The sequence below is a fragment of the Nocardioides sp. NBC_00368 genome, from assembly GCF_036090055.1.
In the GTDB taxonomy this organism is placed as follows: domain Bacteria; phylum Actinomycetota; class Actinomycetes; order Propionibacteriales; family Nocardioidaceae; genus Nocardioides.
Genome location: NZ_CP107970.1, coordinates 3,625,060 through 3,682,730, shown reverse-complemented (window position 1 = coordinate 3,682,730; position 57,671 = coordinate 3,625,060). Strand labels below are relative to the sequence as shown.

Genomic DNA, 57,671 nt, shown 5'->3' with positions numbered 1-57,671 from the left:
GATTCGCCCAAGGAGTTCCCTTTCATGCGTGAGACCACCGTCGAGCACCTTGCCTCGGCCCTCGAGCAGGGCGCGACCCTGATCGACGTGCGAGAGCCCGCCGAGTACCGCCGTGGCCACGTCCCCGGCGCGGTCAACATCCCAATGAGTCAGCTGACGACCCGGCTCGGTGAGATCGACCGCAAACGTCCAGTGCACTTGGTGTGCGCCTCGGGCAACCGCAGCCGCGCGATGACCGAGGTTCTGACCGCAGCCGGCTACGACGCGACGAACGTCGCCGGCGGAACCAGCGCCTGGATCCGCTCCGGGCGATCGACCCAGAAGTGAGGCGAACCATGAACGAGCCCTCGAACATCACGAACACTGCATCCGGGAACAACGAGTCCGTCGCCCCTGCTTCGGCGACGGGGGAAGCGCAGCAGCGCCCGGTCACAGGCGTGACCGTACGCACTCTGGAGACCCCCTCCCTGGGCGACCGCACCTACGTCGTGCACGACGGCGAGATCGCCCTCGTCATCGACCCGCAGCGCGACATCGACCGGGTGCTGGAAGTGCTGGAGGCCGACGAGGTCCGGCTGACCCACGTCTTCGAGACCCACATCCACAACGACTACGTCACCGGCGGCCTGGCGCTCGCACGGGCCACCGGCGCGGCGTATCTGGTCAATGGCGAGGACGAGGTCTCCTTCGACCGCACCTCGATCACCGATGGTCAAGCCGTCGAGGTGGGCTCGCGGATGCGGGTCCGGGCGATCGCCACTCCCGGCCACACCTTCACCCACCTCTCCTACGCCCTCTCTCTCGATGGGCCTGACGGGGAGGAGCCGTACGCCGTGTTCACCGGTGGCTCCCTGCTTTACGGCGCCACCGGCAGACCGGACCTGCTCGGTGAGGAGCACACAGGCGAGCTCGTGCGCCACCAGCACGCCTCCGCCCACAAGCTCGCCGCTGAGCTGCCCGACGACGCCGAGGTCTACCCGACCCATGGGTTCGGCTCGTTCTGCTCCGCGACCCAGTCCGACGCCACCGCCTCCACCATCGGACAGGAGAAGCGGTCCAACCCCGTGCTGACTCAGGATGAGGAGACCTACGTCCGCGAGCTGCTGGACGGGCTGGGTGCATGGCCGGCCTACTACGTGCACATGGGCCCCGCCAACGCCGCCGGCCCAGACGCACCGGACCTTTCCCCTATTCGAGAAGCCGATGCGACAGAGCTGCGCCGCCGTATCGAGGCGGGCGAGTGGGTCCTCGACCTTCGCAACCGCAAGGCCTTCGCTGCCGGGCACGCCCCAGGCACGTTCAACTTCGGTCTCGACGGCGCCTTCTCGACCTATCTGGGCTGGCTCATCGAGTGGGGCACCCCGGTGACCCTGCTCGGGGAGACCGCCGAGGACGTCGCCACCGCTCAGCGCGAGCTGGTTCGTATCGGCATCGACCGACCGGCCGCCCACGCCACCGGCGGTCCGCAGAACTGGGCCGATGCAGAGCTCGGCAGCTTCCCCACTGCCACCTTCGCCGACCTGGCGCAGGTGCGCCATCACCGCGAGGTGGTCGTGCTCGACGTGCGCCGCACCGATGAGCACGAGGGAACCGCGATCGCCGGGGCCCTCAACATCCCGATCCACGAGGTGCCCTACCGCCTCGAGGAGATACCGGCCGGTGAGGTGTGGGTGCACTGTGCCAGCGGCTACCGCTCCTCGATCGCTGCCTCCTTCATCGCTGCCGCAGACCGCACCCCGGTCGCGATTCACGACTCATTCGAGAACGCAGAAAAGGTCGGCCTGCACATGGTCACCCCCGGGGAAGACCCCGACGGGTCCCACGCCTGAGATGACCCTGCTCCTCGCCGCAGCCGCCGGTGCGCTCATCGGGCTCTCCTTGGGGGCGCTCGGAGGTGGCGGATCGATCCTGGCCGTACCGGTGCTGATCTACCTGCTCGACCAGTCACCCGCCCAGGCGACCACTGGATCGCTGGTCGTGGTCGGCCTCACCTCCCTGATCGGGGCCGCCGCTGCCCACCGGGAAGGCAACGTGCTGCTCGGCCGCGGGTTCGTCTTCGGGCTGGTCGCCACCGGCGGAGCGGTGCTGGGAGCGGCGGCATCTTCCCGCGTCCCTGAGGATCTCTTGCTGGCCGCCTTCGCTGCCCTGATGCTGCTGGTCGGTGTGATCCTGGCGTGGCGTCAGATACGTCACGGTCAGGACAGTCAGAGCAGCCAGGACAGTCAGGACAGTGCCGCGGGGCATGCCGCCCGCCCCGCCCTAGATGACCCGATCATCACGTTCAGCCCGACCTTCGCCTGCCAGTGCCCCCGGGCGCTGAAGGTACTGGGCACCGCCACGATCGTCGGCGCCCTGACCGGGTTCCTCGGCGTCGGCGGCGGCTTCTTGGTCGTCCCAGCACTCCTGTTGGCGCTCGCGCTTCCCATCGAGTACGCCGCAGGCACCTCGCTGGTCGTCATCACCATCACCAGCGCCGCCGCCCTCGCCGTCCGATCCGGTTCCGGTGTCCAGCCGGACTGGACGGCCGTCATCGTCTTGACCGCGGTCTCCGCGGCGGCAGCCGTGGCCGGAGCACGACTGGCCGACCGGGTCGACACCGGCCGGCTCCAGGCGGCATTCACCGTCCTGGTCCTCGGCGTCGCCATCTACACCGCGACCCAGGCGCTGCCCGCGCTCGCCTGAACCCGGCCCCACGCATTCAAGTCCGCGTATCCCAAGTCTCACGTATCCAAGCTTGTCCATCACACACGGAACGGAACCTGCATGAGCACCACCACGGCCTCCAGCCCCACGGCCGGGCCCTCAACCCCGCCACCTACCACCGCCGGCCCCTTGGGACGTCTGGGGATCTGGGTCACCGAACACGCCAAACTCGTCACCGTGGTCTGGCTGTTGACCATCGTCGGCCTCGGCGCCTTCGCCCCTCAGGTCGAGCACAACCTCTCCGGTGCCGGCTGGCAGGCCAACGGCTCAGAGTCTGTGCAGGCTCGCGAACTCGCACGAGAACACTTCGGCGGCAACGCCTCATCCGCCATCCAGGTCGTAGTCCGCTCCACCGACGGACCGGTCACCGAAGGTGAGGGCCAGCAGGTCCTCGCCGAGGTCACCGACATCCTCGAGGCCGAACCGCGCATCGCCGACGTCCTCGCACCCACGCCGGGAGCCACCCTCTCCCAGGACGGCTCCACCGCGATCGTTCTGGCCGGCGCAGGCGCCGACACCAACGAGATGGTCCGCGTCGCCACCGACCTCAAGGCCGAACTTCAAAACCTCTCCACCGACACCGTCGAGGTCAACCCAACTGGGTCCTCGCTGCTATGGAGCGACTTCAACGAGGCCAACCTCGACGCCATGCTGAAGTCGGAGTTCATGTCCTGGCCGGTCACCCTGGCCATCTTGGTACTCGCCTTCGGCGCCCTCGTGGCCGCCGGACTCCCACTGATCCTCACCCTGGCCGGCCTTGTCGCCTCGGCCGGTTCCCTGGTGCTGATCAACGAGCTCGTGCCCGTCTCCATCTGGGCCATGAACTTCGCAATGATGTTCGCGCTCGCCCTGGGCATCGACTACGCCCTCTTCTTGGTCGTGCGCTACCGCGCCGCCCGCGCCGTACGCCGCGAGGCTAACCGCGCCGCCGGCCGCCCCGACACCCGCGAAGACCGACAGTGGGCTATCGCCCAGACCATGGACACCGCAGGCAAGGCCGTGCTGCTCTCCGGCCTCACCGTCCTCGTCTCGCTGTCCGCGGTCATGCTGGTGCCCTCGCCCTCCTTCCGCTCCATGGCCGGCGGCATCATGCTCTCGGTGGTCTTCGTCCTAGCCGCCACCCTCACCCTGCTGCCGCTGGTGCTGTTCGGCCTCGACGACCGAATCAACAAGCTCGCACTGCCCTGGTCCCGCGCTGGTGAGCACCGTTCCTCGGCATTCGCCGCCTGGGGCGAGCGACTCTGGAAGCGCCCCGTTGCCTGGGGCCTCCTCGCCACGGTCATCCTGCTCGCCCTCGCCGCCCCGATCCTCGGCCTGAAGACCGCCATGCCCTCCATCAAGGTGCTGCCCGAGGACGCTTCTGCCCGAGTCGGCTACAGCCAGGTCCAAGACGCCTTCGGCACCGGCGCCCCCGGTACTTTGCAGATCATCACCGACGACACCGACGCCTCGGCCGCCAGCGCAGCACTCAAGGACGACCCCGGCATCGCCGCTGCCATGCCTCCGATGCCGGCTGCCGACGACAGTGGACTGGTGCTGATCCAGGCCGTTCCCTCCGTGGACCCCTCCGACCCCGCACTCAGCGACACCGTCGACCGGCTCCGCGCAGACCTCCCCGACTCCGCCGTCCTCGGGGGCGCCCCCGTGGAGAACCTCGATCTCAAGGCGCAGCTCGACGAGTCCACCCCGCTGGTCATCGGCGTCGTGCTCGTCCTCGGCTTCATGCTGCTCCTCATCGCACTGCAGGCCCCGCTCATCTCCCTACTCGGCACCCTCGCCAGCCTGCTCTCCACCGCGGCGGCGTTCGGTGTCGCCCGGCTGATCTTCCAGGAGGGACACGGCGCCGACCTGCTCGGCTTCGAACCACAGGGCTTCCTCGACGCCTGGGCGCCGGTGTTCTTCTTCGCCATGATCTTCGCCATCGCGATGGACTACACCGTGTTCCTGCTCGCCTCGGCCAAGGAGCACTACGAGCGCTCCGGGGACCCCAAGCACGCCATGATCGGCTCACTTGCCCACTCCGGCCGGGTCATCTTCGCCGCCGGCGCGGTCATGGTCGCGGTCTTCTTCACCTTCGCCCTCTCCGGCCCCATCCCGCCCAAAGAAATGGGCGTCGTCCTCGGCCTCGCCGTCCTCCTCGACGCCTTCCTCGTCCGGCTCGTCCTCCTACCGGTCATGCTTCGCCTTACCGGCAAGGCCGCCTGGTACACCCCCGCCTCGCTGCGGAAGATCCTGCCTAACATCACCTTCGCCCATGACTGACCGCGGATCCGTGGGCAGGAACCCGATCGAAGGATCCGATTGTCATATACCGACAGTCAGGCGGGCGTCTCCCGGTACCTTCCGCCCGCTGGTCACCGCCGCGGTGCCCTCGTGCGCTCCCCGCTCATAGCCCGCGTGGTGCAACGCGCCGAGTGCGGGCGAGGGTCTTCTCATCCAGCCTGGCCATGCCACAGGGGCATTGGCTAGCGTTGTGGATCGCCTCAGATAGCGGAGCTCGGGCGTGCCTGAGCGAAGTGCTCGGCGTCGACTGTAACGAACACAGCCGTCGATGTGGCGGCGGTTCGCCCGTCGAGTGCGGTCACCTTGGCGTTCACGAACAGCTTACGGCCCTCGCGCCGATCTACCCGGGCCTCGAGTCGGTATGTCGTCCCGATCAGGACCGGCGCGAGGTATTCGACCACCAGTTGGCGAGTGACAGCTGGTTCTCCGACCAGGTAGAGCAGGAAGCCGTAGAGGTCGTCAAGGACGGTGGCGACCGCGCCGCCGTGCGCGATGCCGGGTGCGCCCACGTGGCGATCGTCGAAGATGTGGGTGGCCACCACGAGATCGCCTTCGCGATGCACGCTTAAGTGATGGCCATGAGGGTTGTCAACGCCGCAGCCCAGGCATTGCTCGTGGTGGGCCGGCAGGTGCGCGCCATCTGGATGGGGGCCGATTCTTTGCTGCAACGCAGTCATGAGTGCTTGAAGGTCAGCCACGGGTGCTGCCGTTCAGAAGGCGTGCCCAGGCGGTGAGCAGTTCTGCTTGCCGATCGGGATGTGGCGTCAACAGCCGTGCGACACCCCGTCCGAGGACAAGGTCCAAGGTCAAGCGCACTTCGATCGGGTCGTCGCTGATATAGGTGCGACAGATCTCAGCGAGCTCCGCGTTGACACGCTCCTCGGCTGGGACCAGCTCCTTACGCAAGCCGGGGTCTGAGCGCGCGGCCACCCAGAGCTCGAGACTGGCCGCGTACAACGGTCCGGACAGGGCCTCAGCTAGCAAACCCAACGCCGCTTCGCGTTCCTGGGTGACCGTCGTCAACTTCTGGAGTTGGGCCCCTTGTGGTGCGATCCGAGACATCTCCGTCCGCACCCTGCGCATGCGTTCTTGCGCTAAGTGCTCGACGGCGGCTACCACGAGTTGGTCACGGGTTCCGAAGTGGTGCAGTTGGGCCCCGCGGGACAGCCCGGCTCGCTCCGCCACGGCGACACTGGTGGTGCCGGCATATCCCAGGTCGGCAAGGCAGGCGATGGTCGCGTCCAACAGCGCGCGTCGGGTGGTGGCCGAGCGTTCGGCTTGTTTTCGCGGTCGTCGCGTAGCTACCTTCATGCCCGAAGCGTACATGCATGCATGAACGTATGTACTAGGCCGAGCTGGCTTTTCTGATCTGTGTTCCCTTAAGCCCAGGGTTCCGGATCTGGCGGGCAGGCCACCAGTTGTGGTCCTCAAGCAGGGCGGCACAGGCGGGAACGATGAGGCTGCGGACTACGAAGGTATCGAGCAGCAGTCCGGCTGCGACGGCGAAACCAGTCTCGACAAGCGTGACCACGGGAGAGGTGAGCAGCGCGATGAAGGTGCTCGCAAAGATGATTCCTGCGGATGTGATCACCGGGCCGGTCAGGGTCACTGCTTCGGCAACGGCGCCTCGAGTCAGGGTGGTGCCGTTCTCGCGCATTCGGCTCATGAGCAGGATGTTGTAGTCGGCGCCAACGGCGACGAGCAGCACGAACGTGATCACTGGGACGGCAAACTGGATGTCGTGGCCAAGGATGCCTTGGAAGACCAGTGTTGTCAGGCCAAGGGCCGCGGCGCAGGATAGCGCTACAGAGGCGAGCAGGTATAGCGGCGCGGCCAGGGAGCGCAGGGCGATGATGAGGAGGAGCAGGACGATCAGAAGCACCGCCGCGAGCACGAGTTTCGCGTCTTCGTACAGATAGCGGTTCAGGTCGGCGCCGAGTCCAGCGGCCCCGGTGCCGCTGACGGTTGCGCCTTCGAGACGTGTCCGATTCAACGCGTTTTCAGCGGCTGCCTGGGATTCTTCGAAGCGGCGCAGCCCATCCGGGCTAAGAGGATCTGAGTCACCGGTTACCTGGATGCGGGCAACGCGGCCATCGGGGCTCAGGAATACGCTGCGGGCGTAGGCGAAGCGCTGGTCGTCTAGGGCGCTCGCGGGCAGGTAGAAGCCACCAGCCTCTGGTGTGTCGGCCTGACGGTTGACCGTGCGCAGGTAGGACTCAGAGGTCTCCAGGTTCTGGGCGAGTTCCTTGGTCTGGCGGATGAGGTCCTTGATCCCCGGCGCAAAGGCCTCGGCGTTCTCAGCGATCTGGGAGGTGCCGTCCGCCATCTGCCCTAGACGCGCGCGCAGAAGGCGCTGTCCTTCGGTGATCCGGTCGGCACCCCGCTCGGCCTGGCTCAACCCGGAGGCGAGATCGTTGAGGCCATCGGCGAGGCTTCCTTGTTTGCGGGCGATCAAGTTCGCTCCGTTGGCTGCCTCCTGCAGTCCTGGGAGGAGTTCATCCTTCATGCCGCGGTGGATGTCGGCAAGTCCTTCCCTGGACCTGCGGCAGATCGGGTCTGTGGTGCACAGCAGGTCGCGGTCGAGTGCCTGGACGATCAGGCCGATGCTACTCACGACCACGGTGACTTGGTCGTGAGCGGTTTGGATGCCTGTGGCCAAGGCGGCAGCGCCGGTCTGCAACTGGCGGGCGCCGTGCGCTGCGTCACGCGTGCCCTCGGTAGCGCGGCCGAGACCGTTGGCGAGATCGCTGGTTCCGTTCGCAAGTCGGTCGGCGCCGCCTTGGGCGCGGCCGGCGCCGTCGGCCACCCGGCTGATCGCGTCGGCTAGCTGGGCGCTGCCCGAGGAGAGGCGTTCGAGATCGGGCTGACCCTCCTCCAAGCCATCGCTGGCCCGACCCAGCCCGGTGGCGAGGCGCTTGAGCTGTCGCGCGATCGACGCTGGTTCTAGTGGCTCACCTGCCGGCTGGGTGATGCTCCGGACGCTGGAAACACCATCGACCTTGGCCACGGCTCGGCTGACCTCGTTGAGGACTGCCAGATCCTTCGAATTGCGCATGTCATGTGTGGACTCCAGCAGCAGGTAGTCCGGGAGGGTCTCGTTGCGAGGGAAGTGGTCCTCCAGCACCGCCAACCCCTTGTTGCTCGGCGTGTCGGGCGGCTGGGAGTTCCGCTGGTCGTAGGAGATCACCATCGTCGGAAGGAACGCGGCAAGCACAACCAACACGGCGGTACCGGCAACAAGCACCCGGACCGGTCGGCGCGCCACGAGGCGGCCGACGCGTGACCACGCCGACGTCGGTGCTGGCGTGCGCGCCGGCCCGATCCTGGGGCCGAACCAGACCATCAGCGCGGGCGTGAAGGTCAGACTCACCGCAACGGTGACCGCGACGCAGATCGCCATCGGCGGTCCGGTGGTGGAGAAGATGGCCAGCTTGGTGAATCCCAGACATATCGCGGCGAGGATGACCGTTCCGGCGGACGCCACCAACGCCGGTCCTACTCTGGTGGCTGCCTCCTCGACGGCCGGCAGCGCGTCGACTCCGCGCCCGTATGCCTCGCGGAATCTGCTGATCAAGAACACGCAGTAGTCAGTGCCAGCGCCGAGCACGATGGCGGTTACGAACGCGTCGGTGTAGGTCGACAGCGACATTCCTTGCATCCCGGCCCATGCCAGCACTCCCCGCGCGCACGCCAGTGCCACCCCGATCGATACCAGGGAAACCAGTACAGTGGTGACGCGGCGGTAGATGATCAACAAGATGATGACCAGCAGCAGCCCGGAGACCACCGTGATCCGTACCGAGGCCTCGTTCACCTCGGTGGTCAGGTCGGTGATCATCGCTGGGTCCCCGGTCACATACGCGCTGCTGCCACGGGGCAAAGACAGGTCGGCGACCCGTTCTCGCAGCCAGTGGATGTCCTGTTCGGAGTCCGGCGATCCGATGCCACTGGTCAGCCCGGCCACCAGGTAGGCCGCCTGGCCGTCCTTGCTGACCAAGTGTCGCCGCGCGTCCTTGTTGCCGACGAAGTGCTGCACTTCGGAGACCCGCTCCTGGTTCGCACCCAGGGTGCGAACCAGGTCGCGATACGCAAGCGTGTCAGCCGCGCTCAGGCCGTTCTCGTTGCGGAACACGATGTAGGCAAATGACTCGGTGCGCCCCGAGCCGAACGCCTCGTCCATGTCGTGCAACGCGGTCAACGTCGGCGCGTCCTCGGGCAGAAAGGCCGCACTGCTGCGCTCGACCACCGACGGCAGCGACGGCAGGCCGAGAGTGACCGCTGCAGCCGCGACCAACCAGCCGACGACGACCAGACGCGGGAAACGGATTCCCGCCGTGCACAAACGGGCCAGACGACCCGGCGCCCCAGCATCCACGGATGCCTCCATGACTTGTATCTTGAGTTTGTACTCGCAGTACAACATAGGCTGAGGCTGCTGTCGATACCCTCCGAATACGCAGTGTCACTCGTCCGGAAAGGTGTGTGGAGATGCGGCAACTGCCTGCCTCCATCGCAAGCAAGCTCTACGGAGCCGCGGAACTGATCGCCGAGCGCGGAGTCGCCGAGGCCAAGATGGACGAAATCGCGGCTGCCTCCGGCATCCCTCGCGCAACCCTCTATTACTACTTCACCGGTAAGGATGAGATCCTCGCCTTCCTCCTCACCGACATGCTCGAGGCAATTGCTGGCGAGGTAGCGGCAGCTGTTGGGGCCACCGGAAGCGCCCGCGTCCGCCTCGAAGCTGCGGTCCAAGCCCAGATCGCCGTGATGCTCGACCAGCCCGCCGCATGTCGGGCGCTCGTTGGTGACCTCGGCCGAGCCACCAGACTTCCTGCGCTCGCTCACGCCCTCCAAGAAGCATTCCGCCGTCCCATCGAACAACTCCTTGCCGAAGGCGCCGCCGACGGATCGCTACACGTGCAGCCCCACCCAGAAGAGGCATCCCTGGCGATCTTTGGGGCCATCACAGTCGCCGGTCTGTATCACGCAGTTGAAGACAGCCGCCCCTCTGCAGAACAGGTTGCGAAACGAGTTCTCGGCGTTCTGATGCAAGGGCTTGGCGGCCAAAAGGAACCACGCACCACTGATTGCCCTGCTAGCGCGACTGACGCTCAGGCCTGATGGTGAGATGGCCTCTGAGTGCATGCCCGGGGGTAGCGCGATCACGACCTCGTTCCTCGGCTCCCTGCCGCCCCCACCGCTCAGTCTGACCCGACCTGGGACTAGTTGATGTGCCCGCTGAGAGGACACCCCAAGATTGGGTCGCTCGCCGAGGTCTCAATGCCTGTGCTGCCATGCAGGAGCCCACCTAGACCACCTGGCTCTGCGGAACCGGCGGACTGCGGCTGCATCAGGTCTGGTGATTCAGTGCGGAACCGTCACCACCTCAGGCATTCTTGTCGGAAGTGGCTTGGAGACTGGCCAGTCCATCGCTTGAAGGCATGTGAGAAGTTGGTCAGGTCGCTGAAACCGAGTTCAACAGCTATCTCGCTGACCGACAAGGATCGGTCGAGCAGCTTTAGCGAGGCCCGCTCCAGCAACGACGATTCGAGTATCTCTCGGAACGTGGTGCCCTCGTTGAGGAGACGTCGCTTGAGAGTGCTGGTCGAGATTGACAGTTCGTTTGCGACCGACTGACAGGTTTTTAGTCCGGGGCCCTCTTCTATCGACAGTCTTACCTTGGTCGCGTATGACGCCGGTCCGATCCGGTGCTCAAGGGATTTCGACAGATCGGCGATCGCGTGTCGGTATGCAACGGGGTCGGAGAACCGGCAGACCTCGTTCAGGACCTCCGTGGGCACATACAGGAACGTCATGGGCGCGTTGAAAACCAGGTGTCTTCCCAGCGCGTCCTCATGCTGGGTCGTGGAGGCGGGCGCCGGCCAACTGGTGTGCAGCCTGACGGTTGACACGTCGCCAGCGAGCATTCGGATCAACCGCAGGAGCGCGGAACCACAGTAGGTGACGACCAGGCAGTCCAGGTCCGGATCGCCCGTCTGACCTGTGAGCCCGACCGCAAGGCCGTCGTCATTCGGATGGAACCGCGTACTGACGGCCGTCGTAATCAAGGGAAGATACGTGAGCAGTTCCATGACCTCAGCGACCGAGCCCGCACTGATCAAGGGAAGACTCAATGGGCCGAATGAGGTCAGCTGGGCCTGATCTGCGAACGCATGGCCGAGGTGGGTCGCTTGATCGGCGTCCAGGTTGGGGTACACCTCCCGGAACCATCGAGCCGGTGCCTGGCCGCCGAGTTGCAGCAGGGTCGTCTCGTCGGCTCCCTCGCGAACCATGATGGCGCGGAACCGTGCGGCTGCCTCTGCGTCGAGAGTTTGGCTCTCGAGCAGCTGTGCGAAAGCCGTGTAGGGCACGCCCGCGTCGCTGCCGTTCAAAGACACTCCTTGAGCCGAAATCACAACTTTCTGACTCGTGTGACCATAGCCACAGGGCGCATCCGCGACAAGAGTTTGTCCAAGGCTTTGCGGCCCACAACAGCACCAGGAGAGTTGATCATGACAGTGGTTAGGTTTGTGTCACACGACGGGAAGACGCACGCGGTGCCCGTTGAGGAAGGGCAGTCGTTGATGCAGGTCGCGACGAACAACGCGGTGCCTGGCATCGACGGTGACTGCGGTGGAGAAGCTGCGTGCGGGACCTGTCACGTCATCGTTGATCCGCAGTGGTCCGAATGTGTCGGGCCGCCCGGCGCCGATGAGGAGGAGATGCTCGCGATGAACCCTGAGCGTGAACCGACCTCCCGGCTGTCTTGCCAGATGGTGGTCTCCGACGTGTGGGACGGGCTGAGCGTCCGGCTTCCCGAATTTCAGATGTGACGACGAGAACGGGTTGAAATGATGAAGATTCCTGAGGCAATCACGGCCAAAGTTCAATCCTCCATCCCGATGGAGCGCCAGATTCAGGGCGCGCATCTCTACGACAAGACCATGAGATGGGTGAGAGGTGCGAACGGCGACAGGATGTTCGTAGAACGTCCTATCCCGCCGGTCGACGAGGTGGAGCTCGCGGACATCGACGTCAGCAATCCCTTCCTGTATCGGCAGGGTCGATGGCAATCCTACTTCGAGCGCCTGCGCAACGAGGCCCCGATCCATTATCAGCCCAACAGCCCGTTCGGCCCGTTCTGGTCGGTCACTCGTCACGCCGACATCATCGCCGTTGACAAGAACCATGAAGTCTTCTCGGCCGAACCTTTGATCGTCATCGGTGTTCCACCTCGATTCCTCGACATCGAGATGTTCATCGCGATGGATCCTCCGCGTCACGACCTGCAGCGACAGGCGGTCCAAGGCGTTGTCGCGCCGAAGAACCTGCGCGAGATGGAGGGCCTCATCAGGACACGTGTCCGCGAGGTGCTGGACGATCTTCCTGTGGGTGAGCCCTTCAACTGGGTGCAGCGAGTATCAATCGAGCTGACGGGCCGCATGCTCGCCACCTTGCTGGACTTCCCGTACGAGCAGCGTCAAAAGCTCACCTACTGGTCAGACCTTGCGTCGTCGATGGAGCAGGCCAACGGTGGCCCCTCGGACAACGACGAAGTCTTCCATGGAATGCGCGACATGGCGCGAGGTCTCAGCGCGCTCTGGCATGACAAGGCGGCCAGGACTGCTGCCGGGGAGGAACCCGGCTTCGATCTGATCACCATGCTGCAGAGTGACGACAACACCAAGGATCTGATCGACCGCCCCATGGAGTTCCTCGGGAACCTGGTGCTGTTGATCGTCGGCGGCAACGACACCACCCGGAACTCGATGAGTGGCGGGGTTCTAGCGCTCAACCAGTTCCCGGACCAGTTCGAGAAGCTAAAGGCCAACCCCGACCTGATCCCCAACATGGTGTCGGAGATCATCCGCTGGCAGACGCCGCTCGCCTACATGCGCAGGGTCGCGAAGACCGATACCATCCTGAACGGCCAGTTCATCCGCAAGGGCGACAAAGTCGTCATGTGGTACGCGTCTGGTAATCGCGACGAGACGGTGTTCGATCGGCCAGATGAGCTGATCATCGACCGGCCAAACGCACGCAACCATATCGCCTTCGGATTCGGTGTCCACCGTTGCATGGGCAACCGGCTGGCCGAGTTGCAACTGCGCATTCTCTGGGAGGAGCTGCTCCCGCGCTTCGAGAACATCGAAGTCGTGGGTGAGCCGGAATACGTGCAGTCCAACTTCGTGCGGGGTATCAGCAAATTGATGGTCCGACTGACCCCAAAAAGCAGCGCATGACCGCACTGAGAACGGTGATTGTCGGAGCAAGCCATGCCGGCGCGCAACTCGCGGCCAGCCTGCGCCAGGAAGGCTGGGACGGCGAGATTGTCCTGGTGGGCGATGAGTCGCCAGTGCCCTATCAACGCCCACCACTGTCGAAGGCCTATCTGGCTGGGAAGAGCGCCTTCGAAGAGCTGGAAATTCGCAGTGCGGAGTTCTACGACAAGCGGAAGATTAGCCTTCTCGATGCGAGGGTCGAGGCGATCGACCGCTCTGCTGGCCACCTGACGCTGAGCAGCGGCCAGTCGCTGGCCTACGACCATCTCGCGTTGTGCACCGGCGCGCGTCCGCGACGGTTGCTCGTCCCAGGTGCCCATCTTTCCGGTGTTTGCTACCTGCGCACCGCCATGGACGTGGACCTGATCCGAGCAGCCGCCCAACCAGGAAGCGTGGCCGTGATCGTTGGCGGGGGGTACATAGGGCTCGAGGTGGCAGCCTCGCTGCGCGCCTTGGGGCTGGACGTCACCGTGCTCGAGGCGACCGAGCGTGTTCTCGAAAGAGTCACCGCTCCCGAGGTCTCAGCGTTCTTCCAACGGGTCCACCAAGAGGAGGGTGTGAGCATTCGAACCGGAGCCCTCGTCGAGGCCTTCACCGGTGAAACCAAGGTCCGCGAAGTGCTCCTGTCCAATGGCGAGGCCGTCCCTGCAGACCTCGTGATCGTTGGCATCGGTGTCGAGCCGAACACCGAGCTCGCCGCATCAGCCGGCTTGGAGGTCGACAACGGTATTGTGATTGACGACCGTGCTCGGACAAGTGACCGGAACATCGTTGCGGCCGGTGACTGCACGAGTCGATACATGGCCTCCTACGGCGGTCGGGTCCGCCTGGAATGCGTTCCAAGCGCGGGGGAGCAGGCCAAAGTGGCCGCAGCGACGATCTCTGGAAAGTCCAAGGAGATCGCTGCTCTTCCATGGTTCTGGTCGGATCAGTACGACGTCAAGCTCCAGATCGCTGGGCTCAACACCGGGTTCGACGAAGTCGTCCTCAGCGGTGACCCGAAACTGGACCGTGACTTCACCTGCTTCTACCTTCGTCAAGGCGAGCTAATCGCTGCGGATTGTGTCAACCGTCCCCGTGACTTCGTCGTCAGCAAGCGGCTTCTGACGCAGGCGTCTCGGGGCGTTGGGCGAGCCGAGCTGACTTCGGCTGTGAGTGACGCGGGTGCGTAATGCCGTGCGATCCGGGCTCGTCGCGAGCCGGGCGTGCTGGAGCGGAGGGCTCCGGGCCAACCGCGAATCCCATGGCAACGAAGAGTGGACCTATCGTCGAGAGGACATTCAATGACGACCTGCCTATCGCGTTCGGGCAGACAGAGCCCTGCGCGCGGTCCGAGACCAGTTGCCAGTCCGCGACCTCGCACCAGTTCGGGCAGGCTCCGGTCTCAAGTCGGTTCAGGAAACTGTCAGGCTCCCGTCTCTTGGCCACGTCATGGACTGCTCCCGATTCGGACCAGTCTCACCCGGGCCAAGAACAAGCGATGGGACAACGCCTCGCTACCGGTTCTCGCGGACGAGTATCCGATGACCTTGGAGCGAGGATGAGCTGCAGTCCGGCGTCGTTCCTTGAGGCGACTGAGTTCCTCGACATCGAGCACGAAGACATCCGCGCCTTCACCGAGGCCACCGTTGGTGACGCGTCCGGCGACAGGGAAAAGGCGAGGCGCCTCTTCGCTGCCGTCCGGGACCAAGTCTGGTACGACCCCTACACCGTTTCGGCCGACCCCGCCAACTACCGCGCGAGTTTCGTCCTCCAAGCGGGCCGTGCCTATTGCGTCCCGAAAGCGGTCCTCTTGACCGCAGTGTGCCGTGCAGCGGGAATTCCAGCGCGGTTGGGGTTCGCTGATGTGCGCAACCATCTGCAGACCGAATCACTGCGAAAGCTCATGGGCGGCACCGACCTGTTCGTCTATCACGGATACAGCAGTCTCCACATCGACGGGAGATGGCTCAAGGCCACCCCGGCATTCAACGTCGAACTATGCGCTCGTTTCGGCGTTCCACCTGTGGAATTCGACGGCGAGCACGACGCGCTCATGCACGCTTTCACTGGGGACGGAACCCAGCACATGGAGTACGTCCGCGAGCGCGGCGTCTATGACGACCTTCCCCTGGCCGCGATCCTGACCGAGCTTCGGAACACCTATGGATCGATGGTCGAGGCCTCGCCGCAGGCGATCGACGACGCCTTCACCGCAAAGCCCGCCAGCCAGGTCAAACCCGGTGGATCCTCACGCCGGTCCACTTCGCCTCAGGAGGATCAATGACCACCACAACGACCTCAAATAGCGCACTCGAGGTGCGCAACCCGTCCGACGGTCAGCTGGTGGGAACCGTGTCCGTTGACGACCGTGACGCTGTGAACCGCCGCGCCACGCAGCTCCGGCTGGCCCAACGTGCATGGGCCGAGGCTGGTCCGCGGCAGCGCTCCAAGTGGCTGCGCCTCTGGCGCGACTGGATCCTCACGCACTCCGATGAGCTCACCGACCTGCTGCAGGCCGAGACAGGCAAGGTTCGTCCGGACGCGCTCGTAGAGACGACCGCCTCGTGCGAGTTCATCACCTACTACGCCGACCATGCCGAGGAGTTCCTCGCCGACGAACGGGTCAAGACCGCGGGTCTACTCAGCCTGCCGAAACGACTGTCCAAGACCTACCAGCCCTACCCACTCGTCGGTCTGATCACCCCGTGGAACTTCCCGATCACCCTGTTCCTCATGGACGCAGCCCCCGCACTGGCTGCCGGTTGCGCGGTACTGGCGAAGCCCTCAGAAGAGACACCGCTGACCTGCGCGCGGGTCATCGACGGCTGGCGCGAGATCGGCGCGCCACCCGTTCTCGCACATGTCACAGGAGCCGGCGACACTGGTGCCGCAGTGGTGGATGCCGCCGACTTCGTCCAGTTCACGGGCTCGACAGCGACAGGGCGCCAGGTCGCCCTCCGCTGTGCTGAGCAGTTGAAACCGGTGAGTCTGGAGCTGGGCGGCAAGGATCCGGCGATCGTGCTGGAGGACGCCGATCTCGCTCGAGCGGTCGAGGGCGTCGCCTGGGGTGGCCTTTTCAACGCAGGGCAAGTCTGCATCTCCGTCGAACGCGTGTATGTCGTTGCTGCGGTCTACGAGGAATTCGTGGCCCGCCTGACACAGCGCGTGCAGTCCCTGACCCAGGGGGCGGATGCCGGCAACGATGTTGGTGCGATGGTCACCGCGAGACAAGTTGACATCGCGGATCGCCACGTCAGCGAGGCGGTGGCCGCGGGAGCGAAGGTAGTGGCCGGCGGCAAGCGGGGTGCGGCCGGGAACTACTACACGCCAACGGTCCTTGTCGACGTGGATCACACGATGTCCTGCATGACCGAGGAGACCTTCGGACCCACGATCCCGGTGATGTGCGTCGCCGACGAAGAAGAGGCCATCCGACTGGCCAACGACTCGACGTACGGATTGTCGGCGACCGTGTGGACTCGTGATCGTGCTCGCGCCCGCCGTGTTGCACGGCGCCTGGAGGTCGGCGCGGTCAACATCAACGATGTCTTCAGCAACCTCTTCGCGATGACGTTGCCTCACAGTGGCTGGAAGGCCTCCGGGATGGGCGCCCGGCTCGGAGGAGCCGACGGGCTGCACAAGTACTGCCGCGTCCGCGCGGTCACCGAGCCACGACTTCCAGTCCGGGCAAGAGAGCTCACGTGGTACCCGTACTCCGCCTGGCGTACGGCCATCGCCGCGAAGATGCTGCGCGCAGCAGCCGGACGCGGCCTGAGTCAACGCCTCGGCCAGAACAAGGAGCACCGCAGATGACGCACGCCACTTCCTTCCCCGCCAAGACGATCGCGATCACTGGAGGAGCCCGTGGCATCGGCTACCAGACGGCGAAGGAACTGACCGAACGCGGCCACCGCGTTGCCATCGGCGACATCGACGAGGCCCGTATCAAGAAAGCGGCGGACGAGCTCGGTATCTCTGTTGTGGGCCATCTCGACGTCACCCACCCCGACTCGTTCCGGGCGTTCCTCGACATGGTCGAGGAACAGCTTGGCCCCCTCGATGTGCTGGTCAACAACGCGGGCATCATGCCCACCGGACACGCTCACGAGGAGGACGACGCCGTCACCCGGCGACAGGTGGAGATCAACCTCCTCGGAGTGATCTTCGGGACCAAGCTCGCCCTCCAGCGGATGCTGCCGCGGCGGGCCGGACACATCATCAACACCGCATCGCTGGCCGGGGAACTGCCCGTGCCTGGCCTGGCTACCTACTGCGCCACCAAGTTCGCAGTCATCGGATTCACCGAGGCAGCACGGCAGGAGTACCGCAAGTCCGGGATCCAACTGTCCACCGTGCGACCGACATTCACCAACACCGAGCTCGTCGCCGGCACGGCCGGAGCCAAGGGGCTGCGCAACGCCGAACCCGAAGAGATTGCTCGCGCGACAGCCGAGCTGATCGAGCATCCCCGTCCCTTCGTACGGGTCACTCGCCTCGCCGGCGGCATGGTCGCAGCGATGAAGTTCGTGCCCGGACGGGTGGCGTCCGCGCTCGGCTCTGTCCTGGGCACGGACTCGGTCTTCCTCGACGACGTCGACATGGTCGCCCGCCAGACGTACCTCGACCGCATTCGGAACAACTGACCCCCAACTCCAGAACCATTCGGCACGAAGAGCACAAAGAGAAGGACGCCACATGCCCGTCAATGCCTTCATCCAGGACTACCCCCATCGACTGGGGGGACACTGCGGCTCCGGTGCGATGCGCGATCTGCTGCACTGGCACGGTCTGGGATGGGATGGACCGCCCAATGAGGGCCTGGTCTTCACGCTCGGCGGCGCTCTAGGGCTCTCGTTCCTCCGGTCGAGCGAACTCTTCCCCCCGCTGTACCTGGTGGGGCGAGGTGCTGACTTCGAAATCGATCTACCGACGCGACTGGGCGGTGTCGTGCAGGTCCTTACCACCGACGATCCCGCCGAGGGATGGTCGTGGGTCCGTAACGAACTCGACGCCGGTCGACCCAGCCTGATTTGGGGAGACATCGCCGAACTTCCGTACCTCCGTGTCCAGCTGCAGATGAGCCGTCACGACATCGTCGTCATCGGCTACGACGAAGACGAACAACTCGCCTACGTCGTGGACAACGACCGCGCCGAGGTGCAGAAGGTGCCTTTGGACGCCTTGGCCCGGGCACGGTCCTCAACGGCATTCCCACAACCCACGCGTCACTGCACGTACCGCATCACCTGGCCGCCGTCCCTGCCCGCCATCGAGGAAGCCGCCGCGGGCGCGTTCATCCAGTGTGCCGGCAACATGCGCGATCCGTCACAACACAGCATTGCCGGCCCCGCCACAGCCGCGGTCGGTGCCGAAGGCCTGAAGGCGGTTGCTCTGTTCGCTGACGACATCGCGACCTGGGCGGAACTTCCCGACGACGAACTCGGACTCTTGTTGTTCAGCCTGGGTGCCTTCATCGAGAAGGCAGGCACCGGCGGCGGGCTCTTTCGGCGACTGCTCGCAGATGGCTGCGCAGAAGTCGCACGTCTGACCGGCGACCAGGCGACCGCTGAGGCTGCGACCGAAGCTGCCCGTTGCGCACAGGGCTGGACAGAAGCCGCCCGCGCTGCGGTCAAGCGCGACACCCACCCACGTTCGCGGATTGACGACGTGGTCCTGATAGCCAGCCGGCTACCGGAGTTGGAGTTGCGTCTCGTCGAGTCCCTGGAGTCTGCCGCAACCTCCTTGGCGGCGGCAGATGGCTGATCATCGCCATTGACGTTCGAAGGTCGGCTATCTCGGAACAACTGTCCGTGCGGATCCACACACGAGTGAAGGAACCTTATGCAGAGCACGATGATGAACGTCCCGTTGACGACCACAGCAATCATGCGTCACGGCGCAGGCGTGCACGGGTCTGCAACGGTGCGGACGCTGCAACCCGATGGAACCGTAAAGGTCGGCACCTTCGCCGAGGTCGGCCGTAGGGCTGCGCAGTTGGCTCACGCGTTGCGAGGCTGCGGAATCACTGGCGATGATCGGGTCGCCACCTTCATGTGGAACAACCAAGAACACGTGGAGGCGTACTTGGCGGTGCCCTCGATGGGCGCGGTGCTCCACACCCTGAACTTGCGCCTCGCCGCGGAGCAGATCACCTACATCGGCAACCACGCCGAAGATCGAGTGATCATCGCCGATGGCAGTCTCGTACCCCTCCTGGCTCCGGTGTTACCGCAGATCACCAGCGTGCACACCGTCGTGGTGACGGGCGACGTCGATCTCACTCCGCTACGCAGCAAGGACGTCACGGTCGTGAGATACGAGGATTTCATCTCGGGTCAGCCCGAGGCCTTCGACTGGCCCGAGCTCGATGAAGGCACGGCGGCGGCCATGTGCTACACGTCCGGGACCACCGGCAATCCCAAAGGAGTCGCCTACAGTCACCGGTCGACCTACCTGCACTCCATGGCCGCCTGTCTCGCAGACGGCCTCGGTATCGGCGCCGGTGACCGCATCCTCGCGATCGTGCCCATGTTCCACGCCAACGCTTGGGGCCTGGTCTATTCCGCCTTCATGGCCGGTGCCGACCTACTCATGCCCGAGCGTTTCCTACAGGCCGAACCGCTCGTGCGCCTGATCGGTGCTGAGCGACCCACGATCGCCGGAGCAGTCCCGACGATCTGGAACGACGTCTTGAACTTTCTGGAGTCCAACCCAAGCCACGATGTGTCCTCGCTCGGTCTTGTCGCCTGCGGTGGCTCTGCGGTGCCCCTGCACCTCATGAAGACATTCCAAGAGAAGTACGGCGTGCAGATCGTCCAAGCATGGGGGATGACTGAGACCTCTCCGCTGGCCGCCGTCGCCCGTCCGCCCGCATCGCTCGACCCGTCCGAGCAGTGGCAACTGCGTGCCACCCAGGGGCGTCCGGTCGCTGGAGTGGAATTGAGGATCGTCGACGATGCGGGCCGAGTGCTGCCCAACGATGGCGCGGCGGTGGGGGAGTTGCAGGTGCGCGGGCCCTGGATCAGCGGCGCCTACTACCGGGAGGAGGACGACGGAGAGAGGTTCCACGACGGGTGGTTGCGCACCGGCGACGTCGGGCGCATCAACTCACGCAGCTTCGTCACGTTGACCGACCGCACCAAGGACGTGATCAAGTCCGGAGGGGAGTGGATCTCTTCGGTTGAGCTTGAGTTGCACCTCGCCGGTCACCCCGACGTTCTGGAAGCCTCCGTGGTGGGGGTTCCGGACGCGAAGTGGCAGGAGCGGCCACTGGCCGTCATCGCCGTACGCGAGGGCAGGGAACTCACACCGGCCCAGCTTCGTGACTTCCTCGAGGACAAGGTTGCCAGGTGGTGGCTGCCGGAGCGCTGGAGCTTCGTCGCCGAGGTACCGAAGACGTCGGTCGGGAAATTCGACAAGAAGCGCCTACGCGCACTGCATGCCGACGGCGAACTGGCCGTCATCGAAGTCTGAGAAGTATCGCTTCACTCGGACAACTCGAAGCCCGACGAATAGAGAAGTGACACGGATGACGGCGATTGGGAAGCACAGCAACCAGATGACGCCCGTTGGCGGTAGCGAAGGCGACGTATCCCGCGAGGGGGGAGTGATCTCTCGCTGGGCGGCGCACCTCGCCGGTCAGCGCCCGGTGGGGATCGGCCAGACGCTGCCCCCGCACTCGCCGGATTGCGCCGGATGCGGGCCGGATAATCCGGCCGGCCTGCATCTGCGTGCGGTCCGCACCGCGTCGGGAGTCGAAGCAGTCCACTGCTTCGACGAGGCGCATGTAGGAGCCCCAGGTATCGCGCATGGAGGAGCGGTCGCACTCGCGTTCGACGACTTGTTTGGGTTCGTGCTCTACACGGTCGGATCGCTCGCCGTCACTCGCAGCCTTACCGTCGAGTACCGAGCACCGTTCCGGTTGCGCCAGCCGTACACCTTCTGCGCCAACGTGGCCCAACGGGAAGGACGACGGCTGCTGCTCCACGCCGAGGCGCGGGACGACAATGGACGGGGGGTCGGATCCGCCGAGGCCACCTTCGTGGTCGTCGGTGCTGAACATTTCGCCGCGAACGCTGGACAAGGAATGAGCCCCGGCGAATGCGACCTGCAGATGAGAGATCCGAGAGGTCCGAGCAACGTGCCCAGTTCAGTAGCGGTGTCCTACGTGCACAGCCAGCCATCGGTGGAGGTCCAGTGAGGTTACCTGCGTTTCTACCTGGGTGGGGCGTGGCGTGGTGGATCGCGTTCTTGGTCTGCAAGCCGGCGTTGGTCTTGGTGCGCCGTCGGGACTGGCATGGCGTTGAACAGATCCCATCCAGCGGCGGCGTGGTGCTCGCCGTGAACCACGTTTCCCATGTTGACCCGCTGCTCATTGCCGAGATGGTGCTCGCGAACGGAAGGACTCCGGCATTCCTTGCCAAGAGCAGTCTGTTCGGCGAGCGCATCGTGGGGTGGTGGTTCCGTGCCGCCGGGCATGTGGAGGTTGACCGTTCTCGTGGCGCGGACGGATTCGGCGCCGCCTTGACATCTCTCCGCGGCGGTGCGCTTCTTGTCATCTATCCCGAAGGATCGATTACGAGAGACCCCGACGGCCGCATGATGGATCTCAAGACAGGAGCGGTGCGGCTGGCACTCGAGTCAGGAGCACCGTTGATTCCGGTGGTGCAACGAGGCGCTCAAGAGATCCTGCCCGCCTATAGCCGGCGCCCGAGGCTGTTCAAGCGGACGACCGTCAGTATCAACGTCGGTCGTCCGCTGGACCTTACCGATCTCAGAGAGCAAGGACTTGAGCCTGAAGCGGTCAGCGCAGGAACACGTCGGCTGGCCGACACGCTTGCCCGAATGTTGGAGCAATTGTCGGACGGGCGCGGCACCGGTCTGTCTCCGTCGCTCGACTTGCACGTGGGTGGTGACGATCACAAGCGGTCACGCGACGACTTCGCCCGCCAGCAACTGCGATGCCTAGATGCGTCACAGAGCGGTCCGTAGTAGGCCCGACTGGTTGGGTCCTCCAGGGCGGCGAACGCGGGGAGGAAGAACACGCGTTTGAGCTGCAGCCGGACCTCGGGCCGGTACATCAGGCCCTTCGGGACTGCTGCACGTAATGGTGACAGTTGGGTTAGGACGCCCGGGTGAAGGTTGGGGTCATGATGGTCTCGCAGTCGATCAGGGTCAATTGGGCGAGTCGTGCTTGGCGTCGGCGGCGGTGGTCTTCGGATCGCGGCGGCTCAGGCCAGGTTGTCAGGTGAATGAAACAGCTCCCGGTGCTGGATCGCCAGCCGGAGCTCGTCCCCGGTCTTGGCTACCGGCCGGTCCAGTAGATCCTCCGCCCGGCCAAGCCGATACCGGATGGTGTTGCGGTGCACGCAGAGTTCCTCGGCTGTGTCCTCCACGCTTCCACCGTGTGACAGGAAGGCTAGAACCGTTTCGCGTATCCGTGCCGTCGGCTCATCGGATGAACCCAGCGGCCCCAGCACACGATCGACGAACCGGTCGACCTCGGGACTGCAGCCGAGCAGCGCAAGGAGCTCGATCTGCTCGTAGCGCATGACAGCTGCTGATCCACCGCCACTCGTGGCGGCCTCAAGGGTGCGTCGGGCATCATCGTGGCTGCTGACGAACCCCGCCTGGCCGGGGGCGGGTGTGCCGGCGTACAGTGCTGCGCTGATGCTCACCAGGTCGGGGGCGAGGTTCTCGAGACCGCCTAGATCCGGCTGGTCACGCGTGCCGATCCAGGCCCACAGTTGACGGCCGCCGGGGTGGACTACAAGAGGACTACTCCCGCCGAGTAGGCTCGCTACCTCGTGGACGATACGTTCGAGCCCGTCGATGGCATAAGCGTCGGCGGTCTCCAGGATCAAGGCGGTGTGCCTCACCGACATCGGATAGCCGCCCAGAGCGGCCGAGGCGCGCCGGGGGTCGGTGGGCTCGTTAGCCAAGAGGGCCTTCACGACTTCGTACTGCCTCGCCGCCACGCCCTTGGTGCGGCGGGAACTCTCGGCATGGAAGATCTCGGTGGAGTCTGTGATCGCTCCGTCGATCCATGAGCTCGCGCGGCCCCAGAAGAAAATGAGCAGCGCAGCATGGTCGATCTGGTCGGTCGGCAGTGCGTTGACGACGCCGGTGACGTAGTGCCATGACTCCTGCTGAGCCACTCTGTACATCTTGATCAGAAGCTCCAGCGGCAGTTGACGGCCGGCGACCTCACGAGCCAATTGACTGCCCGCTTTAGGCAGGTGGGCGTGGAAATCGGGTTGGCCGAAGGCCGCTAGGAAAGCAAGCCAGTGCTCCCTGACGGCGTCCTCCAGGAGCGCGAAAAAATCCGGCGCCGAGGCGAGTTCGGGCAACTCGCGCCGGATCGCGCTGCTGGTCCGGGTGACCCACCGTTCGACCATCTCCGGGCGCAATTCGTCGGCGACGAACCGGGGGAGCCAGGTGGCGAAATCGGCGGGAAGAGCATCGATGGACAACTGAAATCCCTCCCGGATTGGGTAGCGCTGGCTTGCCAGGCTAGCCCAATTTGTGACCCCGGCCACGTCGTGATCGCGTCAGTGCTGCGGCACGGCCTAGTTTGCGGAAAGGCATGGAGCGGTTGTCGTGTTGCACAGTCCGGGCGCCCATATTTGGTGCTGCCTACAAGAGGTCTCCGCGAGCCCGGTGTTGAACTTCGCAAGCCCAGTCATGTGACGGGTGACACGTTTCCAAAGGACTGAAAGTGATGTTCCGGTGAACGCATCGAGCCCTGAACAGGTCTACGACGTCGTCGTGGTCGGCTCCGGCTTCGGCGGCTCGGTCGCCGCTCTGCGACTGGTCGAGAAGGGCTACCGGGTGCTGGTGCTCGAGGCCGGTCGCCGGTTCCGCGACGAGGACTTCGCGGCGACCTCCTGGGATGCCCGGAGGTTCCTGTTCGCGCCTCGGATCGGCTGCTTCGGGATCCAGCGCATCCGGCTCCTCCGCGACGTGGTCGTGCTGGCCGGCGCCGGCGTGGGCGGTGGGTCGCTGGTGTACGCGAACACGCTCTACGAGCCGCGCTCGGACGCGTTCTACCGCGACGCTCAGTGGTCCCACATCACCGACTGGCGCGACGAGCTGGCTCCCTACTACGACCAGGCAAAACGCATGCTCGGGGTCCGGCCCAACCCGACGACCACCCGGCCCGACGAGATCATGGGCGAGGTCGCCGCCGAGCTCGGCGTGGCCGACACCTACGGTCCCGCGCCGGTCGGGGTCTTCTTCGGTCGCGGTGACACGTTGGAGCCGGGCGTAACGGTCGCCGACCCGTACTTCGGCGGGGTCGGCCCCGACCGCACCGGTTGTCTGGAGTGCGGCGAGTGCATGACCGGATGTCGGCACAACGCGAAGAACACGCTGCTGAAGAACTACCTCCATCTCGCCGAGCGGGGTGGTGCCGAGGTGCGGGAGCTCACCACCGTCGACAGCATCACCCCGTACGACTGCGGCTACCGCATCGCGGTTCACGAGTCGGGCGGCTCGCGCCGCCGCACCGCGCACACGATCACGGCCGACCAGGTCATCATCGCTGCCGGCACCTGGGGTACGCAGGAGCTGCTGCACACCATGAAGCAGCGCGGGCTCCTACCCGGCCTCTCGGACCGGCTCGGTGAGCTGACCCGCACGAACTCCGAAGCGCTGTGCACCGCGAGCATGCGGCCCGGAGCCCGGATCGACGGCGACCTCAACCGCGGCGTCGCCATCACCAGCTCGATCCACCCCAACGACCACACCCACATCGAGCCGGTGCGCTACGGCGCCGGCTCCGGGTTCATGGGGTTGCTCACCACCGTCATGACCGACGGCGGCGGCCGGGTGCCCAGGGCGCTGAAGTGGATCGGCCAGATCCTGCGCCACCCCGTCCAGTTCCTCGGTCACTACCTGGGGATCCGCACCTGGGCGGAGCGTACGGTCATCGCCTTGGTCATGCAGACCAGCGACAACTCGATCACCGTCTTCGGCAAGAAGCGGCGCTTCGGTCGCGGGGCGCTGCGGCTGTCCTCGAAGCAGGGCCACGGCGAGCCGAACCCGACCTGGATCCCGGTCGCCAACCAGGCGATCCGCAGCATCAGCGAGAAGATCGACGGCCGGCCGTTCTCGAGCATCGGCGAGATCTTCAACATCCCGATGACGGCCCACTTCCTTGGTGGCTGCGTCATCGGGGACAGCGCCGAGAGCGGCGTCGTCGACCCCTACCACCGCGTCCACGGCCACCCTGGGCTGCACATCACCGACGGCTCGACGATCTCCGCCAACCTCGGCGTGAACCCGAGCCTGACCATCACCGCGCAGGCCGAGCGCGCCATGTCCTTGTGGCCGAACAAGGGCGAGACCGACCTGCGCCCGCCGCTCGGTGCCGCATACGAGCGGATCGCGCCGGTCGGCCCGAAGCAGCCGATGGTGCCGGCCGAGGCGCCGGCCGCGTTGCGGCTTCCGGTGGTCGAGATCAACGGTCGGGCCGCTTCATGACGGCCACCCAGACAGACCGGATGGAGCCGTCCGGTCCCCGCGGCATGACGCCCGAGCGTCAGCGGATCGCCGCCGAGGCGCTCCAGTCGAACGCCCTCTTCAAGGCTCTGGCGTCCTTCGGCGACTTCTACGCTTTCGTCGTCTCGGTCTTCCGCAAGGGGTTCACGCACAGCTTCCAGTTCCGCGAGTTCGTCTCCCAGGCCTGGTTCATCACGACCGTCTCGTTCTGGCCCGCGCTCCTGGTCGCGATCCCGTTCTGCGTCGTCATCATCTTCCAGGTCAACCAGCTCCTGATCGAGATCGGCGCGGTCGACCTCGCCGGGGCCGGGGCCGCCGTCGCCGTCGTCCGTGAGATCGGTCCGATCGTCAGCGTCCTGGTCGTCGCCGGTGCCGGGGCGACCGCGATCTGCGCGGACCTGGGCTCCCGCAAGATCCGCGAGGAGATCGACGCGATGACCACGCTCGGGATCGACCCGATCCACCGGCTCGTCGTGCCGCGCGTGGCCGCCTCGACCCTGGTGGGCATCGCCCTCAACGGACTGGTGACCGTCGTCGGCCTGGTCGGCGGCTACTTCTTCTCGGTGGTGCTGCAGGGCGCGACCCCAGGGCTCTACCTCAACGACCTCACCCTTCTCGTGGGCTTGTCAGACTTCATCGCAGCTGAGGCGAAAGCCGCGATCTTCGGACTGCTGGCCGGGTTGACTGCCTGCTACCTGGGCCTCAACGCCAAGGGCGGCCCCAAGGGCGTCGGGGAAGCGGTGAACCAGACAGTCGTGTTCGCGTTCATGCTTCTGTTCGCCGCCAACAGCGTGATCAGCACCCTGTTCCTCCAGTTCAAGTTGGGAGCCTGAGATGGCGGTCAACGCATCAGCACTCCGCGAGCTCGGCGAGCAGCTCGCCTTCCATGCACGCGCCTACTCCCACGTCCCTCATGCCTTCCACCGCTACCGCAAGGAAGTCGTCCGGCTCCTGGCCGAGGTCGCGATGGGAACCGGGGCCTTGGCACTGATCGGCGGGACCGTTCTCGTGATCGGGTTTCTCACCGCGGCGTCGGGCATCGAGGTCGGCCTGCAGGCGTACACCTCCTTCGACAACATCGGCGTCTCCGCGCTGTCGGGATTCTTCTCGGCGTACTTCAACACCCGCGAGGTGGCTCCGATCATCGCCGGGATCGCGCTCACCGCGACCGTCGGCGCGGGCTTCACCGCCCAGATCGGCGCGATGCGGGTCTCAGAAGAGATCGATGCGCTCGAGGTGATGGCGGTGCCGCCGGTGCCCTACCTGGTCACCACCCGGATCATGGCCGGGCTCATCGCGGTCATCCCGCTGTACGCCATCGCGGTGATGATGTGCTGGCTGGCGACCCGGCTCGTGGTGACCGTCGGCTACGACGAGGCACCGGGTACCTACCAGCACTACTTCGACACCTTCCTGATCCCCGGCGACCTGTTCCTGTCCATGTTGAAGGTCACGATCATGGCGCTGGTCGTGGTCTCGGTGTGCTGCTACCACGGATTCAAGGCCGCGGGCGGACCCGCCGGCGTCGGCCGTGCCGTCGGCCGCGCCGTGCGGTCGGCCCTCATCGCCATCATGTTCGTCGACCTGATCTTCGGCATCGCCATCTGGGGCGGTCCGTCGGTCCACATCGCGGGGTGATCGGGCATGGTTGATCGTCACGTCACGTACGGCCTCACCTTCATCGCGCTGATCCTCGCGCTGATCGTCGGCACCGTCGCCAGCTATGAGGGCGTCTTCCGCTCCACCGTCCCGCTCACCGTCTCCTCCGACCGGGCCGGTCTGACTTTGGCCCCGGGGGCAGCGGTCAAACTCCGAGGTGTGGTGATCGGCCGGGTCGGTTCGGTCGACCATGACGCCGGCGACGGGGTCTCGATCCAGCTCGAAATCGACCAGGACGAGCTCAATCAGATCTCCAGCGACACCACCGCCGAGATCGTCCCGCCGACAGCGTTCGGAGCAAAGTACATCCAGCTCAACCCCGGTGAGCCGGGCGCCGAGCGGATCCAGGCCGGGTCCACGATCGACGCCGACCGGGTCACGGTCGAGGTCGACGAGGCGTTCGAGAACCTCACTCAGGTACTGGACACGGCCAAGCCTGCCGAGGTCGCGGCCGCGCTCACCGCCGTCTCGCAGGCGGTCGACCAGCGCGGCGAGGACATCGGGCTCCTGATCACCCAGACCAACGGCTACCTCACCTCGTTCAACCCCTATCTGAGCACCCTCACCAGCGACATCAGGTCGGGCGCGAGCGTCGCTCAGACCTACGACACCGCGCGGCCCGACCTGGTGGCCCTGGCCGACAAGGCTGCGGTGACCAGCAGGACCCTGACCACCCAGCAGAAGTCGCTGCACGCCTTCGAGGTCAGCCTGTACTCCTTCGACAACAGCGCGAGCCAGCTGCTGGACAGCTCGGGTAGGCGGCTGACCACCACGTTGAAGCTGACCGCCCCGGTCGCTGACGTAGTCGAGCGCTACTCGCCGGAGCTCCCGTGCACGATCCTCGGCCTCGCCTCGGCCAACAAGCTCGCCGAGGCCGCCGTCGGCGGCACACATCCGGGAATCACCACGATCACCCGCATCGTCCCGGGTCGCGATCCATACACGTACGAGCGCAACCTGCCGAAGATCGGCGACACCAGGTCTCCCGAGTGCTACGGGCTTCCGTACGTCACCGAGGAGGAGGCACAGGCTGCGGTGCCGACCTTCGCAACCGGCGCCAACCCCTACGCGGGCAAGCAGCCCACGGTCCAGGAGAACACGCTCACCACGCTGCTCGGCCTGCTGGCCGGTGGCGCCAACGCCGCAGGAGGTAAACAGTGACCAGCAACAGTAAACTTCGGCGCCGGGAGCGTTCCGACCTGATCAAGTTCGGAATCTTCTTGGTGGTCGCGGCGCTGTTCACCTACTGGGTCGGTGTGGTGACGGCCGCGCATCGCCCCGGCGACCGGGTTACGTACGATGCCGTCTTCGCCAACGTGTCGGGTCTCCAAAAGGGCGACTCGGTCCGGATCGCCGGCGTGGACGTCGGCAAGGTCACGGCCCTGGCAGTCCAGCGCGACGCGACCGTGCGCGTCTCCTTTGACGTCCCGCGGGACCAGAAGCTCAACGCCTCGACCGAGGCCACGGTGCAGTACCGGAACCTCATCGGCGACCGGATCGTCCAACTCAGCCGGCCCGACCCGGACGCCAGACCGATCAAGGCCGGCGACACCATCCCAATATCCCAGACCAGGCCGGCCCTCGACCTCGACCTGCTGCTCAACGGGTTCAAGCCGCTCTTCGCGGGCCTTGCCCCGGCGCAGATCAACGCCTTCTCCGGTGACCTGATCAAGATCCTCCAAGGGCAGAGCTCCGCCATCTCCACGCTGGTGCAGCGGGCGGCCTCGCTCACCACGACGCTCGGGAACCGCCAGGAGCTGATCGGGGAGGTGATCCGCAACCTCAACACTGTCGTCGGCACCCTCGATGACAAGCGCGAGACCATCCAGGCGCTCATCGACCAGTTCAGCAAGCTTCTCGACGGTCTCGAGCAGCAGGACACCCAGATCCTCGATGCAGCGGCGCAGACCGACCGGTTCGCCCGTGACGCGGCGTCACTGGTCGAGGCGGGCAGGGAAGACCTGGCGGCCGACCTTACTCAGCTCACCAAGACGGCGAACGGCATCAACCAGGAGCAGGCCACTCTTCAGCAGGTCCTGCAGAAGCTGCCGAACCACTACGCGGCGATCCAGAACACCGCCTCGTACGGCAACTACTTCAACTTCTTCCTGTGTGGGGTCCGGATCCAGACCGAGGCCACCATCACGACTCCCTGGATCATGTCCGACACGCAGAGGTGCAAACGATGAGCGTCCGTACGCCCTCCCAGAACGCCGCCCGAGGCCTGATCGGCACCATGGCGATCGCCCTGGTGGTCACCGCCAGCCTCAACTACAACAAGCTCCCGCTCGTGGGCAACGGTGACATCATCCACGCCGCCTTCACCGAGGCCGGTGGCCTCAAAGGTGGAGATGCCGTGATGGTCTCCGGCGCCCAGGTGGGCAAGGTTCGTGACGTCCGTCTCGATGGCGACGAGGTCGTCGCCGACTTGGTCGTCACCGAAGGTGATGTCGACCTCGGCGGCAAGACCGAGGCACGCATCATCACGGTCACGCTCCTCGGCCGGGCCGCCGTCGAGCTCGTCCCCTCCGGCAGCGGGCGGCTGAGTGCCGGTGACACGATCCCGACCTCCCGGACGTCCTCGCCCTACAACCTCACCGCCACGCTGAACGAACTGACGACGACCACGGCGGACATCGACAAGGCACAGCTGGCCGGCGCGCTCGACCAGGCCAGCGCGGCTCTGAGCGGAACCCACGACGACGTCGGGCCCGCTCTGCGAGGTGTCACTGAGCTCACCGCCGCCGTCGAACAGAACGACGACCAACTTCGCGCCCTGCTCGCCCGCGCCTCACGGGTCTCGGGCGTCCTCGCCAGTCGCAACGAGCAGATCGAGACCCTACTTGTCTCCGGACAGTCGCTGCTCCAGCAGCTCAACGCTCGCCAGGCCGTCGTAGTGAGCCTGCTTAGCAGCGTGCAGGACCTCTCCACGCAGCTGCGTGGACTCGTCGACGACAACCGGGCCACCCTCGGCCCGGCACTGGACCAGCTCGATGCGGTGGTCACTCTGCTCAACCGGAACAAGGCGGCTCTCCAGGACGCCATCACCGGCCTACGCGGGTACGTCACCGGGTTCGGGGAGGCCATCTCGACCGGACCGTGGTTCGACGCGTACATCCAGAACCTCACCTCGCCAGGCACGCTGGTGCCGATCGTCTCGGGGGTCGTGAAATGACCAACTCCTCCAGTCTCCTGCTGCGCCGTGTCCTGATCGGGCTCGCGCTACTGCTCCTCGCCACGGGCGGCTACTACACGGTCAAGGACACCCGCTCGACGGTGCTGACCGCGGTCTTCAGCAACGCCGACGGGCTCTACGAGGGCGACGACGTCAAGGTCCTCGGCGTCGCCGTCGGCCGGGTCACCGAGGTCGATCCGCAAGACGACGGCGTACATGTGAGGATCGAGGTCGAGGGCGGGCAGCGGATTCCGGCCGAGGCCAACGCCGCGATCGTCTCCCCGAGCCTGGTCAGCGGACGGTTCGTCCAGCTCTCACCGGCCTACACCGACGGCCCGGCGATGCCCGACGGTGGCCAGATCCAGCTGGACCGCACCGCGGTGCCGGTCTCGTTCGACGAGGTCAAGAAGCAGCTCACCGACCTCGCCACCGCGCTCGCTCCCGATGGCTCCGGCAAGCAGCCGCTCCGGACCGCCATCGAGACCCTGGACGCCAACCTCCGCAACGGCAACGCCGAGCAACTGAGCGAGGCAGTTGAGGGGCTCCGCAGCGCCACCGCGACCCTCTCGGACGGGCGCGCCGACATGTTCACGACCGTCTCCAACCTGAACAGCTTCACCAAGAACCTCGCTGTCAACGATGCCGCCGTGGCCGGGTTCACCGAGCAGCTCAGCGAGGTCTCCGCGGTGTTGGCCGCCAACCGGCGCGAGCTCACCAAGGCGATCGAGGAGCTCTCCGCGGCACTGGTGGCGACGGGTGAGCTCACCCACGACAACCGCGGCAGGATCAAGAACTCCGTACGCGACCTGAACCTGCTCAGCGCTGCCCTCGCGGACCGATCCAACCAGCTGGCGGCGATCCTGCACATGGCTCCGACGGCCTTGATCGATCTCTTCAACGTCATCGACAAGCAGGCAATCACCGGCCGGGCCTCACTGACCGGGCTCAACGACGCCGCCCAGCTCGTCTGCGGCGCCGTGCTCGGTGCCGGCGGCACGGCACAGCAGTGCCGTGATGCGCTCGCGCCGCTTGTCGACCTGATCAAGACCGCCCAGCAAGGCACGACCGGGCCAGGCGCGACGGGGCCAGGCACGGGGCAGCCAGAGATGGACCCACCGGCCGACCCGGGGCGACCGCCGACACCGCTCCCTGACCTGGGCTCGGGCCTCGACGGGGTACAACCCCTCTTGCCCGGCCTGCTCGGCACCGACCTCGGAGGCGACCGATGAAGACACAGATCCTGGCCACCATGGCCGCAATCGTGGTCGGCCTGACCGGCTGCACGAGCCTCCAGCCGAACGATCACACACTTCCCGGCCAGCCCGGCGTCGGCGGGGACGGCTACACCGTCACCGTCACCTTCGACGAGGTCGCGAACCTGGTGCCGAACTCCGCCGTGCAGATGGACAACGTCGTCATCGGCACCGTCGCCGGCATCAGCGTCTCGGACTGGCAGGCAAAGGTCCGGCTCCGGCTGATGAAATCTGCCCGCGTCCCGGCCGATGCCACCTTCGCGATCGGACAGAAGACCCTGCTCGGCGCCCAGTACATCGACGTCAGCGCGCCCGGGCCAGCCCCGACACCGAGCAGCGCCGACAGCATCGCGGCAGCGGCGGAGCGGACCGAGATACTGCAGCACGGCGCCCGGGTTCCGGTCACCCAGACCGGTACCTACCCGGCCACCGAGCAGGTCCTCGGCGCGGTGGCGCTACTGCTCAACAACGGCGGGTTGTCGCAGATCGAGACCATCACCTCCGAGCTGGCGACCGCGCTGGACGACCGGGTCCCCGACACCCGCAACCTGGTGCGACGGACCAACGAGTTGCTCGCGGTGCTCGACGATAACAAGAGTGAGATCGTGCAGGCGCTCGAGGCGCTCGACCGGCTCTCCGCCGGCCTCGCTAAGGACCGGACGGTCCTGGCGAACGCGATCGACGATATCGCTCCGGGGCTGCGTGCGCTCGAGGAGGAGCGGGAGAGCCTCGTCCGCGCTGTCACCCGGACCGGCGAGACCGGAGATCGGGCGACCAAGGTCATCCGGGCCAGCCGTACGGCTCTCCTCACGAACCTGGACGCCCTGCGGCCCATCCTGACCAGCCTCGGCAAGGTCGGCGACTCCATCCCCGAGGCGCTCAAGCTCGCTCTGACCATCCCGTTCCCCGCGATGACCACGACCAACGCGCTGCGTGGCGACTACGCCAACCTCTTCGCGACGCTCGACCTCCGCGGCTCGAGCCTCACCGAAACCTGGCTCACCGGATTCGGGCCGACCGGCCTGCCTCCCGTTGGCGCCGCCCCCACGTCGACACCCATCCCGAGCACGTCCGACGACAGCGGCTGCCTGATGGCGAACCTGGGGGGCTGCTGATGCTGCTGACGAGACTGGTGAAGCGGCAGTTGGGCGTCTTCGCCTGCCTGACGGCTCTCGCGCTCGGGCTGATGGTCTTCACCTATGCGAGAGTCCCGGCGATGCTCGGCATCGGGGTCTACCAGGTCACCGCCGAGTTCAAAGATGCCAGCGGGCTCTACGAGAGCGCCCTGGTCACCTATCGGGGCGTCAAGGTCGGGCAGGTGACCGACCTTGAGGTGACCCCGCGAGCAGCCGTCGCCACTCTTCGTCTCGATGATGGCACCAGGATCCCCGGCAACGTTGACGCTGAGCTCCACAGCACCTCCGCGGTGGGGGAGCAGTACGTCTCCCTGGTCTCGCCGTCGACCACCAAGGCGGCCTTGAGCGCCGGGGACGTGCTACCAACTTCACGCACCGTCGACATGCCCCAGATCGCGCCCGTCCTGGATGCCGTCAACCACCTGCTTGAGTCCGTGCCGCAGCGACAGACACGCAACGTACTGGATCAGGTCGACACCGGCCTCGGGTCGAGCAGCGAGGACGTCGGCCGGCTGATCGAGGAATCCAGCACGCTCTTGGACACAGCCCAGCAGGAGGTCACCTCGACGACCGAGCTGATCCGCGCCCTGGAGCCGGTGCTCGCCACCCAGCAGGAGATGGCGCCGCAGACCGTGTCGTCGATGTCGTCGCTCCGCGCGCTCACCAAGGAGCTCGCGGCGAACGACGCCGACCTGCGCTCGCTGCTCCGCGACGGGCGTACGGGTCTGGACAGCACCGCCGCGACAGTTGATGACCTCCAGACCACGCTGCCGATGCTCTTGGACAACTTGATGGTCAACGGCGAGGTGCTCAACACCTATCTTCCGCAGCTTCAGCAGACCCTGGTCGTGTACCCCGCCACGATCGGACGACTTCAACAGACGGTCAATCCGCGGGCGAAGGAGGGCGACGTGAAGCTGGACCTACGCGCAGGCGTCAACAATCCACCGTCATGCACGACGGGATACCTGTCCACCGACGATCGACGCAGCCCGTCCGAAGAGAACGTACGCAAGGTCGACCCGCTCGCGCACTGCGAGACCGCGCCCAGCGACCCGTCTTCGGTGCGGGGCGCTCGCAACCAGCCGTGTCCGAATTCCAGCGCGCGGGGCCATCTACCCTCCTCGTGCGGGCTGGAGTTCGGCAAGGGGCGCTGGCCCGAGGGCGACGATCCGAACGCGCCAAAGGCTCCGGCAGGTGAGCCGTCGTCGACGGGGACGACGGACGCATCTGAGGACAACTCCTGGAAGCAGTTGTTCCTCGAGCCGGTCGGGCTGTGGTGACGATGTCCAGACTCTCCACAAGGACCTTCGTGCTCCTGCTGGTGCTAGGCATCGGGCTGCTCGTGTTCGCCGGGCAGCGCGCTTGGTCCTGGCGCGAGGACGTAAGCGCGGAGCATCAGCGAGCGGCGGCCGTCTCGGCGGCTTCCACCGAGGTCACCCGACTGATCTCGGTCAGCGCAGAGGACTCGGAGGCGGCCTTCGAGTCCCTTCTCGACGGCGCGACCGCCTCCTTCCGCAGCGACCTGAAGCAGCAGGCAAGTGCGCTGCAGAAGGCGCTGAAGGCCAACAAGGTCGACGCCGAGGGCGAGGTCGTCTCGGCCGGTGTGGCGCGCTCGACCGACGAGCAGGCGACGGTGTACATCGCGGCGACCGGCACGGTGTCGAACTCGGGCACGAAGGCACCACAGCAACGTGACTACCGGGTCAAGGTCGAGATGCGGAACGTCGAGGGCCGCTGGCTCGTATCCGGACTGGAGTTCATCCCGTGACCATCGATGAGACCGAGATGCCAACAGCCCTCTCAGAAGAGACCGAGGTGGACGAGCACGTGGACAAGTCGCGACCGCCCGAATCCGGTCGGCTCCGGCTCGACCTGGGGGGAAGACTGCTGCGCTGGGCGGTCGTGCTGCTCGTGATCGTCGGACTGGCCGCGGCGATAACCTTCGCCGCGCTCGCCGGTCACGCCTCGGACCGCGCTCGGGACCGAACCGATGCGCTCGCCACGGCCAAGAGCCGGGTGCCCGTCCTGCTGAGCTACGACCACCGCACGCTCGAAGCAGACCTCGACCGGTCCAAGAACCAGACCACCGGCCGGTTTCGCACCGACTACACCAAGCTGCTCGAAGGCCCTGTCGCCAAGGCAGCGACCCAGAAACAGATCTCCACGAAGGCGACCCTCTCCGGGGCAGGCGTCGTCGAGGTCGCCGGGCCGCGGGTCACGGTCCTGGTCTTCATCACGCAGACCACGATCGCGCCTGGAGCCGAGCCCAGCGTCAGTGCATCGCGCGTCGAGGTGAAGATGCAAAGGGTCGGCAACGGCTGGAAGGTGGCTGGGCTCACGCCCCGCTGACCGGACGACAACCCGCGAGTGGAGGCATTGGTATGGGTGTAGACGTAAAGATCGAAGGGCTGACCAAGAGCTTTGGTAAGCAGCTCATCTGGAAGGATGTCACGCTGACGCTGCCTGCGGGCGAGATCAGCGTGATGCTCGGCCCGTCCGGCACGGGTAAGTCCGTGCTCCTGAAGACGCTGATCGGTCTGATCAAGCCCGACACGGGCTCGGTGGTCATCGAGGGCGTCGACATCGCCAGCTGTTCGGAGCGAGACCTCTACGAGGTCCGCAAGCTGTTCGGCGTGCTGTTCCAGGACGGCGCCATGTTCGGTTCGATGGACCTGTTCGACAACGTCGCGTTCCCCCTTCGTGAGCACACGAAGAAGAGCGAGTCCGAGATTCGCAACATCGTCATGGAGAAGATGGACCTGGTCGGTCTCATCGGCGCCGAGAACAAGCTTCCCGGCGAGATCTCCGGTGGTATGCGCAAGCGTGCCGGTCTGGCGCGCGCTCTGGTCCTCGACCCCGAGATCCTGCTGATCGACGAGCCCGACTCCGGTCTGGACCCGGTGCGTACGGCGTTCATCAACCAGCTCTTCATCGACCTGAACGCGCAGATCGACGCGACCTTCCTGATCGTCACCCACGACATCAACTCGACGCGTACGGTGCCGGACAACATCGGCCTGCTCTACCACAAGCACCTGGCCATGTACGGACCCCGCGAGATGCTGCTGAGCTCCGAGGAGCCCGTCGTGCGGCAGTTCCTCAACGCCCAGACGATCGGCCCGATCGGCATGTCGGAGGAGAAGGACGCCGACGAGCTGGCCGCCGAGAAGGACATGGGCCTGCCGCCGCTCCCGCCGATCCCGATGCAGCTCGAGCCGTCCAACGGCATCCCACGCAAGTACCAGCGTCCGCCGGGCGCCTGGTGCCGCGAGAACGGTGTCACCCCGCCGCCGGGGTCGTTCCAGCCCGACGAGACACAGGCCTTATCTGGCGCTCGTGTACTTCAGATGGAGTCGTCGCGACCGTCCGTAGCAGGGACGTCTGGCGAGTTGTTCACGTAGAAACGCTCGCCGCCGACGTTTCTAGCGGTTCTTGTCGCAGCGAGACCGGGTTGGACTGATCGCTCAACTGTTGGCACAGTCGGCCATGGTTTCCGCTGCAGGCGGCATCTCATACTGCTGCTTCGCCCGAATCACATCGAGGCACGGCCACCATTGCCGCGATGGGCCACGACCATCCCGGTAGCCACATCGCTGCCTGAGACTGTCGGTCAGACCTCGGAACTCGCGTTCGCGGTTGGCGGAGCGAAACAGCAGGCGAAAGCATCGAGACCCTCGGCGGCTGCATCGAGCAGCGCGGGAATCGCATCGTCCTCGAAGTCATCGGTGCCCACGTGTTCGGCCAGCCGCTCACGCGCCCGATCCAGGATGGTCCGACACAGCTCTGCCTTGGAGTCGAAATACCTGTAGAGCACGACGCGCGTGCCCCGTGCCTCATCGGCGACATCGCCCGGGCTTGTCTCGGCGAAACCTCGTGGCGCGCAGGGCCGCGTTGGACGCGGGACCGCTGTTGCCGGCGGGCACCTGAATTCGCAGAACCATCCCCGCCCGGTGTCGGCGCACCGCCGCTTTCGCCCCGCAAGTACTCGCACTTTTCGCGCCAGCACCCGCTCGATGGGCCAGTGCGCTCGAGTTGAGGCCGGGTGCGTCGGGTCGCGTGGGTAGAACCGCGCGATGAACTCAACGTCTCCAGTGCTCATCGACTCCTATCCTCACCGCGGTACGCCGCTCACCGCGGAGGACGTCGAGCGGATCGCCGCCGCGATCACCGCCACCCACGCTGCGACCACCCGCACCGTCTACGCCTCCGCCTGGCGCCGATGGGAACGCTGGTGCACGCACCGCGGCATCGCTCCGCTCGGCGAGGAGGGTCCCGGCGCCGGCCGTCGGGGCGCCGACCCGGTCGCGGTGTGCGCCTACCTCGCCGAGACAGCCGCTGACGGGCTCTCGGCCGCGACTGTCGACCTGGCTTGCTCCGCGATCGGCTACCACCACCGATGTCGCGACCTGACCGATCCCACCGCGACCGTAGCCGTTCGCCAGGTACGCCGCGGCCTGCACCGCATCCTTGGGACCGCGCCACGCCGACCCGCCCATCCAGTCGGCCCCGAAGAGATCGGCCAGCTCCTCGCCGCCATCGACCGTGACAGCCCGGTTGGTGCGCGAGACGCCGCGGTCATCCTGCTCGGCTTCGCCGGCGCGCTGCGCCGCTCCGAGCTCGCGAACCTCACACTCGCCGACCTCGAACCCAAGCCCGGCGGACTGTTGCTCCGCCTGCGCCGCTCGAAGACCGACCCCGATGCTCGCGGGCAGGTCGTCGGGATCGCACCGGGCCGCCACCGCGACACCGACCCGATCACGGCCCTCGACGCCTGGCTCGCCCATCGAGGACCCGGGCAGGGCCCGGTCTTCACCAGCTTCCGCAACGGCGCTCCGCCGCTCCAACCGATCTCCGGCAACGTCGTCACGAGTGTCGTCAAGCGCTACGCCGAGGCCGCCGGGCTGACCGGCCGCATCACGGCTCACTCGCTGCGCGCAGGACACGCCACCACCGCCGCCATGGCCGGCGTCGGCATCGACCGGATCGCCGCCCAGGCCAGGCACCGACGCATCGACATCCTCATCGACCGCTACATCCGACCAGCCCAAGCGCTGCACGCCACTTCCAGCCGCCACCTGGGCTGTGACCGGTTCGCGTTCGTAACGCGCACGATGTGGTCGCTTTGCGAAACGTCAATGCTGGCGGGTGTCTTGCATTGAGCCATGCAACCATGGATAAAAACCACTCACTCTCCCTGCGAGAGTGTATGGTTTTTATCCATGGTGGGATTGGAGTCACTTCCAGTGACGTTCACGACACGAGCGGCCCTGCGAGCAGGGGCGCATCCGCGGGACCTGTATCGATGGCGGGACGATGGCGATGTCATCGAGCTCTCGCGAGGTGTGTTTCGTAACGCGGCAGCGCCGGAGCCCTCGTTCCCTGACCTGTTGGCCGTCGGCATGAGGGCTCCGCACGCGATCGTGTGCTGCGTGAGCGCTGCGGTGGCCCACGGTCTCAGTGACGAGATGGAACCTGCGGTCCAGATCGCGATCGCGTCCGGGCGAAACCTGGCCCGCATCACCTTCCCGCCGACGACGGTGTTTCGGTTCGATGCTGAGACCTTCGAGCTCGGACTCTCGCAATTGGAGGTCGCGCCGGACGAGTTCACGCGAATCTACGATCCCGCTCGGACAGTGGTGGACCTGATGCGCCTGCGGCACCGACTCGGCGAGCCGGTGGCGCACACGGTGCTCAACAGGTACTTGGAATCGCCAGGAGCGAAGCCGGGGCGGGTGCTGGAGTACGCCAACGCCCTCGGGGTCGTCGGGCCGGTGCGGTTGGCACTCGACATCGCGGGGGCACGATGAGTCGGCCGACGCGAGAGTCGGCGGCCGGGCGCGCCTACTTGGATCTGCAGAACCGAGCTCGGCGGGAGCGCAGGCGTACCCAGGACCTGTTGACGATGTACGTCGTGGAGCGATGGCTGGCCCGGATGAGCGCATCGCCATACGCCGGTGACTTCGTCCTCAAGGGCGGGATGCTCCTGGCGAGCTTCGGGAGTCGGCGCCCGACCACCGATGCGGACGCTTTGGCTCGGAACATGCCGGCCGACGAGAGCGCCGTCGCGGCCCGGGTGGTCGAGATCGCAGGTCTGGCCGACCCGGACGACGGAGTGGTTTACCTGACCGAGACCGTCAAGACGGCGATGATCCGAGACGACGCGCTCTACTCCGGTGTCCGCGTGACCATGGACGCGACGCTGGGCACGGCGCAGCTGAAGCTCAAGCTGGACATCAACTTCGGAGATCCAGTGACACCGGAGCCATCAGTCGTCGAGCTGCCTGCGCTGCGACCCGGCGCACCGCCGGTGCGGATATTGGGGTATCCGATCGCGACCGTGCTGGCGGAGAAGATCTCGACCGCGATCGACCTCGGGCCGGCGAGCACAAGAGTGCGGGACTGGGCCGACATCTACACCCTGGTCACGACCCATGACCTCGACGGTGCCGAGGTGAGCGCGGCAGTGGCGGCCACCATGAACTTTCGAGGGGTCGTCGTCAGATCGCTGTCTGAGGCGATCGGTGACCTCGTGAAGGTCCGGGCCTCAGCGTACGTCGCGTATCGACGCGGGCTCGGCGCCGATGGCGAGCATCTCCCCGCGACATTCGAGGAAGTCGTGGAGACGGCGGTCCGGTTCGCCGACCCGGTGCTGAGTGCCGGCACCCCCGGCGCTGCGCAGTGGCGGGCGGAGGCCCGGACGTGGTCCTGAACTCCGCGAATACTCCGCGAAAACCCTGTCGAGAGACCCCGAGATCGGGCGAGGAGATGAGGTAATGTCGACCTCGTCATCGAAAACGATGACGGATGTTCGCCCAGGTCAAACGGTGGTTTCTCAGAAACTGGTCGAGAAACCACGAGAGATGCGGCACCCGGCGAAGGGCGCCAGGCACCAAGAGAAGGCCAGGGGTTCGAATCCCCTCAGCTCCACCAAGGAAATACCAGGTCAGAACGGGCATCTGTCATCCAGAACCAGAGGATGATCAGATGCCCGTTCCGCGTTCACTCCGCGGTGGCGGGCCGTCGGCGAAGCACCGCGCGGGTCTCGCGCGCCACCTCGACGTCCTCGGCGGCGGTCACGACCACGGTCCGTGCCGGCGCAGCCGCGGTCGAGACGTCGGCGTCGGTCGTCGCCTGGTTGCGCTGGTCGTCGATCGCCACTCCGAGGAAGCCCAGCCGGGTCGCGACATCAGCACGTACGACGGGTGCGTGCTCCCCGATCCCGCCGGTGAACACGAGCACGTCCAGGCCGCCCGCGCCGGCCGCCATGGCGCCGATGCCGCGTACGAGCGACTGTACGAACACGTCGTAGGCCAGGGCGGCGTCCCGCTCACCCGCCGCACGAGCGGCGAGCACGTCGCGCAGGTCACCGGACGTGCCCGAGAGCCCCTTCAGGCCGGACCGGTGCTCGAGCACGTCGGAGAGACTCTCGCTGTCGACATCACCGTGGCTGAGCAGCCACAGCAGGGCGCCCGGATCAACGCTGCCGGTCCGGGTCTGCATCACGATCCCTTCGAGCGGGGTGAAGCCCATGGTGGTATCGACCGAGCGGCCGCCGCGAACCGCGGCGAGGGAGGCCCCGGCGCCGAGATGGCAGGACACCATGCGGAGGTCGGGCGCGGGTCGGCCCACCAGCTCGGCGGCGCGGCGTACGGCGTAGGCGTGCGAGAGCCCGTGGAACCCGTAGCGGCGCAGGCCGAACCGGGCGTTCCACTCCCGAGGCAGAGCGTAGGTGCGGGCCGCGGCGGGGAGACCGGCGTGGAAGCTGGTGTCGAAGGCGGCGACCGACGGCAGGTGGCCGAGCAGGTTGGCCACGGCACGGATCCCCGCCACCGCCCGTGGATTGTGCACGGGTGCGAGATCGTGGATCGAGTCGAGGTAGTCCGTCACCTCCTCGTCGATGAGAACCGCCGAGGAGTACCGCGGTCCGCCGTGCACCACGCGATGGCCGACGGCGTCGATCCCGTCGACCGAGCCGAGGAACTCCTCCAATGGAGCCAGGTGGTCCTCTCCCTCCCACCGCTCGACGGTGCGGGTCGCCACCCGGGTGCCGTCCGGGTCGAGGACGCTGAGCTTCAGGCTGCTCGACCCGGTGTTGAGGACCAGCACCCTCATCGTGGCTGCCACTGCCAGTCGCGTACCTCGGGGAGGTCCTCACCGTGCTCCCGGATGTACGCCGCGTGCTCGATCAGCTTGTCGCGCAGCCACTCGCGGGTCTCCCCACGTCGGTTACGCAGCCGCGGTACCCGGTCGATGACGTCGATCGCGAGGTCGTAGCGATCCACCTGGTTGAGCACGGTCATGTCGAACGGCGTGGTGGTGGTGCCCTCCTCCTTGTAGCCGCGCACGTGGATGTTGTCGTGGTTGGTGCGGCGGTAGGTGAGCCGGTGGATCAGCCAGGGGTAGCCGTGATAGGCGAAGACCACTGGCCGGTCGGTGGTGAACAGCGCGTCGAAGTCGGCGTCGGGCAGCCCGTGCGGGTGCTCGCGGTGATCCTGCAACCGCATCAGGTCGACCACGTTGACCACCCGCACCCGCAGGTCCGGGAAGAACCCGATCAGCAGGTCGACCGCCGCGAGCGTCTCCATCGTGGGGACGTCGCCGGCACATCCCATCACCACGTCGGGCTCCTCGTCGCCGTCGGTGCTGGCCCACTCCCAGATGCCGATGCCCTTGGTGCAGTGCACGACGGCCTGGTCCATGTCGAGGTACTGCCGAGCCGGCTGCTTGCCGGCGACGATCACGTTGACGTACTGCCGGCTGCGCAGGCAGTGATCGGCCACCGAGAGCAGGCAGTTGGCGTCCGGCGGCAGGTAGACCCGGACCACGCTCGCCTTCTTGTTCACGACATGGTCGATGAAGCCGGGGTCCTGGTGGGAGAAGCCGTTGTGGTCCTGGCGCCACACGTGGGACGTGAGCAGGTAGTTCAACGACGCGATCGGCCGCCGCCAGGGGATCTCGTTGGTGGTCTTGAGCCACTTGGCGTGCTGGTTGAACATCGAGTCGATGATGTGGATGAACGCCTCGTAGCAGGAGAACAGCCCGTGTCGGCCGGTCAGCAGGTAGCCCTCGAGCCAGCCCTCGCAGGTGTGCTCGGACAGGATCTCCATCACCCGCCCGTCCGGGGCGAGGTGATCGTCGTACGAGGTGGTCTCGGCGTTCCAGGCGCGGTCGGTCACCTCGAGGACGTCCTGGAGCCGGTTGCTGTTGTTCTCGTCGGGGGAGAACAGCCGGAACCGGTCGCTGTTGCGGGCCATCACATCGCGCAGGAACGTACCGAGCACCCGGGTGGCCTCCACGGCTCCGGTGCCCGGTGCGGACACCGGGACGCCGTACTCCCGGAAGTCGGGAAGCCGCAGGTTGCGCAGCAGCAGGCCGCCGTTGGTGTGCGGACTGGCACTCATCCGGCGGGTACCGGCCGGATGCTGCTCGCGTACGACGGGAACCGGCGCCCCCGTCGCGTCGAAGAGCTCCTCGGGACGGTAGCTGCGCAACCACTCCTCCAGCACGCGACGGTGCGCCTCGTTGCCGCGGGCGTCGGTGAACGGCACCTGGTGGGAGCGCCAGTAGCCCTCGATGCGCCGGCCGTCGACCTTCTCGGGTCCGGTCCAGCCCTTGGGGCTGCGCAGCACGATCATCGGCCACGGCCGTCGCTCGACGGCCCCACGGGTACGTGCCTGCTGTTGGATGTCCCGGATCTCGTCCAGGCAGTGCTCGAGGGTGGCCGCGAACGCCTGATGCATCTGCTCCGGATCGTCTCCGGACACGACGTACGGCGTGTGGCCGTAGCCGCGCAGCAGCGCAAGCAGCTCGTCGTCCGGGATGCGGGCCAGCACCGTCGGGTTGGCGATCTTGTACCCGTTGAGGTGCAGGATCGGCAGCACCGCGCCGTCGCGCCGCGGGTCGAGGAACTTGGTGCCGTGCCAGCTGGTCGCGAGCGGCCCGGTCTCTGCCTCGCCGTCCCCGACCACGCAGGCGACGATGAGATCAGGATTGTCGAACGCCGCGCCGTACGCATGCGACAGCGAGTAGCCCAGCTCGCCACCCTCGTGGATCGAACCGGGAGTCTCCGGTGCGACGTGGCTGGGAATCCCGCCCGGGAAGGAGAACTGCCGGAACAGCCGGCGTATGCCGTCCTCGTCCTGGCTGATATCGGGGTAGGTCTCGGTGTAGGTGCCCTCCAGGTACGCCGCAGCGACGATCCCCGGGCCGCCGTGTCCGGGGCCGGTCACGTAGATCATGTCCAGGTCGCGGGCGCGAATGACCCGGTTCAGGTGCGCGTAGATGAACGTCAGCCCGGGCGTGGTGCCCCAGTGCCCCAGGAGTCGCGGCTTGATGTGCTCCGGCTGCAGCGGTTGGCGCAGCAGCGGGTTGTCCATCAGATAGATCTGGCCCACGGACAGATAGTTCGCGGCTCTCCACCACGCATCGATGCGCTCGAGTTCGTCGTGGGCGAGCGGCGCGCCCTGAACCATCGCGGCAACGGTGTCTGTGTCGGTCATGGCGTCCTTCGTCTAGGCGTCGCCCCGCGACGCGGCGCGTGGGCATCTCCACTGTCGTCGGGCGCGACGGCTCGAGGCAGGGCCGAGAGTCGCTCGCAAAGAGGTCGGAGGTCCCCTGCGGTCGGTGCCAGTCGCGGCCACCGGGCGGGCAGATGGTCAGCAGAGCCCGGAACGCCCTGCGAAAAACGCCCGGGGAGGCTACATTTTGTCGTGCTCGCCGGCTCGGGATCGGAGAAGCGTTCCAGCTGTCCGATTCATTGCCAGGAGTCTCGTTGAATCTCCCATGCCATCGCATGGTTGCTGCCACTTTCCGGAGACTGTCGCCTGGTGCGGCGGCTGAGGCGCGCGCGGGTGGTGCTCGGCGCGGGCGGGTTGCGATCGCCACCGTGGCGGTGGCGAGCACCGTCGGGATGTTGTGCGGCCCGGCCTCGACGGCGGAGGCGGCCGCGCTGCCGGGGCGGTTGGAGTCGGGGCGTCCGAGCGTGCTGATGATCAACGTCGACGATCTGGCGGCGACCGACATCAGGTTCATGCCGAACGTGCAGAGGCTGCTGGTGCAGCAGGGGACGACGTTCACCGACGGGGTGGCGCCGACGCCGTTGTGCGTGCCGGCACGGGCGAGCCTGCTGACCGGGAAGTACGCGCACAACCACAAGAACTGGTCGATCTCGGGGACCAACGGCGGCTACGCGGGCTTCACAGGGCGGCGGAACACGCTCCCGGTGTGGATGGACAACGCCGGCTATCGCACGATGTTCCTCGGGAAGTACCTCAACAACTACGGCAAGGGCTCGGAGCGCTACTCCAGCGGCGAGCCGGGGTGGGACGACTGGCAGGCGACGATCGATCCGTCGACCTACAACCTGTTGAGCCCGAAGTTCAACAGCAACGGGACGATCCAGTCGCCGGGTCTCTACAGCTCGGCCGCACTGCAGAACCGCAGCATCAAGATGATCAAGCACGCCGGGACCAATGTCGGTGGCAAGAAGCCGTGGTTCCTGTGGGTCAACTACGTGGCGCCACACGCCGGCGGGCCGGTCGAGGCCAGCGACCCGAAGAAGCGCTACCCCGACCAGCCCTCGCTGTGGCTGGAGAACACCCGGCCGATGGGCGTGGACAAGGGCCGCTTCAGCAGCCTCGAGCTGCCGAAGACGCCCGACATGTTCTACGCAGGGCCGGGCCAGGTCACGGCCGGGAAGCCCTACACGACGTCGCAGAAGCGGGTCATGCGCTACGTCTACCAGCAGCGCATCGAGGCGGCGCAGTCCGTCGACCGGGCGGTCGCCCGCACGATCGCCCACCTGAAGAACAGCGGGCAGTACGGGCGTACCGTCGTCATCTTCTCCGGCGACAACGGCTACACCACCGGTCACCACAACCGCCAGGGCAAGCTGTGGGAGTCCTCGCAGTCGATGCGGATCCCGCTGATCATGGTCGGCCCGGGGATCCCGAAGAACACCAAGGTCGGTTCCGCGGTCGGCAACCCCGACATCGCGACCACCATTGCCGCGATCGGGCGGGCGACGCCGGGGCGCACCCAGGACGGCGTCGACATCACCCGGGTGCTCGCGTCGAGCGTGAAGGCCGGCAAGACGCTCTACCGGCCGATCCCGGTCGCCGCCTGGCCGACCCTGGGCGGGACGACGAGCAAGTACCGCGGCATCCGCTACGGGCGCTACACCTACATCACCCTCACCGCGAGCGGCGTGCCCGTCCTCTACGACCGTGCCGTCGATCCGTACGAGACGCGCAACCTGGCCGGGGACCCGAGGTACACCAACGTCGTGGCCCATCTGAGAGCGCTCGACGCGAAGTACCGCGCCTGCTCGGGCAGCACGTGCCCCAAGACGTACGCATCCACGTTGCTCACCCCGAGTCCGAGCTAGCGTTTCCCGCGCACGTCGGCGCCGAGACATCGGTCGGCCCAGGGGTGTCCGCAACACCCGGACGGTCTCGCCCTGTAATGTGGTCGAGCACTGGCTTGACCCTGAGGAGCATCCGTCCATGACGAGCGAGCGAGGCGATGAGATCGCCTCGGTGGTGAAGGCCTTTCGGCTGTTGCAGATCTTCGGCCCTGAAGTGCCTCGGGTGACGATCACCAAGGCCGCAGAGCTCTCGGAGATGAGCAAGCCCAGTGCACGCCGTCTGCTGTTGACGTGTGTGAGCCAGGAGTTCATGGCCACGGATGGTCGGGAGTTCTGGCTGACGCCGAAGGTCATGAGGCTCGGGTTCAGCTACATGTCCACGCTTCCGTTCTGGGAGACGGCCCAGCCGCACCTGCGTGGAGTGGCCGAGCAGCTCGAGGAGTCCTGCTCGATGGCGACGCTGGACGGCGACGAGATCGTCTACGTGATGCGGATCCCGGTCCGCCGCGGTTTGATCACGCTCAACGTCGGCTCGCGCCTCCCGGCGCACGCCACGTCGTTGGGGAAGGCGCTGCTCGCCTTCTCCCCGGAGTCAGCGGTGGAAGAGTTCCTCGGCCGAGCCCCGTTCGAGGCATTGACCGAGCACACGATCACGAGTGCCGCAGGCCTCCGTGACGAGCTCGCGAAGGTCCGATCCAAGGGATACGCCATCTCCGACAGCGAGCGGGAGATCGGCGTTCGCTCTGCGTCCGCGCCGATCCTGGACCGCACCGGGGTCGCGTCTGCGGCGATCAACGTGTCGGCGAATGCCGTGCGAGTCTCTCGGGAAGAGCTCGAGGAGCGCTACGTCCCGGTGCTCCGGCAGGCCGCGGAGAGCATCTCGGCCGAACTGCGCTACAGCGGCGCCGTGTGAGCTGCTGCTCACCTCGGCGTTTCGCCGTCGGCGTTCAGGATTGAGTCGTATGGGTTGACGGGCGACCCGAGTTCTTGACACGCTTGCCGACATACGTACGTCGGTACGGCATGCGTACGCGATCGGAAGGAAGAGTCGTGGCCATGGCCCAAGCTGATGAGCGGCCGTTCTCGACGAGGTCGCTCGTCGAACGTCTGCAGGTGCGAGAGCTCGCCGACGACGAATTCGTCGGCGATGCCCCGGTCGGGTATCACTCCCGTGTCTACGGCGGGCACATTCTCGCTCAGGCGCTGGCCTCGGCCGCACGTACTGTTCCCGGCGACCGGCCCGTGTTGTCCCTGCATGCCTACTTCCTGCGTCCGGGGGATCCGTCCGCGGACCTGCGGTATGGGGTCGGCCGGATGCGGGACGGACGCTCGATCTCTGCCCGCGCGGTGGACGTGGTCCAGGGTACGAGGGTCCTCGCCTCTGTTCGCGCCGCGTTCATGCGCGTAGGGGCCGAGGAGCCGACGCACGAGCCGATGCCGGCCGTTCCGGGCCCCGAGGAGCTCCCGCCGCTCCATGTGCGGCGAGGTGTGCCGGGTGCGGCCCCTGACGGCTTCAACTGGGTGCCCGATGCCGAGTGGGCGCGTAGTTCGCGACCTCTCGACATCCGCTACGTCGAACCTGGCTCCGCCGCCGACCGACGCTGCTTCTGGTTTCGGTCCGAAGCGGGCGCTCGGACGGCTACCGAGGACAACGTCGTGCTCGCGTTCGCCTCGGATCGCTCGCTGCTTCCGACGATCCTGCACGCGCGAGGTGAGCTCAGGCGCCACGATCACATCCCCGTGGCCAGCGTCGACCACGCCATGTGGTTCCACGCCAGTGTGCCTGCAGGGGAGTGGTGTCTCTATGTCCAGGAGAGCGAGTTCGGCTCGTCGGGGCTCGGGCTGGCCCGTGGGAAGATCTACGCCTCGACCGGTGCGTTGGTCGCGTCAGTGGTTCAGCAGGGCATCTTGTCGAGGCCGAGCGTCTGACCCCTGGATTTCCTTCACCCTGATAGGCCCCTGCCGTCGAAGTCCTCGCGTACGTCGGTGCCCTTCGCGCGTCGCTCGGGGTCCTTCTGGCGGCGGTCCGCAGCGCCCAGGATGTGCGCCGCGGTCAGCTCGCCTGCCGCCACGCTGTCTCCGTCGACCACGGCATCAAGGATCTTGCGGTGCTCCTGGTGCAGTTCGTGGGCGATCGCGTCGTCCATGAAGAGCGTCGCCTGGGGCGTGAATCGTCGCCAGAGAAGCTCCAGGAACTGGACGACCAGCGGTGAGGCCTGCTCGTAGATCGCGAAGTGGAACTCGCGGTTCAGGACCGAAAGCTCGGCCGGATTCGCCTCTGCTGCGTCCAGCGCGTCGGTGAGTGTGTCGTATGCGGCCTGCACCTTCTTGACGCCCTCGGGCGTCATCCGCTCGACCGCCATCTGAGCGGCCGCGCTCTCCGCAGCAGCACGCAGGCGGTAGAGGTCGTTCGCCGTGTCTGGAGTCATCTCCTGCACCGAAGCGCCTCGGTGCGGAGCGTAGGTGAGGACGCCGTCGGCCTCGAGGCTCCGCATCGCTTCCCGTACGGGTGTGGGGCTCACGCCGTACCTCTTGGCGAGCACCGTCTGCTTGATCAGCTCGCCGGGGGAGATGACGCCATTGGCGACGTCCTCCCGGATTCGAGCGGCGACATATGCGGTGCGGCTCTGCGGAGGTGAGCTGTCGTTCTGAGCGGGCATCTGGCCTGACTCCTTTCCCGAGTGGTCCGTGGTCGGCTTCATGTTACCCGTGAGTCGATACAAAAGTGTCCATGGACAACACTCTATAGAATATGTAATCTGGTGGGGCTGATTCGATTCGAAGGAGATGCGGTGAGTGGACGAATGGACCTGACACGGACGATCGCGGCCTGGGCGGTTTCTCAAGGGGGAGCAGCGCTGCCGTCCCAGGTGGAGAGCCACCTCCGGCGGATGGTTCTGGACCACCTCGGTGGGGTTGTCGCAAGTTCAGTCGGTGAGGTGTCGGCGGCCGTGGCGAAGCATGTGCAGCGCATGTACGGGCCTGGCTCCGCGACTGCCGTGGGACACGGGAAGACGACCGTTCTGGGTGCAGCCGTGATCAACGGGACCAACGGACACGGCATCGAGACCGATGACGGCTACACCCCGGGAAGCTTCCACCCCACCTCTGTGATCCTTCCGGCGGTCTTCGCCGTCGGCCAGGAGCGGGGTAGCACGGCTGACGACATCATCCGGGCCGCCGCGATCGGCATGGAGATCGGCTGCCGCGTCGCTGCGGCGGGACACCCCGCCACGCGACGCAACCACTTCCACAACACGCCTGTTGCCGGTGTGTTCGGAGCCGCTGCCGCCGTCGGGGTGCTGCTGGAGTTGGACGCCGAGGCCATGGCGAACGCGCTCGGCATCGCTGGTTCTCACAGCAGCGGGATCTTCGAGTTCCTGGGGACGTCGGCCGAGGTCAAGAGGTTCCATCCGGGTAAGGCCGCTCGGGACGGCATCGCCAGCGCGGACCTCGCCGAGGCAGGTCTGACCGGCCCGACGACCGTCCTCGAGGGCCGCGACGGCTACTTCGCCACGTATGCGGGCCAGGAGGGTGTCGACTGGTCGGCAGACAGGCTCTTGTCCGGGCTCGGCGACAAGTGGCTCGTCCTCGACACCTACATCAAGCCGTATCCGTGTTGTCGTCATCTGCACGGCGCCATCGATGCCGTCTTGGAGCTACGTGACCGCCACGACATCGACTGGCACGACGTGCAGCAGGTCGACGTCGGCACCTTCGCGATCGCGGCGGGCCACGACGGGACCGACGTCAGCACCGTGATTGGCGCGCAGCTCAGCATGCCGTACGCCCTGGCCGTGGCGTTGCGTCGTGGTGCGGTCACGCTTGCCGACTTCGTGCCCGAAGCCCGAGCGTCGGAGGAGGTCGGCGCCCTGATGTCGCGGATCTCGGTGGTAGACGATGCGGCGGCCACCGCGGCGTACCCGAACAACGGTCGCCCCGCCGAGGTGGCGATCACCCTGTCCAACGGCGACGTCGTCAGCCACCGCGTCGAGTTCCCGTACGGCGAGAGCGTCAACCCGATGAGCAACGACGATCTCGAGACGAAGGTCCGGCGACTGGTCGAACCCGTCATCGGTGAGTCCGGCGCGAACCTGCTGATCGACTCCGCTTGGAACTTCGAGAACCTCGACTTCCTCGACGAGGTCGACGCCCGGGTCCGCAACGGCTCCGCCGCTCAGTGACCGCCCGCCCTCCGGGGCGGTTCATCCAGCCCGCCGTCGACCGGCGCCAGCACGTAAAGGAAGAACTGTGACAACGTCCATGACCGATCTCGAGGACTTCCGGTCCATCGTTCGAGCGTTCAGCGAGAAGCACCTGGCCGAGGGAGCCCTCGAGCGTGCCCACGACGCCTCCTACTCGTGGGACGTGGCCAAGCTCCTCGCGTCCCAGGGCCTGCTCGGCCTGACCATTCCCGAGGAGTACGGCGGTCAGGGTGCTGGGCTCCGGGAGGCGGTGGCCGCGATCCAGGAAGTGGCCCTGGTCTGCCCGAAGAGTGCCGACATCGTTCAGGCAGGAAACTTCGGGGCCATTCGTACCTTCGCCGAGTTCTCCACACCGGAGCAGCGGGAGAGGTTTCTCGGCGGGCTCCTCGCCGGCGAGGCTCTGATCGCCCTGGGCATGAGCGAGCCGGAGGCAGGATCGGCTGTCACAGAACTCACCACCACTGCCGTCGAGGACGGCGACCACTACGTGATCAACGGGACGAAGATCTGGTCTACCCACAGTGTCGACGCGACTCTGTACCTCATCTACGTGCGGTTCGGAGAGGGCCTGGGCAACATCGGATCGATCCTGGTCGAGCGGGACACCGAGGGTTTCGAGGTGGGAAGCCCGAAGGAGTACATGAGCGGAGAGCAGTGGGCGCAGCTGTACTTCGACAGCTGCAGAGTCCCGAAGGAGAACGTGCTCCTAGGCCCCGGGGGCTTCAAGAAGCAGATGAGCGGCTTCAACGTCGAGCGCATCGGCAACACCTCCCGCAGCCTGGCGGTGGGAAGGCTCGCCTTCAACCTCGCCCGGGACCACGTGTCGCAGCGACGCCAGTTCGGCCGCACTCTCAACGAGTTCCAGGGGATCCAGTGGAAGATGGCCGAGGTCGCGGTCGCCCTCGATGCGGCCGAGCTCCTGCTCAACCGTGCGATCGAGGGGGCGGTGAACGGTCTGCCGTCCGCCTATGACACCGCTGTGGCGAAGCTGGCTGCGAACGAGGCCGGGTTCCGGGCAGCGAACGAAGCGGTGCAGGTCATGGGCGCCATGGGATTCAGCACCGAGTCCCTGGTGGAGTACTGCTTCAAGCGCACCCGCGGGTGGATGATCGCCGGCGGTTCCACCGAGATCCTCAAGAACCGGATCGCCGAAGAGGTCTTCGGCCGCCGGTTCAGCCAGCGCGCATGAGTGCCGCGCCGGCCCCGAGGGGCCCTCGGGAGGAGAGGCGCGATCCGGTGGCATACGAGGTGCGTGACGGGGTGGCTCTCCTCGCCATTGACAACCCACCTGTCAACGCGAGCACACAGGCGGTTCGGGCCGGCCTTCTCGACGGCGTTCGCAGGGCCGCTGCCGATGACGCCGTCGTGGGCATCGTGATCGCGGGCGAGGGGCCCAACCTGATCGCCGGATCCGACCTCGGCGAGTTCTCCGCGCCGTCCCTGCCGGAACCTCAGCTCCCTGAGGTCATCACCGCCATCGAGGCGTGCCCCAAGCCGGTCGTGGCCGCGGTCTCCGGGGCGACCCTGGGCGGCGGCCTGGAGCTGGCGCTGGGGTGCGACGGCCGCGTCGCGGCGGCGTCCAGCATCGTCGGCTTCCCCGAGGTCACCCTCGGCATGATCCCCGGTGCCGGTGGTACGCAGCGGACACTGCGCCTGGTGGGACCGACGAAGACGATCGACCTGGTGACATCCGGGCGGAGGGTCGCCGTCACCGAGCCTCTCGGGCGAGCACTGATGGACGAGGTCGTCGACGGAGACCCGACGGAAGCAGCGCTCGCGCGGGCGCGCACGTGCCGCGAGAAGCGGAATCTGATGGACGAACCGCCGATCCTCGACGAGCCTGGCGAGATCGAAGCCGCCGCGCAGGCCGCCATCACGCACGCTCAGGGCACCCCCGAGGTCGTCGCCGCCGTGGGTGCCGTGCTCGCCGGCCTGGCACTGCCGCCTGGACGAGCACTCGATCACGAGCGGCGCGAGTTCACCCGGCTCAGAACGAGCACGGACTCGGCTGCGCTGCGTCATGGGTTCTTCGCCACCATGGCGGCGAAGCGGGCCAACCGACCGAGCGCCCCGATCGATCTGCGCTCGGTCGCGGTCGTCGGCGCCGGCACGATGGGACGTGGGATCGCCAGGGCATTCCAGGAGGCTGGCCTCCGCGTCACTCTCTACGACGAGAACGGTGAGGCGGCTCGGGCAGCACAACGACAGCTCGCGGCGGCGCAGGAGTCGCTGGTGCAGCGGGGAACCTTGGACGCCTCGGAAGCCGCCGAACGCGCGATGCGGGTCGATGTCGCTGATACGTTCGACGGGCTTGCAGGGCATGATCTCTACATCGAAGCCGTCTTCGAGGAGATCGAGGTCAAGTCGAAGGTCCTGGCCGCGCTCGAAGGGCTCGCGACGGATGCGCCGCTCGCGACGAACACCTCGTATCTCGACATCGAGCAGCTCGCCGACTCCTTGCGGTCGCCGGAGCGCCTGGTCGGGATGCACTTCTTCAGCCCGGCCCACCGAACCCGTGTGCTCGAGGTGATCGGCACCGAGCGCACGTCGCCGACGTCGACCGACGCTGCTCTTGTCGCTGCGCGTCTGCTCGGAAAGCAGGCCATCAGGTCGAGGCCCGGTCCGGGATTCATCGGCAACCGCATCTACAACGCCTACAGGTGGCAGTGCGAGCTGATGCTCGAGGAGGGCGCTCTGCCCCAGCAGATCGACGCCGCGATGGAGGACTTCGGCTTCGCGATGGGGCCGTTCGCGGTCTGGGACATGTCGGGCCTCGACATCGCATGTCGAATGCGGCGGGCCACCGCTTCAGACCGTGATCCGGCGGCCCGCTACCCGGAAGCGGCCGAGGTCCTGTGCGATCAAGGCCGGCTCGGGCAGAAGACCGGCCTGGGTTGGTACCGGTATGACGACGGCTCCCGATCTCCGGTCGTCGATCCGGCGGTGGCGGAGCTCGTCGAGACGATCGCGCGGCGGAAGGGTGTCGCAAGACGCACCTTCTCCGCGCGGGAGATCAGCCGGCGGGCTTTGCTGACGATGGCCAACGAAGCGAGCTTGCTCCTCGAGGAGGGCATCAGCGAGCGGGCGGCCGATGTGGATCTGATGCTCGTCCTGGGTTACGGCTTCCCGACCCGTCGCGGTGGCATCGGCTTCTGGGCCCGGCGTCAGGACCGACAAGCCCTCGAGCGTGAGCTGGACGAGCTGGCCCGCATCACCGGTCCCGGCTTCCGCCGCGGAGACCTCGGGTTGCTCGACGTGGGCAAGGCCGGCAACGCCGGGTGACATCTCGAGGCGGCCCCCGGTGGCGTACTTCGTTGGCGTCGCAGTCGATCCTTGCCCAGGCCGCCTGGGTGAGCGTCAAGCTGATGATCGGCTACCGCGCCATCGCCGAAGGTGCGGATGCCTCGTTCCTGGCGGTCCTCACCGCGACGTTCGCCGCGCCGGCGCTGTTGGCCGCTCTTCCCAGCGGGCGGTTCGCGGACCGTTGGGGTGGCGCCGCGGCGGCGGCGGTGGGTTCGATCCTGGCCGTCGCCGGGGTCGGCCTGGTGCTGCTCCTCCCCGGCCTGGGAACGCTGCTGGCAGGAAGCGCCATCGTCGGTCTGGGCAATATGATCGCCATGGTCGGGCAGCAGACGCTCGTGGCCCATGTCTCCCATGATGACCGCGACGGCGCGTACGGCTTCCTGTCTGCTTCAGCCTCGGCCGGACAGATGGTCGGACCTCCGCTGGTCACCTTCCTGGCCGGGTTCTCGAGCACGGCGTCAGGCCCTGATACGGGGATCGGTCTGACGGCCTGTCTGGTCATGAGCGCTCTCGCGCTGCCCCTTTCCGTGCCTCTTGCCCGCGCGGAGCGGTCGCTGTCGTCGAGTCCGGGGGAGAGAAGCGAAGCGTCCACGGGACGCGGGGGACTGCTCTCGGGCGGGATCTGGCGGGCCATGGTGATCAGCGGGATCGTCCTGGTGTCGATGGACATGCTCTACACGTTCCTGCCGATCTGGGCGCTCGACGGAGGCGTGGCGGCAGGGACCGTCGGAATGCTCTTGGCGCTCCGCGCGGCCGTCTCGCTCCTCAGCAGGGTCGGGCTGAGCCGACTCGTCGGCCGGTTCGGACGCGCCCGGGTGATCGTCGTGTCCACGGCCCTGGCCGCGATCGCCATGGGCCTGCTGCCGCTGGTCGGTGTGCCTGGTGCCGTCGTGGTGATGATCCTGCTCGGAGTCGGCCTAGGCATCCCGCAACCGCTCACGATGGCATGGGCGGTCGCACTCACCGAGCCGCATCGGCACGGGCTTGTCCTCGGTTTGCGTCTGGGGGCGAACAGGCTCGCCCAGATTGTCGTGCCGCTCGCGATGAGCGCCACGGTCGCCACCCAGGGAGCGGGCGGGGTCTTCTGGGCGAACTCGGGCCTGCTCGCCGGATGCACTGCACTGGCAGCGGTGCGGAGCAGCCCTGAGAAGCCTCATAGCGAGGGCCCCTGAAGTGTTACTCTATAGAATGTAGAATATCGACCGGCGGTGCCGCCGCCGACCGAATCGGCAGAGGCGCTCATCGGAGCGCCTCCCAATCTCGAGGAAGGTTGCATCCATGAGTGCATTGACTGGCGACGCGCTCGCCACCGCGGTCCTGGCTCCGAGTGTCGTGGCCATCGTCGGAGCTTCCGACGACCCGACGAAGACCACCGCCAGGCCTCAACAGTTCTTGGCGCAAGCGGGTTTCGAAGGGGGTGTTTACTTCATCAACCCTCGTCGAGAGACCGTGCAAGGTGTCAAGGCGTGGCCGAGCCTCAGGTCGCTGCCCCAGGTTCCCGACCATGCGTACGTCATGACCGGAGCCGAGGCAGCCATCGAGGCCGTCCGTGAGTGTGCGGAGATCGGAGTACCGGTGGCGACGATTCTCGCGTCCGGGTTCGCCGAGGACGGTCCGGAAGGTCGCGATCGCGAAGATCGTCTCTGTGAGGCTGCCGCGGGCCGAGTGCGTCTGATCGGCCCGAGCAGTCTCGGCGTTGTGAATCCGCGCAACGGAGTCATGCTGACCGGGAACGCCGCGTTCGGTGAGCCGGACACCCCGAAGGGCGGGATCTTCGTCGCGTCGCAGTCGGGAAGCGTCATCGGTGCGCTGGTCAGTCGAGCGCGCGGCAGGGGCGTCGGCTTCGCCGGACTGGTCTCGGTGGGAGGGGAGGCGGACCTGTCGGTCGGCGAGCTGTGCGAGGCGACCCTCGCTGATGACGGGATCGAGTCGTACGCGCTCTTCCTCGAGTCGCTTCGCCATGCCGACAAGCTGGCTTCCTTTGCTCGTGCCGCAGGGCGAGCGGGGAAGCCGGTCGCTGTCTACAAGCTGGGCCGTTCGGAGGAGGCTGCCGAGCTGGCGGTCTCGCATACGGGTGCGCTCACCGGATCCGACGCCGAGGCCGAGGCATTCCTGCGGGGGTGCGGTTTCGCGCGCGTCGGCCACTTCGAGTCGTTGGTCGAAGCGCCGGCACTCCTGCGCCAGGTCCCGGTCAGAGGGGACGAGGGTGCGCCGCGGATCGGTGTCATCACCACCACCGGCGGTGGAGCGGCGATCCTCGTGGACCAGCTGGCGACCCGTGGCATGAAGATCGTCGGTCCCAGCGCGGGCCTGCTGGGCGACCTGGCGGCCGCAGGGGTCGACATCCCGCACAGCTTGATCGCGGACCTCGGCTTGGCCGGCGCGCGCCACGACATCGTCTCCGCAGCGGTTCGTCTCATGCAGGAGAGCGGTGAGTTCGACCTGCTCGTCTTCGTCATCGGATCGTCCGCGCGGCTCAACCCGGAGCTCGCCGTGGAGGCGATCGCAGAGCGTGGCGGCCACGATGTGCCGCTCGTGGCCTTCGCAGTTCCTGAGGCCCCGGAGGCGGCTGCGCTTCTGCAGAGCTCCGGCGTGCCGGCGTTCCGCACTCCGGAGAGCTGCGCCGACGTGATCGCCAGTGCCTTCACGAGGCGGGCTGCGACCATCGGACCCGCCCGGCCGGTCCAGGACTTCTCGACGGCGACGGTGCTCGATGAGCAGGCATCCGCGGTTCTCCTCGCAGACATCGACGTGCCGATGGCGCCATCCGTCGCGCTCGACGTCGCGGACATCGGCAGCGGGCTGCCCCTGCCGTTCGAGTATCCGGTCGTGGTGAAGGTGCTCAGTGCCGACGTCGCGCACAAGAGCGATGTCGGCGGGGTCGTCGTCGGTGTCGAGGACGACGCCGGGCTCGAAGACGCCGTACGCCGCATCAAGTCGAGCGTTCAGTCGGCGATCCCTCATGTCGAGGTCGATCGGGTTCTGGTTCAGCCGATGGTCGGAGAGGCAGTGGCCGATGTGCTCATCGGCTACCGCGTCGCACCGGACGTGGGTCCGATCGTCGTGCTCTCGACCGGTGGTGTGCTTGCAGAGGTCTTCGCTGACACGTCTGTCCGGCTCGCCCCGGTCACTGCGGAGACCGCGCGCGAGATGATCGCCGAGGTCAAGGGGCTCGCCCTGGCCGCGGGTTACCGGAACTCCCCGAAGGGTGACTTGGACGCGCTGGCGCAGGCGGTGGTCGCGATGTCGCAGCTGGCCGTCAGCAGCCCGGAGGTCGCTGAGGCCGAGGCCAATCCGGTCATGGTCCGCAGGGACGGTCTCGGAGTGATCGCGGTCGACGCCCTCGTTCGAGCGGTCGGCGGCGGTGCGGACGAGGTTGCCTCATCGGAAGCGGCGGCGAGCGTCTCTTTGTAACCCGAAGCTGGGGGCGGAACCGGTGTCCGGTGCCGCCCCCAGCATCGATCGCAGCGCCTCAGTGCTCGGTAGTCACGGCTTGACCGCGAGTACCGGGCACGGCGCCTGCAGGAGCACTCGCTGAGCCGTGCTCCCCAGGATGAGCTTTCCGACGGCCGACCTCCGTCGCAGACCGATGACCAGCAGGTCGGCACGGTACTGCTGCGCGGCCTCGATAAGGTCGGTGGCGGTGTCGTTCGTCGACTCGGGCCTCAAGAGCCGGAACCTGATTCCGCTCTGTCCCAGTCTCTCCTCGATGGCCTGCCACTGGCTGTCTTGTGCATATCGGTCGTCGACGTATGCCTCGCGCCTCGCGCTGTTGAGCACCACCAGCTCCACGCCTCGGCGTTCGGCCTCTCTGGTGGCCTCCTCGAGAGCGGCTTCGCCCTCCGGTGTGGGGATGTATCCCGCGATCACAGTCATCTCGATCATCGCCTTTCTGGCTTTGCTCTGTAGAACCTAGACAACACTCTATAGAATATGTACTCTCAACGTGACCGGGGCCACAAGTGTGTGGCCGACGAGTTACGGAGAGGATCATCAGAATGAAACTTGCGAAAGCGAATCCCGTCGTGGGCCGCGCTGTCACAGCGGCAGCGGTCGCCGGAACGTGCCTGGTGACGGCCAGCTGTAGTGCTCTGGGCCTCTCCTCGGAGTCGTCCGAGAAGTTCCCGTCCAAGCCCATCGAGTACGTCGTTCCGTACAAGCCCGGCGGCAGCTCGGATCCGGTGGCACGTGAGTTCTCCCGAATGGTGGCGGAGGACCTCGGGACGAGCTCGACGGTCTTCAACAAGCCTGGCGGGGACGAGGCGATCGGCATCACCGAGGTCGTCACGGCGAAGCCGGACGGGCACACCTTGGGGTTGGCATCGGCTGCAGGTCTCGTTGCGCAGCCGCTCATCAACGGCTCGCTCCAGTACGACGGCGTCGAGGACGTGACGCCCATCGCGCAGATGATCAACACGCCCTACGTGCTCTTCGTCGCGGCCGACTCGCCCTACAAGACACTGGACGATCTGATCGCTGACGCGCGGAAGAGGCCGGGCAAGGTGCGGATCGGTACGGCCAACCGCTTGGGAGGCACCGGGTTCACCTACTTCAAGCTCGAGGACGAGGCCGGGGTCGACCTGACCGAGGTTCCGGCTGCCGGCGGTTCGGGCGAGTCAGCTCTCGCGGTCATGGGCGGTGAGATCGAGGCCTTCCTCGCCACCGGGTCCGGACAGCTCGGCCTGGTCGAGTCCGGTGACCTCCGTGCACTGGCCTACACCGGCAACGAGTACGGGGACGTGCTCCCGGACGCAGTCTCGTTCGAGGACGCCGGCTACGACATCCCGTTCACCGCGGGCTACGTGACGGTCGCGCCGAAGGG

At 66.7% G+C, this 57,671-nt stretch carries 48 protein-coding genes and 2 pseudogenes (1 of these 50 running past the window's edge); 40 read left to right on the top strand and 10 right to left on the bottom strand.

What is annotated here, in order from left to right; genetic code table 11:
• The first annotated feature begins 24 nt into the window (after window positions 1–24).
• The 4 genes from OG984_RS17500 to OG984_RS17485 all read left to right on the top strand — a co-directional run bounded on the left by OG984_RS17500 (window position 25) and on the right by OG984_RS17485 (window position 4,965).
• Entirely contained in the window at window positions 25–327 is a 303-nt protein-coding gene (locus OG984_RS17500) for a rhodanese-like domain-containing protein (RefSeq protein ID WP_008362726.1), read from the top strand.
• An 8-nt stretch (window positions 328–335) separates the two neighbouring features.
• Window positions 336–1,829: an MBL fold metallo-hydrolase gene (locus OG984_RS17495; RefSeq protein WP_008362725.1), complete on the top strand. Its 1,494-nt coding sequence runs from the start codon at window positions 336–338 to the stop codon at window positions 1,827–1,829.
• Between the two features lies 1 nt (window position 1,830).
• On the top strand, window positions 1,831–2,682 hold the full coding sequence (locus OG984_RS17490; protein WP_008362724.1) for a sulfite exporter TauE/SafE family protein: 852 nt from the start codon (window positions 1,831–1,833) through the stop codon (window positions 2,680–2,682).
• Window positions 2,683–2,763: 81 nt separating this feature from the next.
• A complete protein-coding gene (locus OG984_RS17485; protein WP_008362723.1) occupies window positions 2,764–4,965 on the top strand; it encodes an MMPL family transporter in 2,202 nt (733 codons plus the stop codon).
• A 221-nt stretch (window positions 4,966–5,186) separates the two neighbouring features.
• On the opposite strand, the gene OG984_RS17480 is transcribed toward OG984_RS17485, so the two are convergent.
• Genes OG984_RS17480 through OG984_RS17470 form a run of 3 tightly spaced genes read right to left on the bottom strand, consistent with a single transcriptional unit; the run spans window position 5,187 to window position 9,373 of the window.
• On the bottom strand, window positions 5,187–5,663 hold the full coding sequence (locus OG984_RS17480; RefSeq protein ID WP_008362722.1) for a PaaI family thioesterase: 477 nt from the start codon (window positions 5,661–5,663) through the stop codon (window positions 5,187–5,189).
• Between the two features lie 13 nt (window positions 5,664–5,676).
• Window positions 5,677–6,297 carry a TetR/AcrR family transcriptional regulator gene (locus tag OG984_RS17475; protein WP_170225267.1) on the bottom strand — a complete coding sequence of 207 codons (621 nt, stop codon included), beginning with the start codon at window positions 6,295–6,297 and terminating at the stop codon, window positions 5,677–5,679.
• A gap of 34 nt (window positions 6,298–6,331) precedes the next feature.
• Window positions 6,332–9,373 carry an MMPL family transporter gene (locus OG984_RS17470; protein ID WP_141782166.1) on the bottom strand — a complete coding sequence of 1,014 codons (3,042 nt, stop codon included), beginning with the start codon at window positions 9,371–9,373 and terminating at the stop codon, window positions 6,332–6,334.
• Between the two features lie 101 nt (window positions 9,374–9,474).
• Here OG984_RS17470 and OG984_RS17465 point away from each other — a divergent pair, with 101 nt between their 5' ends.
• Window positions 9,475–10,107 (top strand): TetR/AcrR family transcriptional regulator, encoded by a 633-nt coding sequence (locus OG984_RS17465; protein ID WP_008362719.1) that lies wholly within the window; start codon window positions 9,475–9,477, stop codon window positions 10,105–10,107.
• Window positions 10,108–10,364: 257 nt separating this feature from the next.
• Here OG984_RS17465 and OG984_RS17460 read toward each other — a convergent pair whose 3' ends face one another.
• Complete coding sequence (locus OG984_RS17460) at window positions 10,365–11,384, bottom strand: helix-turn-helix domain-containing protein (RefSeq protein ID WP_378878377.1); 1,020 nt, start codon at window positions 11,382–11,384, stop codon at window positions 10,365–10,367.
• A 114-nt stretch (window positions 11,385–11,498) separates the two neighbouring features.
• Here OG984_RS17460 and OG984_RS17455 point away from each other — a divergent pair, with 114 nt between their 5' ends.
• From OG984_RS17455 to OG984_RS17410, 10 genes and pseudogenes are all read left to right on the top strand, one after another.
• Window positions 11,499–11,819: a 2Fe-2S iron-sulfur cluster-binding protein gene (locus tag OG984_RS17455; protein WP_040756907.1), complete on the top strand. Its 321-nt coding sequence runs from the start codon at window positions 11,499–11,501 to the stop codon at window positions 11,817–11,819.
• Window positions 11,820–11,840: 21 nt separating this feature from the next.
• Window positions 11,841–13,214 (top strand): annotated as a pseudogene (locus tag OG984_RS17450) (cytochrome P450); the annotation flags it as partial.
• Between the two features lie 11 nt (window positions 13,215–13,225).
• Window positions 13,226–14,440 (top strand): NAD(P)/FAD-dependent oxidoreductase, encoded by a 1,215-nt coding sequence (locus OG984_RS17445; RefSeq protein WP_040756905.1) that lies wholly within the window; start codon window positions 13,226–13,228, stop codon window positions 14,438–14,440.
• A gap of 368 nt (window positions 14,441–14,808) precedes the next feature.
• Complete coding sequence (locus OG984_RS17440; protein WP_008362709.1) at window positions 14,809–15,534, top strand: transglutaminase-like domain-containing protein; 726 nt, start codon at window positions 14,809–14,811, stop codon at window positions 15,532–15,534.
• A complete protein-coding gene (locus OG984_RS17435; protein ID WP_008362707.1) occupies window positions 15,531–17,063 on the top strand; it encodes an aldehyde dehydrogenase family protein in 1,533 nt (510 codons plus the stop codon). The genes OG984_RS17440 and OG984_RS17435 overlap by 4 nt, the downstream gene beginning before the upstream one ends.
• Window positions 17,060–17,893 (top strand): SDR family oxidoreductase, encoded by an 834-nt coding sequence (locus tag OG984_RS17430; RefSeq protein ID WP_008362705.1) that lies wholly within the window; start codon window positions 17,060–17,062, stop codon window positions 17,891–17,893. Before OG984_RS17435 ends, OG984_RS17430 begins: the two co-directional genes overlap by 4 nt.
• 52 nt (window positions 17,894–17,945) lie before the next feature.
• A complete protein-coding gene (locus OG984_RS17425; RefSeq protein ID WP_008362703.1) occupies window positions 17,946–19,013 on the top strand; it encodes a BtrH N-terminal domain-containing protein in 1,068 nt (355 codons plus the stop codon).
• Window positions 19,014–19,091: 78 nt separating this feature from the next.
• On the top strand, window positions 19,092–20,723 hold the full coding sequence (locus OG984_RS17420) for a long-chain fatty acid--CoA ligase (protein ID WP_008362701.1): 1,632 nt from the start codon (window positions 19,092–19,094) through the stop codon (window positions 20,721–20,723).
• Between the two features lie 55 nt (window positions 20,724–20,778).
• A complete protein-coding gene (locus tag OG984_RS17415; protein ID WP_008362700.1) occupies window positions 20,779–21,450 on the top strand; it encodes a PaaI family thioesterase in 672 nt (223 codons plus the stop codon).
• Between the two features lie 29 nt (window positions 21,451–21,479).
• On the top strand, window positions 21,480–22,241 hold the full coding sequence (locus OG984_RS17410) for a lysophospholipid acyltransferase family protein (RefSeq protein WP_008362699.1): 762 nt from the start codon (window positions 21,480–21,482) through the stop codon (window positions 22,239–22,241).
• A 239-nt stretch (window positions 22,242–22,480) separates the two neighbouring features.
• Here the strand turns inward: OG984_RS17410 and OG984_RS17405 are convergent, their stop codons facing one another.
• Window positions 22,481–23,722 carry a PucR family transcriptional regulator gene (locus tag OG984_RS17405; RefSeq protein WP_008362698.1) on the bottom strand — a complete coding sequence of 414 codons (1,242 nt, stop codon included), beginning with the start codon at window positions 23,720–23,722 and terminating at the stop codon, window positions 22,481–22,483.
• A gap of 256 nt (window positions 23,723–23,978) precedes the next feature.
• On the opposite strand from OG984_RS17405, the gene OG984_RS17400 reads away from it, so the two are divergent.
• Genes OG984_RS17400 through OG984_RS17345 form a run of 12 tightly spaced genes read left to right on the top strand, consistent with a single transcriptional unit; the run spans window position 23,979 to window position 36,378 of the window.
• Window positions 23,979–25,733, top strand: coding sequence for a GMC family oxidoreductase (locus tag OG984_RS17400; RefSeq protein WP_008362697.1), 1,755 nt, complete (start codon window positions 23,979–23,981; stop codon window positions 25,731–25,733).
• Window positions 25,730–26,584, top strand: coding sequence for an MlaE family ABC transporter permease (locus OG984_RS17395; RefSeq protein WP_008362696.1), 855 nt, complete (start codon window positions 25,730–25,732; stop codon window positions 26,582–26,584). Before OG984_RS17400 ends, OG984_RS17395 begins: the two co-directional genes overlap by 4 nt.
• A 1-nt stretch (window position 26,585) precedes the next feature.
• Window positions 26,586–27,389, top strand: coding sequence for an MlaE family ABC transporter permease (locus tag OG984_RS17390; RefSeq protein ID WP_008362695.1), 804 nt, complete (start codon window positions 26,586–26,588; stop codon window positions 27,387–27,389).
• 6 nt (window positions 27,390–27,395) lie between these two features.
• On the top strand, window positions 27,396–28,571 hold the full coding sequence (locus tag OG984_RS17385; protein ID WP_008362694.1) for an MCE family protein: 1,176 nt from the start codon (window positions 27,396–27,398) through the stop codon (window positions 28,569–28,571).
• Window positions 28,568–29,599 carry an MCE family protein gene (locus tag OG984_RS17380; protein ID WP_008362693.1) on the top strand — a complete coding sequence of 344 codons (1,032 nt, stop codon included), beginning with the start codon at window positions 28,568–28,570 and terminating at the stop codon, window positions 29,597–29,599. The genes OG984_RS17385 and OG984_RS17380 overlap by 4 nt, the downstream gene beginning before the upstream one ends.
• Window positions 29,596–30,585 (top strand): MCE family protein, encoded by a 990-nt coding sequence (locus OG984_RS17375; RefSeq protein ID WP_008362692.1) that lies wholly within the window; start codon window positions 29,596–29,598, stop codon window positions 30,583–30,585. The genes OG984_RS17380 and OG984_RS17375 overlap by 4 nt, the downstream gene beginning before the upstream one ends.
• Entirely contained in the window at window positions 30,582–31,814 is a 1,233-nt protein-coding gene (locus OG984_RS17370) for an MCE family protein (RefSeq protein WP_008362691.1), read from the top strand. Before OG984_RS17375 ends, OG984_RS17370 begins: the two co-directional genes overlap by 4 nt.
• Window positions 31,811–32,953 (top strand): MCE family protein, encoded by a 1,143-nt coding sequence (locus OG984_RS17365; protein ID WP_008362689.1) that lies wholly within the window; start codon window positions 31,811–31,813, stop codon window positions 32,951–32,953. Before OG984_RS17370 ends, OG984_RS17365 begins: the two co-directional genes overlap by 4 nt.
• Window positions 32,953–34,257 carry an MCE family protein gene (locus OG984_RS17360; protein WP_008362687.1) on the top strand — a complete coding sequence of 435 codons (1,305 nt, stop codon included), beginning with the start codon at window positions 32,953–32,955 and terminating at the stop codon, window positions 34,255–34,257. Before OG984_RS17365 ends, OG984_RS17360 begins: the two co-directional genes overlap by 1 nt.
• A gap of 2 nt (window positions 34,258–34,259) precedes the next feature.
• On the top strand, window positions 34,260–34,745 hold the full coding sequence (locus OG984_RS17355) for a hypothetical protein (RefSeq protein ID WP_008362685.1): 486 nt from the start codon (window positions 34,260–34,262) through the stop codon (window positions 34,743–34,745).
• Window positions 34,742–35,326, top strand: a complete 585-nt coding sequence (locus OG984_RS17350; protein WP_008362682.1) for a hypothetical protein — start codon at window positions 34,742–34,744, stop codon at window positions 35,324–35,326. Before OG984_RS17355 ends, OG984_RS17350 begins: the two co-directional genes overlap by 4 nt.
• A 32-nt stretch (window positions 35,327–35,358) precedes the next feature.
• The gene (locus OG984_RS17345; protein ID WP_008362680.1) at window positions 35,359–36,378 is read left to right on the top strand and encodes an ABC transporter ATP-binding protein; all 1,020 of its coding nucleotides are present in this window, start codon (window positions 35,359–35,361) and stop codon (window positions 36,376–36,378) included.
• Window positions 36,379–36,587: 209 nt separating this feature from the next.
• On the opposite strand, the gene OG984_RS17340 is transcribed toward OG984_RS17345, so the two are convergent.
• Complete coding sequence (locus tag OG984_RS17340; protein WP_141782164.1) at window positions 36,588–37,076, bottom strand: TetR/AcrR family transcriptional regulator; 489 nt, start codon at window positions 37,074–37,076, stop codon at window positions 36,588–36,590.
• On the opposite strand from OG984_RS17340, the gene OG984_RS17335 reads away from it, so the two are divergent.
• The 4 genes and pseudogenes from OG984_RS17335 (at window position 37,051) to OG984_RS17320 (ending at window position 39,686) form a co-directional block, all read left to right on the top strand.
• Complete coding sequence (locus OG984_RS17335; protein WP_141782163.1) at window positions 37,051–38,136, top strand: tyrosine-type recombinase/integrase; 1,086 nt, start codon at window positions 37,051–37,053, stop codon at window positions 38,134–38,136. The genes OG984_RS17340 and OG984_RS17335 overlap by 26 nt on opposite strands.
• A 3-nt stretch (window positions 38,137–38,139) precedes the next feature.
• Window positions 38,140–38,319 (top strand): annotated as a pseudogene (locus OG984_RS17330) (type IV toxin-antitoxin system AbiEi family antitoxin domain-containing protein); the annotation flags it as partial.
• Window positions 38,320–38,406: 87 nt separating this feature from the next.
• Window positions 38,407–38,784: a type IV toxin-antitoxin system AbiEi family antitoxin domain-containing protein gene (locus OG984_RS17325; RefSeq protein WP_246088252.1), complete on the top strand. Its 378-nt coding sequence runs from the start codon at window positions 38,407–38,409 to the stop codon at window positions 38,782–38,784.
• Complete coding sequence (locus tag OG984_RS17320) at window positions 38,781–39,686, top strand: nucleotidyl transferase AbiEii/AbiGii toxin family protein (RefSeq protein ID WP_008362670.1); 906 nt, start codon at window positions 38,781–38,783, stop codon at window positions 39,684–39,686. The genes OG984_RS17325 and OG984_RS17320 overlap by 4 nt, the downstream gene beginning before the upstream one ends.
• Window positions 39,687–39,976: 290 nt before the next feature.
• Here the strand turns inward: OG984_RS17320 and OG984_RS17315 are convergent, their stop codons facing one another.
• A complete protein-coding gene (locus OG984_RS17315) occupies window positions 39,977–41,101 on the bottom strand; it encodes an acetate/propionate family kinase (RefSeq protein WP_328527528.1) in 1,125 nt (374 codons plus the stop codon).
• Complete coding sequence (locus tag OG984_RS17310; RefSeq protein WP_328527527.1) at window positions 41,086–43,476, bottom strand: phosphoketolase family protein; 2,391 nt, start codon at window positions 43,474–43,476, stop codon at window positions 41,086–41,088. Before OG984_RS17310 ends, OG984_RS17315 begins: the two co-directional genes overlap by 16 nt.
• 293 nt (window positions 43,477–43,769) lie before the next feature.
• Here OG984_RS17310 and OG984_RS17305 point away from each other — a divergent pair, with 293 nt between their 5' ends.
• The 3 genes from OG984_RS17305 (at window position 43,770) to OG984_RS17295 (ending at window position 47,270) form a co-directional block, all read left to right on the top strand.
• On the top strand, window positions 43,770–45,362 hold the full coding sequence (locus OG984_RS17305; protein WP_328527526.1) for a sulfatase-like hydrolase/transferase: 1,593 nt from the start codon (window positions 43,770–43,772) through the stop codon (window positions 45,360–45,362).
• A gap of 118 nt (window positions 45,363–45,480) precedes the next feature.
• Window positions 45,481–46,254 (top strand): IclR family transcriptional regulator domain-containing protein, encoded by a 774-nt coding sequence (locus OG984_RS17300; protein ID WP_328527525.1) that lies wholly within the window; start codon window positions 45,481–45,483, stop codon window positions 46,252–46,254.
• Window positions 46,255–46,397: 143 nt separating this feature from the next.
• Complete coding sequence (locus OG984_RS17295) at window positions 46,398–47,270, top strand: acyl-CoA thioesterase (RefSeq protein ID WP_328527524.1); 873 nt, start codon at window positions 46,398–46,400, stop codon at window positions 47,268–47,270.
• Window positions 47,271–47,284: 14 nt separating this feature from the next.
• On the opposite strand, the gene OG984_RS17290 is transcribed toward OG984_RS17295, so the two are convergent.
• Window positions 47,285–48,001: a GntR family transcriptional regulator gene (locus tag OG984_RS17290; RefSeq protein ID WP_328527523.1), complete on the bottom strand. Its 717-nt coding sequence runs from the start codon at window positions 47,999–48,001 to the stop codon at window positions 47,285–47,287.
• A gap of 144 nt (window positions 48,002–48,145) precedes the next feature.
• Here OG984_RS17290 and OG984_RS17285 point away from each other — a divergent pair, with 144 nt between their 5' ends.
• The 5 genes from OG984_RS17285 (at window position 48,146) to OG984_RS17265 (ending at window position 56,263) form a co-directional block, all read left to right on the top strand.
• On the top strand, window positions 48,146–49,525 hold the full coding sequence (locus tag OG984_RS17285; RefSeq protein ID WP_328532370.1) for an MmgE/PrpD family protein: 1,380 nt from the start codon (window positions 48,146–48,148) through the stop codon (window positions 49,523–49,525).
• Window positions 49,526–49,592: 67 nt separating this feature from the next.
• Entirely contained in the window at window positions 49,593–50,735 is a 1,143-nt protein-coding gene (locus OG984_RS17280; RefSeq protein WP_328527522.1) for an acyl-CoA dehydrogenase family protein, read from the top strand.
• A gap of 47 nt (window positions 50,736–50,782) precedes the next feature.
• On the top strand, window positions 50,783–52,828 hold the full coding sequence (locus OG984_RS17275; protein WP_328527521.1) for a 3-hydroxyacyl-CoA dehydrogenase NAD-binding domain-containing protein: 2,046 nt from the start codon (window positions 50,783–50,785) through the stop codon (window positions 52,826–52,828).
• A 32-nt stretch (window positions 52,829–52,860) separates the two neighbouring features.
• Entirely contained in the window at window positions 52,861–54,021 is a 1,161-nt protein-coding gene (locus tag OG984_RS17270) for an MFS transporter (RefSeq protein ID WP_328527520.1), read from the top strand.
• 106 nt (window positions 54,022–54,127) lie between these two features.
• The gene (locus OG984_RS17265) at window positions 54,128–56,263 is read left to right on the top strand and encodes an acetate--CoA ligase family protein (RefSeq protein WP_328527519.1); all 2,136 of its coding nucleotides are present in this window, start codon (window positions 54,128–54,130) and stop codon (window positions 56,261–56,263) included.
• 72 nt (window positions 56,264–56,335) lie between these two features.
• Here OG984_RS17265 and OG984_RS17260 read toward each other — a convergent pair whose 3' ends face one another.
• Window positions 56,336–56,734, bottom strand: coding sequence for a universal stress protein (locus OG984_RS17260; protein ID WP_328527518.1), 399 nt, complete (start codon window positions 56,732–56,734; stop codon window positions 56,336–56,338).
• Between the two features lie 113 nt (window positions 56,735–56,847).
• On the opposite strand from OG984_RS17260, the gene OG984_RS17255 reads away from it, so the two are divergent.
• Window positions 56,848–57,671: the 5' portion of a Bug family tripartite tricarboxylate transporter substrate binding protein gene (locus OG984_RS17255; RefSeq protein WP_328527517.1), read on the top strand. Its footprint extends 196 nt past the window's final position; only the first 824 of its 1,020 coding nucleotides appear in the window; it begins with the start codon at window positions 56,848–56,850; the stop codon falls past the right edge of the window.

Excerpts from the sequence above, each read along its gene's own strand:
- OG984_RS17500 (WP_008362726.1), top strand. The coding sequence starts at position 25 with ATGCGTGAGACCACCGTCGAGCACCTTGCCTCGGCCCTCGAGCAGGGC.
- OG984_RS17495 (WP_008362725.1), top strand. The coding sequence starts at position 336 with ATGAACGAGCCCTCGAACATCACGAACACTGCATCCGGGAACAACGAG.
- OG984_RS17490 (WP_008362724.1), top strand. The coding sequence starts at position 1,831 with ATGACCCTGCTCCTCGCCGCAGCCGCCGGTGCGCTCATCGGGCTCTCC.
- OG984_RS17485 (WP_008362723.1), top strand. The coding sequence starts at position 2,764 with ATGAGCACCACCACGGCCTCCAGCCCCACGGCCGGGCCCTCAACCCCG.
- OG984_RS17480 (WP_008362722.1), bottom strand. The coding sequence starts at position 5,663 with ATGACTGCGTTGCAGCAAAGAATCGGCCCCCATCCAGATGGCGCGCAC.
- OG984_RS17475 (WP_170225267.1), bottom strand. The coding sequence starts at position 6,297 with ATGAAGGTAGCTACGCGACGACCGCGAAAACAAGCCGAACGCTCGGCC.
- OG984_RS17470 (WP_141782166.1), bottom strand. The coding sequence starts at position 9,373 with ATGGAGGCATCCGTGGATGCTGGGGCGCCGGGTCGTCTGGCCCGTTTG.
- OG984_RS17465 (WP_008362719.1), top strand. The coding sequence starts at position 9,475 with ATGCGGCAACTGCCTGCCTCCATCGCAAGCAAGCTCTACGGAGCCGCG.
- OG984_RS17455 (WP_040756907.1), top strand. The coding sequence starts at position 11,499 with ATGACAGTGGTTAGGTTTGTGTCACACGACGGGAAGACGCACGCGGTG.
- OG984_RS17445 (WP_040756905.1), top strand. The coding sequence starts at position 13,226 with ATGACCGCACTGAGAACGGTGATTGTCGGAGCAAGCCATGCCGGCGCG.
- OG984_RS17440 (WP_008362709.1), top strand. The coding sequence starts at position 14,809 with ATGAGCTGCAGTCCGGCGTCGTTCCTTGAGGCGACTGAGTTCCTCGAC.
- OG984_RS17435 (WP_008362707.1), top strand. The coding sequence starts at position 15,531 with ATGACCACCACAACGACCTCAAATAGCGCACTCGAGGTGCGCAACCCG.
- OG984_RS17430 (WP_008362705.1), top strand. The coding sequence starts at position 17,060 with ATGACGCACGCCACTTCCTTCCCCGCCAAGACGATCGCGATCACTGGA.
- OG984_RS17425 (WP_008362703.1), top strand. The coding sequence starts at position 17,946 with ATGCCCGTCAATGCCTTCATCCAGGACTACCCCCATCGACTGGGGGGA.
- OG984_RS17420 (WP_008362701.1), top strand. The coding sequence starts at position 19,092 with ATGCAGAGCACGATGATGAACGTCCCGTTGACGACCACAGCAATCATG.
- OG984_RS17415 (WP_008362700.1), top strand. The coding sequence starts at position 20,779 with ATGACGGCGATTGGGAAGCACAGCAACCAGATGACGCCCGTTGGCGGT.
- OG984_RS17395 (WP_008362696.1), top strand. The coding sequence starts at position 25,730 with ATGACGGCCACCCAGACAGACCGGATGGAGCCGTCCGGTCCCCGCGGC.
- OG984_RS17390 (WP_008362695.1), top strand. The coding sequence starts at position 26,586 with ATGGCGGTCAACGCATCAGCACTCCGCGAGCTCGGCGAGCAGCTCGCC.
- OG984_RS17385 (WP_008362694.1), top strand. The coding sequence starts at position 27,396 with ATGGTTGATCGTCACGTCACGTACGGCCTCACCTTCATCGCGCTGATC.
- OG984_RS17375 (WP_008362692.1), top strand. The coding sequence starts at position 29,596 with ATGAGCGTCCGTACGCCCTCCCAGAACGCCGCCCGAGGCCTGATCGGC.
- OG984_RS17370 (WP_008362691.1), top strand. The coding sequence starts at position 30,582 with ATGACCAACTCCTCCAGTCTCCTGCTGCGCCGTGTCCTGATCGGGCTC.
- OG984_RS17365 (WP_008362689.1), top strand. The coding sequence starts at position 31,811 with ATGAAGACACAGATCCTGGCCACCATGGCCGCAATCGTGGTCGGCCTG.
- OG984_RS17360 (WP_008362687.1), top strand. The coding sequence starts at position 32,953 with ATGCTGCTGACGAGACTGGTGAAGCGGCAGTTGGGCGTCTTCGCCTGC.
- OG984_RS17355 (WP_008362685.1), top strand. The coding sequence starts at position 34,260 with ATGTCCAGACTCTCCACAAGGACCTTCGTGCTCCTGCTGGTGCTAGGC.
- OG984_RS17345 (WP_008362680.1), top strand. The coding sequence starts at position 35,359 with ATGGGTGTAGACGTAAAGATCGAAGGGCTGACCAAGAGCTTTGGTAAG.
- OG984_RS17335 (WP_141782163.1), top strand. The coding sequence starts at position 37,051 with ATGAACTCAACGTCTCCAGTGCTCATCGACTCCTATCCTCACCGCGGT.
- OG984_RS17340 (WP_141782164.1), bottom strand. The coding sequence starts at position 37,076 with ATGAGCACTGGAGACGTTGAGTTCATCGCGCGGTTCTACCCACGCGAC.
- OG984_RS17320 (WP_008362670.1), top strand. The coding sequence starts at position 38,781 with ATGAGTCGGCCGACGCGAGAGTCGGCGGCCGGGCGCGCCTACTTGGAT.
- OG984_RS17310 (WP_328527527.1), bottom strand. The coding sequence starts at position 43,476 with ATGACCGACACAGACACCGTTGCCGCGATGGTTCAGGGCGCGCCGCTC.
- OG984_RS17305 (WP_328527526.1), top strand. The coding sequence starts at position 43,770 with ATGGTTGCTGCCACTTTCCGGAGACTGTCGCCTGGTGCGGCGGCTGAG.
- OG984_RS17300 (WP_328527525.1), top strand. The coding sequence starts at position 45,481 with ATGACGAGCGAGCGAGGCGATGAGATCGCCTCGGTGGTGAAGGCCTTT.
- OG984_RS17295 (WP_328527524.1), top strand. The coding sequence starts at position 46,398 with ATGGCCCAAGCTGATGAGCGGCCGTTCTCGACGAGGTCGCTCGTCGAA.
- OG984_RS17290 (WP_328527523.1), bottom strand. The coding sequence starts at position 48,001 with ATGCCCGCTCAGAACGACAGCTCACCTCCGCAGAGCCGCACCGCATAT.
- OG984_RS17285 (WP_328532370.1), top strand. The coding sequence starts at position 48,146 with ATGGACCTGACACGGACGATCGCGGCCTGGGCGGTTTCTCAAGGGGGA.
- OG984_RS17265 (WP_328527519.1), top strand. The coding sequence starts at position 54,128 with ATGAGTGCATTGACTGGCGACGCGCTCGCCACCGCGGTCCTGGCTCCG.
- OG984_RS17260 (WP_328527518.1), bottom strand. The coding sequence starts at position 56,734 with ATGATCGAGATGACTGTGATCGCGGGATACATCCCCACACCGGAGGGC.